The sequence below is a fragment of the Candidatus Pantoea deserta genome, from assembly GCF_003813865.1.
Lineage (GTDB): Bacteria > Pseudomonadota > Gammaproteobacteria > Enterobacterales > Enterobacteriaceae > Pantoea > Pantoea deserta.
In genome coordinates this window covers 56,314-113,439 of sequence record NZ_RMVG01000012.1, presented here as the reverse complement: position 1 = coordinate 113,439, position 57,126 = coordinate 56,314, and the positions used below count along the sequence as shown (strand labels likewise).

At 59.0% G+C, this 57,126-nt stretch carries 53 protein-coding genes (2 of these 53 cut by a window edge); 37 read left to right on the top strand and 16 right to left on the bottom strand.

The window, feature by feature from the left end; genetic code table 11:
- The 3 genes in view from nirB to cobA are tightly spaced (at most 11 nt apart) and all read left to right on the top strand, a layout consistent with a single transcriptional unit that may run on beyond the window.
- Positions 1 to 3,878: the 3' portion of a nitrite reductase large subunit NirB gene (gene nirB / locus BBB56_RS15470; RefSeq protein ID WP_123801827.1), read on the top strand. The gene continues 187 nt to the left of window position 1, outside the view; 3,878 of the gene's 4,065 nt are visible here — the last part of the coding sequence; the start codon falls outside the window, past its left edge; the stop codon is at positions 3,876 to 3,878.
- On the top strand, positions 3,875 to 6,475 hold the full coding sequence (locus BBB56_RS15465) for a nitrate reductase (RefSeq protein ID WP_123801826.1): 2,601 nt from the start codon (positions 3,875 to 3,877) through the stop codon (positions 6,473 to 6,475). The genes nirB and BBB56_RS15465 overlap by 4 nt, the downstream gene beginning before the upstream one ends.
- An 11-nt stretch (positions 6,476 to 6,486) precedes the next feature.
- Complete coding sequence (gene cobA / locus BBB56_RS15460) at positions 6,487 to 7,287, top strand: uroporphyrinogen-III C-methyltransferase (RefSeq protein ID WP_123801825.1); 801 nt, start codon at positions 6,487 to 6,489, stop codon at positions 7,285 to 7,287.
- Here cobA and BBB56_RS15455 read toward each other — a convergent pair.
- Positions 7,284 to 8,102, bottom strand: a complete 819-nt coding sequence (locus BBB56_RS15455; RefSeq protein ID WP_123801824.1) for a DeoR/GlpR family DNA-binding transcription regulator — start codon at positions 8,100 to 8,102, stop codon at positions 7,284 to 7,286. The genes cobA and BBB56_RS15455 overlap by 4 nt on opposite strands.
- Before the next feature lie 379 nt (positions 8,103 to 8,481).
- On the opposite strand from BBB56_RS15455, the gene BBB56_RS15450 reads away from it, so the two are divergent.
- The 9 genes from BBB56_RS15450 (at position 8,482) to BBB56_RS15410 (ending at position 17,470) form a co-directional block, all read left to right on the top strand.
- Positions 8,482 to 9,279 carry a GolD/DthD family dehydrogenase gene (locus BBB56_RS15450; protein ID WP_123801823.1) on the top strand — a complete coding sequence of 266 codons (798 nt, stop codon included), beginning with the start codon at positions 8,482 to 8,484 and terminating at the stop codon, positions 9,277 to 9,279.
- A gap of 57 nt (positions 9,280 to 9,336) precedes the next feature.
- Positions 9,337 to 10,272: a D-ribose ABC transporter substrate-binding protein gene (locus tag BBB56_RS15445; protein ID WP_123801822.1), complete on the top strand. Its 936-nt coding sequence runs from the start codon at positions 9,337 to 9,339 to the stop codon at positions 10,270 to 10,272.
- A gap of 45 nt (positions 10,273 to 10,317) precedes the next feature.
- Positions 10,318 to 10,929: a DUF2291 family protein gene (locus BBB56_RS15440; protein WP_123801821.1), complete on the top strand. Its 612-nt coding sequence runs from the start codon at positions 10,318 to 10,320 to the stop codon at positions 10,927 to 10,929.
- Between the two features lie 9 nt (positions 10,930 to 10,938).
- Positions 10,939 to 12,471: a sugar ABC transporter ATP-binding protein gene (locus tag BBB56_RS15435; RefSeq protein WP_123801820.1), complete on the top strand. Its 1,533-nt coding sequence runs from the start codon at positions 10,939 to 10,941 to the stop codon at positions 12,469 to 12,471.
- A gap of 38 nt (positions 12,472 to 12,509) precedes the next feature.
- Positions 12,510 to 13,577: an ABC transporter permease gene (locus BBB56_RS15430; RefSeq protein WP_123801819.1), complete on the top strand. Its 1,068-nt coding sequence runs from the start codon at positions 12,510 to 12,512 to the stop codon at positions 13,575 to 13,577.
- Between the two features lie 12 nt (positions 13,578 to 13,589).
- A complete protein-coding gene (locus BBB56_RS15425) occupies positions 13,590 to 14,387 on the top strand; it encodes a glucose 1-dehydrogenase (protein WP_123801818.1) in 798 nt (265 codons plus the stop codon).
- Between the two features lie 167 nt (positions 14,388 to 14,554).
- The gene (locus BBB56_RS15420) at positions 14,555 to 16,006 is read left to right on the top strand and encodes a YchO/YchP family invasin (RefSeq protein WP_123801817.1); all 1,452 of its coding nucleotides are present in this window, start codon (positions 14,555 to 14,557) and stop codon (positions 16,004 to 16,006) included.
- Between the two features lie 64 nt (positions 16,007 to 16,070).
- Positions 16,071 to 16,433, top strand: a complete 363-nt coding sequence (locus tag BBB56_RS15415) for a hypothetical protein (protein ID WP_123801816.1) — start codon at positions 16,071 to 16,073, stop codon at positions 16,431 to 16,433.
- Between the two features lie 128 nt (positions 16,434 to 16,561).
- Positions 16,562 to 17,470 (top strand): bestrophin family protein, encoded by a 909-nt coding sequence (locus tag BBB56_RS15410; RefSeq protein ID WP_123801815.1) that lies wholly within the window; start codon positions 16,562 to 16,564, stop codon positions 17,468 to 17,470.
- A 102-nt stretch (positions 17,471 to 17,572) separates the two neighbouring features.
- Here BBB56_RS15410 and BBB56_RS15405 read toward each other — a convergent pair whose 3' ends face one another.
- The gene (locus BBB56_RS15405; RefSeq protein ID WP_305036975.1) at positions 17,573 to 18,646 is read right to left on the bottom strand and encodes a porin; all 1,074 of its coding nucleotides are present in this window, start codon (positions 18,644 to 18,646) and stop codon (positions 17,573 to 17,575) included.
- 459 nt (positions 18,647 to 19,105) lie between these two features.
- On the bottom strand, positions 19,106 to 19,369 hold the full coding sequence (locus BBB56_RS15400) for a hypothetical protein (protein ID WP_123801814.1): 264 nt from the start codon (positions 19,367 to 19,369) through the stop codon (positions 19,106 to 19,108).
- Between the two features lie 197 nt (positions 19,370 to 19,566).
- Here BBB56_RS15400 and BBB56_RS15395 point away from each other — a divergent pair, with 197 nt between their 5' ends.
- The 6 genes from BBB56_RS15395 to spy all read left to right on the top strand — a co-directional run bounded on the left by BBB56_RS15395 (position 19,567) and on the right by spy (position 26,396).
- A complete protein-coding gene (locus tag BBB56_RS15395; protein WP_123801813.1) occupies positions 19,567 to 20,787 on the top strand; it encodes an aspartate aminotransferase family protein in 1,221 nt (406 codons plus the stop codon).
- The gene (astA, locus tag BBB56_RS15390) at positions 20,784 to 21,815 is read left to right on the top strand and encodes an arginine N-succinyltransferase (RefSeq protein ID WP_123801812.1); all 1,032 of its coding nucleotides are present in this window, start codon (positions 20,784 to 20,786) and stop codon (positions 21,813 to 21,815) included. Before BBB56_RS15395 ends, astA begins: the two co-directional genes overlap by 4 nt.
- Positions 21,812 to 23,281 (top strand): succinylglutamate-semialdehyde dehydrogenase, encoded by a 1,470-nt coding sequence (gene astD / locus BBB56_RS15385; RefSeq protein ID WP_123801811.1) that lies wholly within the window; start codon positions 21,812 to 21,814, stop codon positions 23,279 to 23,281. The genes astA and astD overlap by 4 nt, the downstream gene beginning before the upstream one ends.
- A complete protein-coding gene (astB, locus tag BBB56_RS15380) occupies positions 23,278 to 24,603 on the top strand; it encodes an N-succinylarginine dihydrolase (protein WP_123801810.1) in 1,326 nt (441 codons plus the stop codon). Before astD ends, astB begins: the two co-directional genes overlap by 4 nt.
- 33 nt (positions 24,604 to 24,636) lie before the next feature.
- The gene (gene astE, locus BBB56_RS15375) at positions 24,637 to 25,635 is read left to right on the top strand and encodes a succinylglutamate desuccinylase (RefSeq protein ID WP_123801809.1); all 999 of its coding nucleotides are present in this window, start codon (positions 24,637 to 24,639) and stop codon (positions 25,633 to 25,635) included.
- Between the two features lie 272 nt (positions 25,636 to 25,907).
- Positions 25,908 to 26,396 (top strand): ATP-independent periplasmic protein-refolding chaperone Spy, encoded by a 489-nt coding sequence (spy, locus tag BBB56_RS15370; protein WP_123801808.1) that lies wholly within the window; start codon positions 25,908 to 25,910, stop codon positions 26,394 to 26,396.
- A gap of 78 nt (positions 26,397 to 26,474) precedes the next feature.
- On the opposite strand, the gene cho is transcribed toward spy, so the two are convergent.
- From cho to BBB56_RS15355, 3 genes are all read right to left on the bottom strand, one after another.
- Entirely contained in the window at positions 26,475 to 27,335 is an 861-nt protein-coding gene (gene cho / locus BBB56_RS15365; RefSeq protein WP_123801807.1) for an excinuclease Cho, read from the bottom strand.
- A 123-nt stretch (positions 27,336 to 27,458) separates the two neighbouring features.
- Positions 27,459 to 28,283, bottom strand: a complete 825-nt coding sequence (gene nadE, locus BBB56_RS15360; protein ID WP_123801806.1) for an NAD(+) synthase — start codon at positions 28,281 to 28,283, stop codon at positions 27,459 to 27,461.
- Positions 28,284 to 28,408: 125 nt separating this feature from the next.
- Entirely contained in the window at positions 28,409 to 29,602 is a 1,194-nt protein-coding gene (locus tag BBB56_RS15355) for a multidrug effflux MFS transporter (protein WP_123801805.1), read from the bottom strand.
- A gap of 363 nt (positions 29,603 to 29,965) precedes the next feature.
- Between BBB56_RS15355 and osmE the strand changes: the two genes are divergently transcribed.
- Positions 29,966 to 30,301: an osmotically-inducible lipoprotein OsmE gene (gene osmE, locus BBB56_RS15350; RefSeq protein ID WP_123801804.1), complete on the top strand. Its 336-nt coding sequence runs from the start codon at positions 29,966 to 29,968 to the stop codon at positions 30,299 to 30,301.
- Between the two features lie 74 nt (positions 30,302 to 30,375).
- Here osmE and BBB56_RS15345 read toward each other — a convergent pair whose 3' ends face one another.
- The 6 genes from BBB56_RS15345 to hxpB form a co-directional block, all read right to left on the bottom strand.
- Positions 30,376 to 30,759, bottom strand: a complete 384-nt coding sequence (locus BBB56_RS15345) for a DUF6515 family protein (RefSeq protein ID WP_123801803.1) — start codon at positions 30,757 to 30,759, stop codon at positions 30,376 to 30,378.
- A gap of 196 nt (positions 30,760 to 30,955) precedes the next feature.
- Positions 30,956 to 32,347 carry an L-cystine transporter gene (locus BBB56_RS15340; protein ID WP_123801802.1) on the bottom strand — a complete coding sequence of 464 codons (1,392 nt, stop codon included), beginning with the start codon at positions 32,345 to 32,347 and terminating at the stop codon, positions 30,956 to 30,958.
- A gap of 153 nt (positions 32,348 to 32,500) precedes the next feature.
- Positions 32,501 to 33,091, bottom strand: coding sequence for a metal-dependent hydrolase (locus BBB56_RS15335; RefSeq protein WP_123801801.1), 591 nt, complete (start codon positions 33,089 to 33,091; stop codon positions 32,501 to 32,503).
- Between the two features lie 314 nt (positions 33,092 to 33,405).
- The gene (kduD, locus tag BBB56_RS15330; protein WP_123801800.1) at positions 33,406 to 34,167 is read right to left on the bottom strand and encodes a 2-dehydro-3-deoxy-D-gluconate 5-dehydrogenase KduD; all 762 of its coding nucleotides are present in this window, start codon (positions 34,165 to 34,167) and stop codon (positions 33,406 to 33,408) included.
- A gap of 16 nt (positions 34,168 to 34,183) precedes the next feature.
- Positions 34,184 to 35,020: a 5-dehydro-4-deoxy-D-glucuronate isomerase gene (gene kduI / locus BBB56_RS15325; RefSeq protein ID WP_123801799.1), complete on the bottom strand. Its 837-nt coding sequence runs from the start codon at positions 35,018 to 35,020 to the stop codon at positions 34,184 to 34,186.
- Between the two features lie 161 nt (positions 35,021 to 35,181).
- Positions 35,182 to 35,850: a hexitol phosphatase HxpB gene (gene hxpB / locus BBB56_RS15320; RefSeq protein WP_123801798.1), complete on the bottom strand. Its 669-nt coding sequence runs from the start codon at positions 35,848 to 35,850 to the stop codon at positions 35,182 to 35,184.
- Positions 35,851 to 35,984: 134 nt separating this feature from the next.
- Between hxpB and BBB56_RS15315 the strand changes: the two genes are divergently transcribed.
- Positions 35,985 to 36,521, top strand: coding sequence for a YniB family protein (locus tag BBB56_RS15315; protein ID WP_123801797.1), 537 nt, complete (start codon positions 35,985 to 35,987; stop codon positions 36,519 to 36,521).
- Positions 36,522 to 36,525: 4 nt separating this feature from the next.
- Here BBB56_RS15315 and BBB56_RS15310 read toward each other — a convergent pair whose 3' ends face one another.
- Both BBB56_RS15310 and ghoS read right to left on the bottom strand, forming a co-directional pair.
- Positions 36,526 to 37,419, bottom strand: a complete 894-nt coding sequence (locus BBB56_RS15310; protein WP_123801796.1) for a fructosamine kinase family protein — start codon at positions 37,417 to 37,419, stop codon at positions 36,526 to 36,528.
- Positions 37,420 to 37,545: 126 nt separating this feature from the next.
- Positions 37,546 to 37,836, bottom strand: coding sequence for a type V toxin-antitoxin system endoribonuclease antitoxin GhoS (gene ghoS, locus BBB56_RS15305; protein WP_123801795.1), 291 nt, complete (start codon positions 37,834 to 37,836; stop codon positions 37,546 to 37,548).
- Positions 37,837 to 38,190: 354 nt separating this feature from the next.
- On the opposite strand from ghoS, the gene BBB56_RS15300 reads away from it, so the two are divergent.
- From BBB56_RS15300 to BBB56_RS15225, 16 genes are all read left to right on the top strand, one after another.
- Positions 38,191 to 38,952 carry a DUF481 domain-containing protein gene (locus BBB56_RS15300; RefSeq protein WP_123801794.1) on the top strand — a complete coding sequence of 254 codons (762 nt, stop codon included), beginning with the start codon at positions 38,191 to 38,193 and terminating at the stop codon, positions 38,950 to 38,952.
- Between the two features lie 237 nt (positions 38,953 to 39,189).
- A complete protein-coding gene (gene thrS, locus BBB56_RS15295; RefSeq protein ID WP_123801793.1) occupies positions 39,190 to 41,118 on the top strand; it encodes a threonine--tRNA ligase in 1,929 nt (642 codons plus the stop codon).
- Positions 41,119 to 41,122: 4 nt separating this feature from the next.
- Positions 41,123 to 41,665 carry a translation initiation factor IF-3 gene (infC, locus tag BBB56_RS15290; protein WP_123801792.1) on the top strand — a complete coding sequence of 181 codons (543 nt, stop codon included), beginning with the start codon at positions 41,123 to 41,125 and terminating at the stop codon, positions 41,663 to 41,665.
- Between the two features lie 99 nt (positions 41,666 to 41,764).
- The gene (rpmI, locus tag BBB56_RS15285) at positions 41,765 to 41,962 is read left to right on the top strand and encodes a 50S ribosomal protein L35 (protein WP_010275699.1); all 198 of its coding nucleotides are present in this window, start codon (positions 41,765 to 41,767) and stop codon (positions 41,960 to 41,962) included.
- A gap of 86 nt (positions 41,963 to 42,048) precedes the next feature.
- Entirely contained in the window at positions 42,049 to 42,405 is a 357-nt protein-coding gene (gene rplT / locus BBB56_RS15280; protein ID WP_010616241.1) for a 50S ribosomal protein L20, read from the top strand.
- 120 nt (positions 42,406 to 42,525) lie between these two features.
- Positions 42,526 to 42,570 (top strand): pheST operon leader peptide PheM, encoded by a 45-nt coding sequence (gene pheM / locus BBB56_RS23640; protein WP_106120997.1) that lies wholly within the window; start codon positions 42,526 to 42,528, stop codon positions 42,568 to 42,570.
- 141 nt (positions 42,571 to 42,711) lie between these two features.
- Positions 42,712 to 43,695 (top strand): phenylalanine--tRNA ligase subunit alpha, encoded by a 984-nt coding sequence (pheS, locus tag BBB56_RS15270; protein ID WP_123801791.1) that lies wholly within the window; start codon positions 42,712 to 42,714, stop codon positions 43,693 to 43,695.
- A gap of 14 nt (positions 43,696 to 43,709) precedes the next feature.
- The gene (pheT, locus tag BBB56_RS15265) at positions 43,710 to 46,097 is read left to right on the top strand and encodes a phenylalanine--tRNA ligase subunit beta (RefSeq protein WP_123801790.1); all 2,388 of its coding nucleotides are present in this window, start codon (positions 43,710 to 43,712) and stop codon (positions 46,095 to 46,097) included.
- Between the two features lie 4 nt (positions 46,098 to 46,101).
- Positions 46,102 to 46,404, top strand: a complete 303-nt coding sequence (gene ihfA, locus BBB56_RS15260) for an integration host factor subunit alpha (protein ID WP_033747517.1) — start codon at positions 46,102 to 46,104, stop codon at positions 46,402 to 46,404.
- A 481-nt stretch (positions 46,405 to 46,885) separates the two neighbouring features.
- Positions 46,886 to 47,236 (top strand): DUF2502 domain-containing protein, encoded by a 351-nt coding sequence (locus BBB56_RS15255; RefSeq protein WP_123801789.1) that lies wholly within the window; start codon positions 46,886 to 46,888, stop codon positions 47,234 to 47,236.
- A 99-nt stretch (positions 47,237 to 47,335) separates the two neighbouring features.
- Positions 47,336 to 48,319, top strand: a complete 984-nt coding sequence (gene btuC / locus BBB56_RS15250; RefSeq protein WP_123801788.1) for a vitamin B12 ABC transporter permease BtuC — start codon at positions 47,336 to 47,338, stop codon at positions 48,317 to 48,319.
- A gap of 39 nt (positions 48,320 to 48,358) precedes the next feature.
- Entirely contained in the window at positions 48,359 to 48,904 is a 546-nt protein-coding gene (locus BBB56_RS15245) for a glutathione peroxidase (protein WP_123801787.1), read from the top strand.
- Complete coding sequence (gene btuD / locus BBB56_RS15240) at positions 48,905 to 49,645, top strand: vitamin B12 ABC transporter ATP-binding protein BtuD (RefSeq protein WP_123801786.1); 741 nt, start codon at positions 48,905 to 48,907, stop codon at positions 49,643 to 49,645. It begins immediately after the preceding gene.
- A gap of 72 nt (positions 49,646 to 49,717) precedes the next feature.
- A complete protein-coding gene (locus tag BBB56_RS15235) occupies positions 49,718 to 50,179 on the top strand; it encodes a C40 family peptidase (protein ID WP_123801785.1) in 462 nt (153 codons plus the stop codon).
- A gap of 302 nt (positions 50,180 to 50,481) precedes the next feature.
- A complete protein-coding gene (locus BBB56_RS15230) occupies positions 50,482 to 51,213 on the top strand; it encodes an EAL domain-containing protein (protein WP_123801784.1) in 732 nt (243 codons plus the stop codon).
- A 140-nt stretch (positions 51,214 to 51,353) separates the two neighbouring features.
- Positions 51,354 to 52,790 (top strand): protein adenylyltransferase SelO, encoded by a 1,437-nt coding sequence (locus BBB56_RS15225; protein WP_123801783.1) that lies wholly within the window; start codon positions 51,354 to 51,356, stop codon positions 52,788 to 52,790.
- A gap of 4 nt (positions 52,791 to 52,794) precedes the next feature.
- Here BBB56_RS15225 and BBB56_RS15220 read toward each other — a convergent pair whose 3' ends face one another.
- Entirely contained in the window at positions 52,795 to 53,841 is a 1,047-nt protein-coding gene (locus BBB56_RS15220; RefSeq protein WP_123801782.1) for a 3-deoxy-7-phosphoheptulonate synthase, read from the bottom strand.
- 152 nt (positions 53,842 to 53,993) lie between these two features.
- Positions 53,994 to 54,821, bottom strand: coding sequence for a posphoenolpyruvate synthetase regulatory kinase/phosphorylase PpsR (gene ppsR / locus BBB56_RS15215; RefSeq protein WP_370661864.1), 828 nt, complete (start codon positions 54,819 to 54,821; stop codon positions 53,994 to 53,996).
- A gap of 456 nt (positions 54,822 to 55,277) precedes the next feature.
- Between ppsR and ppsA the strand changes: the two genes are divergently transcribed.
- On the top strand, positions 55,278 to 57,126 hold the 5' portion of the coding sequence (gene ppsA, locus BBB56_RS15210) for a phosphoenolpyruvate synthase (RefSeq protein ID WP_123801780.1). The gene runs 536 nt beyond the window's last position; 1,849 of the gene's 2,385 nt are visible here — the first part of the coding sequence; the start codon lies at positions 55,278 to 55,280; the stop codon falls past the right edge of the window.

The following is a 57,126-nucleotide window of genomic DNA, read 5'->3' as shown; positions in this document are numbered from 1 at the left end:
CGACGCACGACGGCTACGCGCGCCACGGCGTCACGCTGTGGGAAGGCGAAAGCGTGCGGCGCGTCGATCTGGCGCCGCGCCTGCTGCACACCGACCGGCGCACGCTGGCGTGGGATCGACTGGTGTTCGCCTGCGGATCGCGGCCGCGTTTACCGGCCATCGCCGGCATCGACCGGCCGCAGGTTGTCAGCTTCCGCACAAAGCAGGACGTTGATGCGCTGCTGGCGGGAAGCGGAGCGGTGGTGGTGCTGGGCGGCGGTTTTCTTGGCATCGAGGCCGCCGCCGCGCTGTGCGCTCGCGGGCGCGACGTCACGCTGCTGCATGCTAAAGCCTGGCTGCTGGATCGCCAGCTGGATGCGCAGGCCGGCGCGCTGCTGCGTGCGCAGCTCGGCGCGCGCGGCCTGCGCATCGAACTCAACAGCGGGCTGGCGGCGATCGCTGACGGCTACGTTCAGCTTGCCGATGGCCGCACGCTGCCCGCCGCGCAGGTCGTTATCGCCACCGGCGTCGAGCCGGAGATCGCCGTCGCGGCCAGCGCAGGGGTGCCCTGTCGGCGCGGTATCCTGGTGGATCGCCAGCTGCGCAGCGCGCTGCCGGACGTCTACGCGCTGGGCGAGTGCTGCGAAATCAGCGGCGAAACCTTTGGTCTGCTTGCCCCCTGTCTGGCGCAGGCAGAGGTGCTGGCGGCGCAGCTGGCTGGTTGCCCGGTAGCGGATTTTCACGCGGAGGACGTTGGCACGCGCCTTAAGGTGAGCGGCATCTCGCTGTTCAGCGCGGGCGACATCGGCGAAGGCGAGAGCTGCGTCAGCTTCGATCCGCTTTCTGGCGACTACCGCCGCCTGTTTCTGCGCGACGGCCGCCTGCGCGGCGTTTTGCTTTATGGCGACTGTCAGCAGGCCGCGCCGCTGCTGGCCCGGCTACAGGCGGGCGAGCGCGCGGATGTACACACCCTTTTTAATGATGAACCCGAATCGCAGCCGCTGGCTGGAGGAAGTCCGATGATGAGTAAACCGGTATTAGCCGTGATCGGTCACGGCATGGTCAGCCACCATTTTCTCGAACAGCTGGTGGCACGCGAGCTGCATCAGCACTATCACATTGTGGTCTATGGCGAAGAGCAGCAGCCCGCCTACGACCGCGTGCACCTCTCTGCCTGGTTTGACGGCAAAAGCGCCGCCGATCTGTCGCTGGTCAGCGAAAACTTTTTTGCCGCGCACGGCATTGAACTGCGCAGCGGCTGTCGGGTGGTGGCTATCGATCGCCAGCAGCGCAGCCTGCGCGACAGCCGCGGCGACGAGCTGGCGTGGGATAAACTGGTGCTCGCCACCGGCTCGCGCGCCTTTGTTCCGCCCATTCCCGGCCACGATGACCCCCACTGTTTTGTCTATCGCACGCTGGACGATCTCGACGCGATCGCCGCGCGCGCGCGCCATAGCCGTCGAGGCGTGGTGATCGGCGGCGGCCTGCTGGGACTTGAGGCCGCCAACGCGCTGCGTCAGCTTGGGCTGGAGACGCATGTCGTGGAGTTTGCGCCGCGTCTGATGGCGGTTCAGCTCGACGACGGCGGGGCGCAGATGCTGCGGCATAAAATCGACGCGCTGGGCGTGCAGGTGCATACCGCAAAACAGACGCAGGCGATTGTCCGCGAGGCGGATGGCAGCCTGACGCTGCACTTTGCCGACGGCGCCACGCTGAATGCCGATCTGCTGCTGTTTTCGGCGGGCATCCGCCCGCGAGATGAGCTGGCGCAGCAGGCGGGACTGACCCTCGGACCGCGCGGCGGCATAGCGATCAACGATTTTTGCCAGACCAGCGACGGAGATATTTACGCCATCGGCGAGTGCGCGCTGTGGAACGGACAGATCTTCGGCCTGGTCGCGCCGGGCTATCACATGGCGCGCGTGCTGGCTGGCCATTTCGCCGCGGAGAGCAGCGCCTTTAGCGGCGCGGATATGAGCACCCGACTCAAGCTGCTGGGCGTCGAGGTGGCCTCCTTTGGCGATGCCCATGGCCGTACGCCAGGCAGTCAGAGCTACTACTGGACCGATGAACCCAAAGGCATTTACAAAAAGATCGTGGTGTGCGGCGAGGGCAAAACCCTGCTTGGCGGCGTACTGGTAGGCGACAGCGGCGACTACAGCACGCTGCTGCAAATGATGCTCAACCAGATGGCGCTGCCTGACGCGCCGGAAAGCCTGATCCTGCCCGCGCTGGCGGGCGCGCCGGCCAGGGCGCTGGGCGTGGCGGCGCTGCCGGAGAGCGCGCAGCTCTGCTCCTGCCACAACGTCAGCAAGGGCGACATCTGCGCGGCGGTGCGCGGCGGCTGCGGCGATATGGCGGCGGTGAAACAGTGCACGCGGGCGGCCACCGGCTGCGGCGGCTGCTCGGCGCTGGTGAAACAGGTCATGGAGCTTCAGCTGGCGGACCTCGGCGTCGAGGTAAAAAAAGACATCTGCGAACACTTCCCCTGGTCGCGCCAGGAGCTTTACCACCTGATCCGCGTCGGCGAGATCACCAGCTGGGACGCGCTGCTGGCGGCGCACGGACGCGGCCACGGCTGCGAGGTGTGCAAGCCGCTGGCGGCCTCGCTGCTCGCCTCCTGCTGGAATGACTATCTGCTGAAACCCGCGCATCTGCCGCTACAGGACACCAACGACCGCTACTTCGCCAATATCCAGAAAGATGGCACCTATTCCGTGGTGCCGCGCGTGCCGGGCGGGGAGATTACGCCGCAGGGGCTGATCGCCATTGGCGAAGTGGCGGCCCGTTACGATCTCTACACCAAAATCACTGGCGGCCAGCGCATCGACCTGTTCGGCGCGCGCCTTGAGCAGCTGCCTGACATCTGGGAGCGGCTGCTGGCGGCAGGGTTTGAGACCGGCCACGCCTATGGGAAATCGCTGCGCACGGTAAAATCCTGCGTCGGTTCCAGCTGGTGTCGCTACGGCGTACAGGACTCCACCGCGTTCGCCATCGCGCTGGAGCATCGCTACAAAGGGCTGCGCGCGCCGCACAAGATTAAAATGGCGGTATCAGGCTGCACGCGCGAGTGCGCCGAAGCGCAGAGCAAAGACATTGGCGTTATCGCCACCGAGAAGGGCTGGAACCTCTACGTCTGCGGCAATGGCGGCATGAAGCCGCGCCACGCCGATCTCTTCGCCAGCGATCTCGACAGCGACACGCTGATCCGCTATGTCGATCGTATTCTGATGTTCTACGTGCGTACCGCTGACCGTTTACAGCGCACCAGCGTCTGGATGGATAACCTGCAAGGCGGTCTCGACTATCTGCGTCAGGTGGTGATCGAGGACAGCCTTGGCCTTGCGGCGGCGCTGGAGGCCGAGATGCAGCTTGTGGTTGACCGCTACCAGTGCGAATGGCAAACCACGCTGGCCGATCCGTCGCGCCGCGCGCTGTTTACCCCCACGCTCAACAGCGAGCAGCCCGACGAGACGCTGCACTACGCGCGGATACGCGACCAGCGCCAGCCCGCGGCGCGGGGGCGCATTCCGCTGTTGCAGCTGCCCGCCGACCCCTGGAACATGCTGTGCGAGCTGGAGGCGATACCGCCGCAGGCGGGCATCGGCGCGCGCCTCGGCAGCGAGCGCATCGCGCTGTTCCGCTTCGGAGATGAACTCTATGCGCTGGAAGATCGCGAGCCGGGCAGCGACGTCAGCGTGCTGTCGCGCGGCATACTCGGCGACGTTGCGGGCGAACCGGTGGTGATTTCACCGCTGTATAAACAGCGTGTGCGCCTGCGCGACGGGCAGAGCCTGGATGATCCGCAGCACCGGCTGCGCTGCTGGCCGGTGAAGCTGGAGGCAGGGCGTATCTGGGTGGCAAACCGGCCGCTGAATCTGATGGCGGAGGCATCATGAAAACCACCTGTCCTTACTGCGGCGTGGGCTGCGGCGTCAGCGTGCAGCCCGACGGCGGCATCACCGGCGACGCGACCCATCCGGCCAGCTTTGGGCGGCTGTGCGTCAAGGGCGCGGCGCTGGGCGACACTCTGCACAGCAGCGGACGGCTGCTGGCGGCGCAGGTTGACGGCAAACGCGCGGCGCTCAGCGACGCGCTGGACAGCGCCGCCGCCCGGCTGCGCGCCATTATCGACCAGCACGGTCCCGGCGCGGTGGCGATCTACGCCTCCGGCCAGCTGCTCACCGAAGATTACTACGTTGCCAACAAACTGATGAAAGGCTATCTCGGCGTCGCCAATATCGATACCAACTCCAGGCTCTGCATGGCCTCGGCGGTGATGGGCTACAAGCGCGCTTTTGGCGCGGACGCGGTGCCCTGCTGCTATGAGGATTTCACCGAGGCGGATCTGGTGGTGCTGGTCGGCTCCAACGCCGCCTGGACGCACCCGGTGGCCTATCAGCGGCTGGTGCAGGCGAAGCAGCAGCGCCCGGCAATGCGCGTGGTGGTGATCGATCCGCGCCGCACCGCCAGCGCCGACCTGGCGGATCTGCACCTGCCGCTGCGGCCGGGCAGCGATGGCGCGCTGTTCAGCGGCCTGCTGAACTGGCTGGCGCAGCACGACGGCATCGACGACACCATGCTGCCGCATCTGAACGGGGTGGAGGAGACGCTAACGGCCGCGCGGCCCTGGACGCTGGCGCGCGCGGCGGACGCCTGCGAGCTGGACAGCGAGCGGCTGGCAGAATTTTATCAGCTGTTCAGCCAGCGCGATCGCGTGCTGACGCTGTGGTGCATGGGCATTAACCAGTCGGCTGCCGGCAGCGACAACAATAACGCCATCATTAACGCCCATCTGCTGAGCGGCAAGACAGGGCGCGCGGGCTGCGGACCCTTTTCGCTGACCGGCCAGCCTAATGCGATGGGAGGCCGGGAAGTGGGCGGACTGGCAACCCAGCTGGCGGCGCATATGGGTTTCAGCGAGGCGGAGTGCGATCGCCTTCAGCGCTTCTGGCAGAGTCCAACGATAGCGCGCCAGCCCGGCCTGACCGCCGTGCCGCTGTTTGAGGCGGTGGCCCGCGGCGAGGTAAAAGCGGTGTGGATACTGGGCACCAGTCCGGCAGTGTCGATGCCGGAGGGCAACCGCGTCATCCAGGCGCTGGCCGCCTGTCCGCTGGTCATCGTCTCTGAGGTGACGGCGAACACCGATACCACGGCGGTCGCCGATATTCTGCTGCCCGCGACCGGCTGGGGCGAAAAAAACGGCACCGTAACCAACTCGGAACGGCGCATTTCGCGCCAGCGCGCCTTTATCCCGCCGCCCGGCGAGGCGAAGCCGGACTGGTGGCTGCTGGCGCAGGTCGCGCAGCGGCTCGGCTTCGGCGACGCGTTTGGCTGGCAGCACCCGGCGGAAATATTTCGCGAGCATGCGGCGCTCTCCGGTTTCGAAAATAACAGGCAGCGCGCTTTTGACATCAGCGGGCTGGCGCAGCTCAGCAACCAGCAGTGGGATCGGCTGACGCCGGTGCAGTGGCCCGTCAACGCGCGCTTTCCCCAGGGCTGCGCCCGGCTGTTCGGCGATCGTCGCTTCTTCCACGCTGACGGCAAAGCGCGCCTGATCCCCGGCGCCGCGCCTGCCGCCGCGCAGGTCAGCGAGGCGTATCCGCTGCTGATGAACAGCGGACGCATTCGCGATCAGTGGCATACCATGACGCGCACCGGCGAGGTGCCGCGGCTGATGCAGCATATCGATGAACCCTTTGTGGCGCTGCATCCCGTTACGGCGCAGAGACTGGGGCTGGCCAGCGGCGATCTGGCGCGGGTGCAGTCAGAGCTGGGCTGGCTGGCGGCGCGCGTGCGTCTCGACAGCGGTATGCGTCTGGATGAGCTGTTTGCGCCGATGCACTGGAGCCGCCAGTTTGCGTCGCAGAGTCATGTTGATGCGCTGGTCAAGGCGCGCGGCTGTCCGGTTTCCGCGCAGCCCGCCTTTAAACAGACCCCGGTGCGCATCCAGCCATTGCGTACCCGCTGGCAGGGCTGGCTGTGGCAGCGCGCCATCCATCCTCCGGCAGACGTTCAATACTGGGCGCGCGCGCCACAGCAGGGCGCGCAGCGGCTGACGCTGGCAGGCGACGGCGCCGCGCGCGACTGGGCGGAGGCGCAGCTGGCGACGCAGGGGATGCAGTGCCAGCAGGCGCAGGGCGCCAGGGGCGAGTACCGGCTGCTGGCATGGCGCGACGGCGAGCTACAGCTGGCCTTTTACGCCGCGGCGCGCTGGCCGATGCTCGACCACGCCTTTATCACCGCCGCGTTCCGCGAACCGCCGACGGATGCCGCCGGACGCTTCGCCCTGCTGGCGGGCCGCGCCGCGCAGGGCAGCGCGCCCGGCCGCATTATCTGTAGCTGCTACGGCGTGGGCGAAATGGCGATTAAACAGGCCATTGCGCAGGGCTGCGCCTCGCCTGCGGCGCTGGGGGCGGCGCTCAGATGCGGCACCAACTGCGGCTCCTGTCTCCCTGAACTTAAACAACTGCTACTCACGCCGGTCACGGCGTAACGGAGATCCTTATGGCCCATGCCATCGATTCACTGGATAAGCTGCTGTCAACGGGCAGCAAAACGGGGCGCGTCTGGCTGGTGGGCGCAGGGCCAGGCGATGTGGAGCTGCTGACGGTCAAAGCGCTGCGGCTGCTGCGCCAGGCGGAGGTGGTGGTCTATGACCGGCTGGTGAGCGAGGCGGTGATGGCGGAGGTGCCGGCGGCGGCGCTGTGCATCGATGTAGGCAAACAGCCTGGCCAGCACGGTCTGAAGCAGCAAGAGATTAATCAGCTACTGGCGGATCTGGCGCGCGGCGGACGCGAAGTGGTGCGCCTGAAAGGCGGCGATCCCTTTATCTTCGGCCGCGGCGGCGAAGAGCTGGCCTTTCTGCGCCAGGCGCAGGTGCGCTGCGAGGTGGTGCCGGGCATTACGGCCGCGGTGGGCTGCGCGGCGGCCAGCGGCATCCCGCTGACGCACCGCGACTGCGCGCAATCGCTACGCCTGATTACCGGGCACGGCAGAGCGGGGGAGCCGCAGCTGACCGACCGGGCTTATGCTGACCCCAGCCAGACGCTGGTGTTTTATATGGGGCTGCGCTGGAGCGCGTCGATCGCCGCTCAGCTTCAGCAGCAGGGCCGCGCGGCGGATACGCCGGTGGCGATTATCGAGAACGGGACGCGGCCGGAGCAGCGCGTATTGATCACCTCGCTGGCCGGACTGGCGCAGACGGTGGCGCAGCAGCAGCCGGTCTCGCCGTCGCTGCTGATCGTGGGCGAGGTGGTGCGTTACGCCCCGGTGGGGCAGCGGGCAGACGCCGTCGCGCAGGCTTAAACCGCCCGACGCTGCGCCTGTGAAAGCGACGCCACCAGCACCCTGACGCCCAGCGCCTCAAAGGCGGCGATCTGCGCCGGGCTGATGCCGTCGTCGGTGATCAGATAGTGAATATGGCTCCAGTCGCAGGGCAGCGCAAACATCGATACCTTGTCGATTTTGCTGGAATCCGCCACCACATACACGGTACTGGCGGAGTTAATCATCGCCATCTTAACTTTGATGTCCGTTTCGCTGGGGAAGCTCAGTCCCAGCCGCGGAGAAATGCAGGCGGTGGCGAGAAACAGTTTCTCTGCCAGCACGTTTTCAAAGAAGTTCGCTGCTTTTTCGCCAGAGGTGGAGAGCGTCGGGAATTTAAAGGTGCCGCCGGTCAGCAAAATATTAATGCCCGGCTCACCGCCGAGCTTCAGCGCGATATTGACCGCCGTGGTCACCACCGACAGGCGGCGAATATGACCGATAGCTTCGGCAATGGCCGTGGTGGTGGTGCCTGAATCGAAAATCACCGTGTCGCCATTTTCGATATGCTGCGCCGCCAGACGACCAATCGCCTCTTTCTCTTCCAGGTGCGTTTGTCGCTCCAGCAGCAGCGCGCCGGTATTTTGCTTACCGGTCATCAGCGTGGCGCCGCCGTGGTAGCGCTGCACAAACCCCTGCTTTTGCAGCATTCTGAGATCGGTTCGGATGGTCGCCTCGGTCAGGCCGAAGGCCTCGGTCAGCGCCTTAACCGTCACCGTTCCGTCTTCGCGGATCATCTCCAGAATTTTATCGCGGCGCTGCTGCATATCGGCAAGCTGCTCAATTTTGCTTTTCAATCGAAATGCTCCCTCTTTTCATCCACGGCCATTTCCGGCGAAGTGATGCCTGTCGCTGAGTTTACCCCGCACTTTTCGTGAATGCGAGATGGTGCGGCGGCCTTTTTATTTTCGAACGAAAACGATAGCGAGCTATGTCATTGTTTGCACAAGGGCAACTTAGCGCCTTTGTCCATAGCTGAGACAGGGGTTAACGACGATTATATGCGAAAACAAGGGGATAAAAATAATTTCAGCGAGGTGTATGAAATTTGATCTCACCCACATACCATTGCGATTCGATAGCTTATATTTTTGTTCGAAAATGAACCTTTGCGCTGAAGCCCGTAAAAATCCCTCCTGACAGAGGCGGGCCGCCAGTCACACACAGGAGAAAAGAATGAGCAGCGAATATGACGTAAATCTGCGCTACGGCGTCAACAGCAATATGGATCTAGGCGGCAAAGTGGCGGTGGTGACCGGCGGGCTGGGCGGTATCGCGATGGCGAGCAATGAGATGCTGCTGGCGAAAGGCGCGCGCCTGGCGCTGCTCTACCCGCCGTTCGAGGCGGACAAGGTGGCCAGCCTGCGCGACGGCTTTGACGAGGGCAGCGCGCTCTTTGTGCAGTGCGACGTCACCGATCCCGCTTCGGTAGAGCAGGCGTTCGAGCAGGTGGTGCGCCACTACGGCCAGATCGACATTCTGGTCAACTGCGCGGGCTATGTCATGCTCCAGCCGGTGCTGGAAACCGACTTTGCCGAATGGCAAAAACAGATTGCCGTCAACCTGACCGGACCTTTCCTCTGCTCTCAGGCGGCGGGCAGGCATATGATCGCGGCGGGCAACGGCGGCAAAATTATCAACATCGCTTCGCAGGCCGCCTCTGTCGCCATCGACAACCATGTGGCCTATACCTCTGCCAAAGCCGGCCTGCTTGGCATGACCAAAGTGATGGCGAAAGAGTTTGCGCCGCACCGCATCAACGTCAATACCCTGTCGCCGACCGTGGTGCTGACGCCGATGGGCGAAAAAGCCTGGCGCGGCGAGAAGGGCGAGCAGATGAAAAAACTGATCCCCTTAGGACGTTTCGCCTACACCGATGAAATTGCCGCCGCCGTGCTGTTTTTCGCCAGTAACGGCAGCGACATGATCACCGGCGCCGACCTGATGATTGATGGGGGCTTCACCATCTGGTAATGCAACACCACACCCGTAAAGCGTCACGACCCTACCCATAAAAGAGAGAACATCACCATGAAAATTCGCTCCCTGCTGTGCTCGGCGATCGCCGCCGGTCTCTTCTCCAGCGCGGCTTTCGCGGCAGAGAAAGGCACCATCATGATCCTCGTTAACTCGCTGGATAACCCCTATTACGCGTCGGAGGCCAAAGGCGCCAACCTTAAGGCGCAGGCGCTTGGTTACAAAACCACAGTGCTGTCGCACGGCGAGGATGTGAAGAAGCAGAGCGAGCTGATCGACGCCGCTATCGGTAAAAAAGTGCAGGGCATCATCCTCGACAACGCCGACTCAACCGCCAGCGTCGCCGCTATTAAAAAAGCCAAAGACGCCGGTATTCCGGTGGTGCTGATTAACCGCGAGATCCCGGTCGACGACGTGGCGCTGGAGCAGATTACCCATAACAACTTCCAGGCCGGGTCGGACGTCGCCACCGTATTCGTGGAGAAGATGGGCGAAAAGGGCAAATACGCCGAGCTGACCTGTAACCTGGCAGACAACAACTGCGTTACGCGTTCTAAATCATTCCACCAGGTGCTGGATCAGTATCCCGATATGCAGAGCGTGGCGCGCCAGGACGCTAAAGGCACGCTGATCGACGGTAAACGCATTATGGACAGCATCTTGCAGGCGCATCCCGACGTGAAAGGGGTGATCTGCGGTAATGGTCCGGTGGCGCTGGGCGCGATTGCCGCGCTGAAGGCGGCGGGGCGCGATGACGTCACTGTGGTCGGTATCGACGGCAGCAACGACGAGCGCGACGCGGTGAAAGCCGGAACGCTGAAGGCCACGGTCATGCTTCAGGCGCAGGCCATCGCGGCGCAGGGCGTAACCGACCTGGATAACTTTATTCAGAAAGGCACAAAACCGGCGAAGCAGCGCGTGATGTTCCGCGGCATTTTGATCACGCCGGATAACGCCAGCGGCGTCCAGGACTTCAACTTTAAGTCGTAATTAATCGCAGCGACGTCCGCGTGCGGCGGACGTCAGGAGAATCGAATGGACAGACGACTCTGGCTTCTGCTTCCCGTGATAGCGCTCAGCGGTTGCCGTATTGTGTCGCAGCAGGAGCTGGCCGACCTGAAGAATCCGCCTAATCCCAAAATGGCCAATATCGCCCAGACCTGGCGCGAGCAGCTGGTGCCGCAGGTGCAGCACGATGCGAAACCCGCTGCCGAACTGCTCAAGGCGCTCCAGGCCGCGAAGGATTTCGACAGCGCCTGTCGCGCGCTGGGCTATCGCAGCCAGGCGGAAAACCCCTGCATCTTTAGCGTCAGCATCAGCGGCGAAGTGACGGCGGTGAACACCACCTCTCGCAACGGTCGCATGACGGTGAAAGACGCTTCTGGCGACAACGTGACGGTGCAAACCGGTCCGATTATTCCCGGCACCGCGCTGCGCGACGCCTTTAAGGGCGCAAGCTATCAGGACTTCAACGATCAGGTGTTGTTTGGCGACTATGGTCGCGCCATCAATCAGCAGGCTTCCGACATGATGACCGCCTTTAAGCCGAAAATCGGCGACAAGGTGCAGCTGTCGGGCGTATTCAGCAGCTGGGATGTGCCGCAGCAGATCCCGAACGTGACGCCTGTCGCTATCGCGCGGCAGTAAGGAGCGGCTATGCACAATCCACAACCTGACGTCGCCAGCAACGTGATTATTGAAACGCGCAACCTGTCGCGCGTCTATCCCGGCGTGACAGCGCTGGATCAGGTCAACTATCGCGTCTATCGCAACAAGGTCAACGTGCTGATTGGCGAAAACGGCGCGGGTAAATCCACCATGATGAAGATGCTGGCCGGCGTAGAGACGCCCTCCAGCGGGGAGATCCTGCTTGACGGGCAGCCGGTGTCGCTTTCATCGACTCATCAGGCGGAAAAGCAGGGCATCAGCATTATTTTCCAGGAGCTGAACCTGTTTCCCAATATGAACGTGATGGACAACATCTTTATCGCTAACGAGTTCTTTCAGCGCGGGGTGATCAACGAGAAATACCAGTACGCGCTGGCGAAATCCCTGCTCGAACGGCTGGAGCTGGATGTCGATCCCTATGCGCCGCTCGGCGAGCTGGGCATCGGACATCAGCAGCTGGTGGAGATTGCGCGGGCGCTCTCTAAAGACACGCGCGTGCTGATCATGGACGAACCGACCAGCGCCCTCAGCCAGTCGGAAGTAAAGGTGTTGTTCAACGTGATCGAGCAGCTGAAGCGGCGCGGCGTCACCATTATCTATATCTCGCACCGGCTGGAAGAGCTGATGGAGATTGGCGACCACATCACTATCTTCCGCGACGGACGCTTTATCAGCGAACGCGAGGTGCGCGACGCCAGCGTGCCCTGGATTATCGAACAGATGGTCGGCGACAAGAAAAAGCACTTTGACTATCAGGCGGCGCCGCAGGGCGACAAGGTGTTGGAGGTCGAAGGCCTGACCGCGCTGCATCAGAACGGCGGCTATCGGCTGAACGACGTCACTTTTTCGCTGCGCAAAGGCGAGGTCATCGGCATTTACGGCCTGCTGGGCGCCGGGCGCACCGAGCTGTTTAAGGGCCTGATCGGTCTGATGCACTGCCAGTCGGGCAAGGTGCGGCTGGCGGGCAGCGCGCTGGAGCGGTGCAGCTTCCAGCAGCGTCTGAAACGCGGCATCACCCTGGTGCCGGAAGATCGGCAGGGCGAAGGCGTGGTGCAGCTGATGTCGATCACCGCCAACATGACGCTGACCGACCTTAGCCTGCGCGGTTTCCGCCGTGCGCTGCGCCTGTTGCATCCGGCGAAAGAGCAGCGGCGCGTCGAGGAGATGATCCAGCACCTGGCGATCAAAGTCAGCGACGCCGAGCTGCCGATTACCTCGCTGAGCGGCGGCAACCAGCAGAAGGTGGTGCTGGGCAAGGCGTTGATGACCGGGCCGCAGGTGGTGCTGCTGGATGAGCCGACGCGCGGCATCGACGTCGGCGCGAAAACCGACGTTTATCACCTGATTGGCAATCTGGCGCAGCAGGGGCTGGCGGTGATGTTCTCCTCATCTGAACTGGATGAGGTGATGGCGCTGGCGGACCGCGTGCTGGTGATGGCCGACGGGCGCATCACCGCCGATCTGACCCGCGCTGAGGCGACGCGCGAAAAACTGATTACGGCCTCAACGCCGCATGACTAGCCGCTACCGGGCGAAAATAGTCGCCTGCTGGAGAGACGATGAACCAAAAATACCTGCTTTATATGTACCTGCTGAAAGCGCGCACCTTTATCGCCCTGCTGATCGTGATCGGCTTTTTCAGCGTGATGGTGCCTAACTTCCTTACGCCGTCGAACCTGCTGATCATGACGCAGCACGTCGCCATTACCGGGCTTCTGGCGATCGGCATGACGCTGGTAATCCTTACCGGAGGCATCGATCTGTCGGTTGGCGCGGTGGCTGGCATCTGCGGCATGGTGGCGGGCGCGCTGCTCACCAGCGGCGTACCGCTGTGGAACGGCAATATCCTGTTTCTTAACGTGCCGGAGGTGATCCTCGCCGTGGCGCTGTTCGGCGTGATCATTGGGCTGATTAACGGCACGGTGATTACCCGGCTCGGCGTGGCTCCCTTTATCTGTACGCTCGGCATGATGTACGTGGCGCGCGGCGCGGCGCTGCTGTTTAACGATGGCAGCACCTACGCCAACCTGGTCGGTATGCCGGCGCTGGGCAACACCGGATTCGCCTTTCTCGGTTCCGGGACGCTGCTGGGCGTCTATCTGCCGATCTGGCTGATGGTGGGCTTTCTGCTGCTGGGTCTCTATCTGACGCGCAAAACGCCGCTGGGACGCTACATCTACGCCACCGGCGGCAATGAGTCCGCCGCCCGGCTGGCCGGCGTTCCTATCGTCAAGGTGAAAATCTTTGTCTACGCCTTCTCCGGCCTGTGCGCCGGGCTGGTCGGGCTGGTGGTCGCGTCACAGTTGCAAACCGCGCACCCCATGACCGGCAATATGTTCGAGATGGACGCCATCGGCGCAACGGTGCTGGGCGGCACGGCGCTGGCAGGGGGACGCGGTCGCGTTTCCGGATCGATTATCGGGGCCTTTGTCATCGTATTTCTGGCCGACGGCATGGTAATGATGGGCGTCAGCGATTTCTGGCAGATGGTGATCAAAGGGCTGGTTATCGTTACCGCAGTCGTCATCGACCAGTTCCAGCAGCGTTTGCAAAGTAAAGTGGTGCTGTTGCGTCGCCATGAAAAAAAGCAGCAGCCGGCATCCGTATCTGAAGTCAGTCATGGATAAGCGGAGGGTAACATGACGCGTTATTTTCAAGGACAAACCGTAGTGATCACCGGCGCCTGTCGCGGCATCGGGGCCGGCATCGCCGAGCGCTTTGCGCGCGACGGCGCGAACCTGGTGATGGTCTCCAACGCCGAGCGGGTGTTTGACACCGCCGAGGCGCTGAAAACGACCTATGGCAGCGATATTCTGGCCTTACAGGCGGACGTCACCGATGAAGCCGCGGTGCAGCAGCTTTATCAGCAGGCGTTTGACCGTTTTGGCCGCATTGATGTGTCGATCCAGAACGCAGGGGTGATCACCATCGATCGCTTCGACGCCATGCCGAAAGCCGACTTTGAAAAGGTGCTGGCGGTCAATACCACCGGCGTCTGGCTCTGCTGTCGCGAGGCGGCGAAATATATGGTGAGGCAGAACCGCGGCAGCCTGATTAACACCTCGTCGGGGCAGGGGCGTCAGGGGTTTATCTATACCCCGCACTATGCGGCGAGCAAGATGGGCGTTATCGGTATTACCCAGAGCCTGGCGCTGGAGCTGGCGCCCTGGCATATCACCGTTAACGCCTTCTGTCCCGGCATTATCGAAAGCGAGATGTGGGATTACAACGATCGGGTGTGGGGAGAGATCCTCAGCACTGATGAGAAAAAATATGGCAAGGGCGAGCTGATGGCGGAGTGGGTGCAGAATATTCCGCTGAAGCGCGCCGGCAAGCCGGAAGACGTTGCCGGGCTGGTGGCGTTTCTCGCCTCTGAGGATGCGCGCTATATTACCGGGCAGACCATTAACGTCGACGGGGGACTGATCTTCTCCTGATCGTCTGCATACGGCTGGATAGCATGCTGTTTATCCAGCTTTTTTCCTCCTGTTATCCCTCAGTTTATTCCGCTTTCTCTGCAAATAAATCCCCATGTGTTAAAGTTACGCTATTACGTTTTGTGAGACAGGTCTCGTTAATCAGCCCAGAAAACCGTTAAGTCGCTATGCTTTTTTCTTGCTCTACCCGTCAGGTTTCTCTTATCCGTCTGGTCGCGATGGCGATCTTTTCGGCTGTACCTGCGGCACAGGCGTTTACCGCTGCCGTGGCCGATGCTCCGTTTGACGATCCCGGGCGCTTTCAGCAGCAGCTGGAGGCGCTGCCGTCGCTGGGCAATGCCAGTGACGACGATGAATGGAATAAACGCCTGGCGAGCATTGCGAAAAGCATCGGCGAGGCCAGCCAGAATGCGGACAACGCGACCTCTTTTGGTCAGCAGGCGGGCGTGTGGGCGTTTAATCATTTTCGCGATGAGGTCGCCAGCCGCGTAGAGAGCGAAGGGCAGTCGCTGCTGTCCCCTTACGGCAACGCGCAGCTGGATTTAATGGTCGATATGCAGGGCAATTTTACCGGCACCGGCGGCGATCTGTTTAGTACCCTGGCCGATGAGCAAAGCTATCTCACCTTTAGCCAGGCGGGAATACATGATACCAGCGACGGGCTGGTGGGGAATATCGGGCTGGGGCAGCGCTGGGTGACGCCAGACTGGCTGCTGGGCTACAACGCTTTTATCGATCGCAGCTTTGCCATAGGCCAGCAGCGCGCCTCGCTGGGTACCGAAGCCTGGAATGAGAATCTGCGCTTTTCCGCCAACTATTATCATCCGCTTGGCGGCTGGAAGAACAGCAGCGATACGCAGCAGCAGCGTATGGCGCGCGGCTATGACATCACGACGCAGAGCTATTTGCCCTTTTATCGCCAGCTGGGCGTTTCGATGAGCTGGGAGCAGTATCTTGGCAACAATGTCGATCTGTTCCACAGCGGCAACCGCTATCATAATCCCTCCGCGCTGTCGCTGGGCGTCTCCTATACTCCGGTGCCGCTGGTGACGCTCTCCGCCACCCACAAAACCAGCAGTGCGGGCGAGACTCAGGATCAGCTGGGACTCAAACTGAACTACCGTTTTGGCGTGGCGCTGAGCAAACAGCTGGAGGCCGATAATGTTGCCGAAGCGCGCTCGCTGCGCGGCAGCCGCTACGACCGCGTCACGCGCTCGGATACGCCGGTGCTGGCGTTTCGCCAGCGCAAAACCCTGTCGGTGTTTCTTGCGACGCCCCCCTGGCAGCTGACGCCAGGGGAGAGCCTGCCGCTGAAGCTGCAAATTCGCCACAGTAACCCGATTAAGGCGGTAAGCTGGCAGGGCGATACCCAGGCGCTCAGCCTGACGCCGCCCGCCGACAATAATCAGCCGCAGGGCTGGAGCCTGATTGTCCCTGCCTGGGATGATTCGCCGGGCGCCAGCAACGAATACCGGCTGTCGGTCACGCTGGAGGATGAAAAGCAGCAGCGCGTCACTTCTAACTGGATCACTCTCAAGGTGCAGCCGCCAATGGGTCTTGACGCGCCGCAGGAAAGCGAGCGTTTTGATTTGATGGCGCCCTTAACGGCCGTTGATTAAGGCGTTAGCAGAGGGCGGCTATGCTGTCGGCTGGTTACCACGGTAAATGGAGCGTCGCTGATTAATGAAAAGCTTTTCCCTGTTACTCGCCGCCTGCGTGTTGAGCGGCTGCGTCGATGTCGGGCAGGTTACACTGCATCCCGAAACCACCACGGGCTATTTTTCCGGCCATCGCTATCGCGTCGAGCAGTGTCTTGAAGGCGTGGCAGCCAGTCAGCGCCACCTGTTGCAGCCTGACGATCCTCTGCCGGACGGCTCGCACCGCTTTAATCTGCTCAATGCGCAATCAGAGGTGGTCGCCTGGGTTGAAGTGGGCCACTTTAGCGCCGGGCAGACCAGCGCTCAGTTCTATTACGGCCCGAACCATCCTGAGACGAAAGCCACCATTTCGACGATGATTGCCCGCTGCGGCAGCATGAGAGATTAGCCGTCCGTCATTCGCCGTCCGCCGCTGCGCCCTCCGCGATTAATTGTGACAATTGTCACAATTTTTCGCTGGCAAGCGGCAGGAGAAAGACGCAGAATCGCCGCAAAATCCCTTGTCACCTGCACATCATGATCGTTCGTCCCCATCGCCATTGGTTCGTTCGTTTGTTTGCCTGGCACGGCTCAGTGCTGCCTGTTATTTCGTTTCGCTTGTTTCTCAATCTGCTGATGTCGCTGCTTGCGCTCTGGCTGCTCAACTGGTACGAGACGCTCGGCATTAAGCTGACGCTGGCGCCTTTTAGCCTGCTGGGCGTATCGATAGCGGTATTCCTCGGCTTTCGCAACAGCGTCTGCTTTGCGCGCTTCAGCGAGGCGCGCCACTTTTTCGGCGCGCTGCTGATCGCCTGCCGCACGCTACAGCGTCAGGTGCTGGCGCTGTTTCCGGAGGATGCGCCGCGCATTCAGGCGCTGCTGCTGGCGTTCTGCTACAGCCTGAAGCATCAGCTGCGCCGCAGCGATGCGCGCGCCGACCTCCAGCGTCTGCTGGGCGACGATGCCGAGTGGGTGCTGTCGCGCCGTTCCCCCACCAATATGCTGCACTTGCAGCTGTCACACTGGCTGGCGGATCAGCGGCGGCAGGGCAAAATCAGCGATCTGGTATGGAGTAATATCGACGAAAGCCTGAATCAGCTGGCGGCCGTACTGGGCGGCTGCGAACGTCTGGCCAGTATGCCGGTGCCTTTCGCCTACGGTCTGTTGCTGCACCGCACTGTCTACCTGTTCTGTACGCTGCTGCCGTTTGCTCTGGCGCCCGACCTGCACTACATGACGCCGCTGGTATCCATGTTTATCTCCTACACCTTTCTGTCGCTGGATACGCTGGCAGAAGAGCTGGAGATGCCTTTTGGCTATCAGAACAACCATCTGCCGATGGACGCTATCTGCACCAATATTGAGATCAGCCTGCGGGAAATGGCGGGAGAAGAGGAGACGTTGCCCACGCCGCTGCGCCCGGATTTGCGCTATCGTCTGACCTGACCGACGCGGGACCTGGCTGCCAGTCGCCAGTAAAAAAGGCCGCTCGCGCGGCCTTGCGCGCCCGGCTGACACCGACCGGGCGCGGAGTGAGGGTAAATCGAATCAGAACTGGTAGATCAGGCCGACGGCAGCAATGTCGTCGGTCTTCAGACCCAGCGGGTTATTGTCATCGAGCAGGTTGATCTTGTATTCGGCATAGGTCGACATATTCTTGTTAAAGTAATAGGTCACGCCGGCGGAAACATATTTCACGATGTCCGCGTCGCCGATATTTTCAATCTCTTTACCCTTCGAAGAGACGTAGCCCACTGACGGGCGAATACCGTTCAGGAACTGATACTGCGCCACGGCTTCAAAGTTCTGCGCTTTGTTGGCAAAGCCGCCGCTGATCGGCGTAGCGTTCAGGGTTTCACCATACATCGCCGCCAGATAGATCTGGTTAGCATCATATTTCACCGCCGTCGCCCAGTGCTGCGCTTTCTCGCCGTCGCCGCGCGCGGCTGCGTTCTGCGTCTCGGTACGATCCAGGCTGGCAAAAGCGCCGCTGAAGCTCAGACCAAAATCAAAGTCATAGCTGGCGGAGAGCGCATAGCCGTCGCCGTTTGAGCGGCGCACGGCGTCGGTGTTGCCGGCACGCTCGTTTTTACCTTCGTACTGCGCCGCCAGGTTGAGACCTTTCACCAGACCAAAGAAGTCTTTATTACGCCAGGTCAGCACGCCGGTGGAGCGGCCCGCCAGAAACGCGTCGGTATAGCCTGAGTCGCCGCCGAAGTAGGGCAGCATATCGGTGTAGGCCAGCGCATCGTAAACCAGACCGTAGTTGCGGCCATAGTCCAGCGAGCCAGCGTCGCCAAATTTCAGGCCAGCGTAGCCGAGGCGGGTGCGGTTGCCGGTCTGGGCGTCGCTGCCTTCGGAGTTACGCAGGCTGTACTGATACTGCCAGAAACCATAGCCGGTTAGCCGATCGGTAATCTTCGTTTCGCCTTTAAAGCCCAGGCGGGTATAGGAGGAGACATCGCCATCATTACTGCTGTCATCTGAAAACAGATGCGAAACGTTAATTTTCCCGACGAGGTCAAGTTTATTGCCATCTTTATTATAAATTTCTGCTGCCTGAGCGACAGACATTCCGAGCAGGGACGACATTACTGCCGCCAGTAAAGAGCGCTTCATCATTTATATTTAACCTGTTTGTGTTTGTTATTATTCCCCGTTGGTCGGGGTGAAAGAAAAATGACACAAAAGGATAATCTGACCTAGTGCAATAAGTGTAACAATTTGTTTCTTATTGGTTGTATTACGTTAATCTGTACGTTTTTTCATCTTTATGCCGCTGCCTGATTTTATTTGCTATTTTTCGCTTAAAGATAATATTCTTTGCAAATGTATGAATTCTAATGATTTTTATGGATGTCGGCAGGCGCGTTTTATGAAGGTTATTATGGATTTTGTTTGCTAGCTAATCCCGAATGAAAATCAAGCTTAACCGGAAATGTTCAAAGAAGGGGAACAGGTTAAGGCTTTAACCATTAGCCTGCTTACAAATTTTTCATGCTTTGAAATAATGCTATTTCCTTCCTGATAATAACGTCAGCAATAATAGTGGAATGGCTGATATTTATTTCTTCTTCCTGGCTAAATAATCATCAATAACGGTGCCGCGCGTCTTTGCTTCGCCGCTGTGATTAGCTGGCTGACAGCGCAAATTACCTCTTTATTGTTTTTCCTTTGCAGATCTGATGCCCGATTAGCGTGCGCGATGCACGCTTGTGGTGCGCCTTTTGCCCGAATCTGGCCATAAAAATTAAGAGAGATCACAAAAGCAATATTTACTCTGGCAACTGCATAACTTTTCTGTCGATCCTGCGGCGCAGGCGCGGCGCAATCAAAATTATTCACTATATATGCACTTTAACTGAATAGTAGTCATATTTAAGTTATTGATTTTGCGTTATCGAATCTCATTTATGCATTTAATCACTTGGCTGGCACATAAGCTGCAATCTACAGTAGGGCTGCGTTTACCCTGATTTCACAAATTTAAAACATTCGCTTTACTCACCGGCGCGCCGGGCGGGAAGGCAGGAGAAAGAGTTATGTCACTGCATGTTTCGCGTCACGATTTCGATCAATGGATGGTGCCGGTCTATGCGCCAGCGAGCTTTGTGCCAGTACGCGCGTCCGGATCGACGCTGTGGGATCAAAACGGAAAAGAGTATATCGATTTTGCTGGCGGCATCGCGGTTAATGCGCTGGGACATGCTCATCCAGACCTGCAACAGGCGCTGACGGAGCAGGCGGCCCGATTGTGGCATACCGGCAATGGCTATACCAATGAGCCGATTTTACGCCTGGCGAAACAGTTGATTGATGCAACCTTCGCTGACCGCGTCTTCTTCTGCAATTCCGGCGCTGAAGCCAACGAGGCGGCGCTAAAACTGGCGCGTAAAACTGCGCATGACCGTTTTGGCGAGCATAAAAGCGGTATCGTGGCGTTTAATAACGCCTTTCACGGACGCACGCTGTTTACCGTCTCAGCAGGCGGCCAGCCCGCCTATTCAAAAGATTTTGCGCCGCTGCCGCCCAATATTCGCCATACCCCATATAACGATCTGGAAGCCGCTGCCCAGCTGATTGATGACAGCACCTGTGCGGTGATCGTTGAGCCGATTCAGGGGGAAGGCGGCGTGCTGCCAGCCGATCCCGCCTTCTTACGCGGCCTGCGCGAGCTGTGCGACAGACATCAGGCGCTGCTGATATTTGATGAGGTACAGAGCGGCGTAGGGCGGACGGGATCGCTCTATGCCTATATGCACTATGGCGTGACGCCGGACGTGCTGACCACGGCGAAGGCGCTGGGCGGCGGTTTCCCCATCGGCGCGATGCTGACGCGTGAAGACCTGGCGCAGGTAATGAATGTCGGCACCCACGGCACAACCTACGGCGGCAACCCGCTGGCGGGCGCGGTGGGGGGCAAAGTGCTGGAGCTGATCAATCAGCCCGCGATGCTGGCGGGAGTGGCCGAGCGTCATCAGTGGATTGTCGACGCGCTGGAGGAGATTAACCAGCGGCTGCATCTGTTTAAAGAGGTGCGCGGCCTGGGATTACTGATCGGCGCGGTGCTCAACGAGGATTATGCCGGTAAGGCGAAACAGTTCAATCTGGCCGCCGCCGAACAGGGCGTTATGGTCCTGATTGCCGGAGCGAACGTGGTGCGTTTCGCGCCCGCGCTGAATATCAGCGAGCAAGAGGTCAAAACCGGCATGGCGCGCTTCGCCGTTGCCTGTGAACATCTGGCGCGAGGATCGACATCATGATGATCATTCGCCCTGTTGAACATGACGACCTGGCGCAGCTAATGGTGCTGGCAGGCAAAACCGGCGGCGGCTTAACCTCGCTGCCGGTTGACAGCCCGACGCTACAGGCGCGCATTGAGCGATCGCTGCAAACCTGGCAGGGGGTGCTGCCGCGCGCCGAACAGGGCTATGTCTTTGTGCTGGCAGACAGCGAAGACAACCGTGCCGTGGGCATCTGCGCCATTGAGGTGGCGGTTGGACTCCAGGAACCCTGGTACAATTTCCGCGTGGGCACCCAGGTGCACGCCTCGAAAGAGCTTAATGTCTATGCGGCGCTGCCTACGCTGTCGCTGAGCAACGATCACACCGGCAGCAGCGAGCTATGCACGCTGTTTCTCGACCCCGACTATCGCGACGGCAAAAACGGTTATCTGCTGTCAAAATCGCGCTTTCTGTTTATGGCTAACTTTCGCCATCTGTTTATGGATCGCGTCGTGGCGGAGATGCGCGGCGTAAGCGACGACGAGGGCCGTTCGCCATTCTGGGACAGCGTCGGCAGCCGCTTCTTCTCTATGGAGTTCCGCAAAGCCGATTTTCTCAGCGGCACCGGTCAGAAAGCCTTTATCGCCGAACTGATGCCGAAGCATCCGCTCTATATCGACTATCTGTCGCCAGAGGCGAAGGCGGTCATCGGCCAGGTGCATGAGAAAACCGCGCCCGCGCGCGCGGTGCTGGAGGCGGAAGGCTTCCGTTATCGCAACTATATCGACATCTTCGACGGCGGGCCGACGCTGGAGTGCGAGATCGACGACATCCGCGCCATCCGCAAAAGCCATGTGCGCAGCGCCGTACTCGGCGAGCCTGACCCGCACGCGCCGCTCTGTCTGGTGGCTAATCTGAACTATCACCATTTTCGCGTCGCGCTGCTGCCCGCACGTATCGAACAGCACGACGTGGTCCTTAATGAGGCGCAGCTCAGCGCGCTACAGATTCAGCCGGGCGACAGCCTGCGCATCGTGACGCTGGGCGGTGAGGAGAAAAAAGCATGACGCAGATGATCAACGGCGCGTGGCTGGCAGGCCGCGGCGAGGCGCTGAGTAAAACCGATCCGGTTACGGGCGAGACATTGTGGCAAGGCGCGGCCGCCACCGCCGAACAGATCGCAGAGGCGGCGACGGCGGCCCGTAAGGCGTTTCCCGACTGGGCGCGTCGCTCCTTTGTCGAGCGCCAGGCGCTGGTGGAGCGCTTTGCCGCGCTGCTGGAAGAGCACAAAACAGAGCTGGCGGAAACCATCGCCGCCGAAACCGGCAAGCCGCGCTGGGAGGCGCTGACCGAGGTGCAGGCGATGATCAACAAGGTAGGTATCTCGATCAAAGCCCACCACACGCGCACCGGTGAGCAGCACGAAGGGGAAAGCTCGCTGCGCCATCGCCCGCACGGCGTGCTGGCGGTGTTCGGACCCTATAATTTCCCCGGTCATTTGCCCAACGGGCATATTGTGCCTGCGCTGCTGGCAGGCAACTGCGTGCTGTTTAAACCCAGCGAGCTGACGCCGCTGACGGCAGAGAAAACCGCGCGGCTGTGGCTGGAGTCCGGCCTGCCGCGCGGCGTGCTGGCTCTGTTGCAGGGCGCGCGCGAAACCGGGCAGGCGCTGGCAGCCGAGGCGCAGATTGACGGCGTGCTGTTTACCGGCAGCGCAGGCACGGGCTATCAGCTCCATCGTCAGTTTGCCGGTCAGCCAGAGAAAATGCTGGCGCTGGAGATGGGCGGCAATAACGCGCTGATTGTAGAGGACCCGGCTGATATTGACGCCGCAGTGCATATTGCGGTTCAGTCCGCCTTTATCACCGCCGGCCAGCGCTGCACCTGCGCCCGCCGTTTGCTGGTCAGGCGCGGCGCCGCAGGCGACGCCTTTTTACAGCGTCTGGTAGACGTCAGCGCGCGTCTTCAGCCCGCCGCGTGGAATGCGCAGCCGCAGCCCTTTATGGGCAGCGTGATCTCTCCTGGCGCGGCGGAGAAAATTTATCAGGCCTGGCAGCAGCGCATTGCGCTTGGCGGCAAGGTGCTGCTTGAGATGCGCTGGCCGCAGCGCAGCAGCGCGCTGCTGACGCCGGGCATTATTGAGGTGACGCAGGTCAGCGAGCTGCCGGATGAAGAGGTGTTTGGCCCGCTGCTGAATGTGGTGCGCTACGACAGCTTTGATGAGGCGATAACCATCGCCAACAATACGCGCTACGGCCTGTCGTGCGGCCTAATCTCGCCGTCGCGCGCGCAGTTTGACCAGCTGCTGCTGGAGGCGCGCGCCGGTATCGTTAACTGGAATAAACCGCTGACCGGCGCGGCGAGCAGCGCGCCCTTCGGCGGCATCGGCGCCTCCGGCAATCACCGCGCCAGCGCCTGGTACGCGGCGGATTACTGCGCCTGGCCGATGGCGTCGCTGGAGACACCCGACCTGACGCTGCCCGCTACGCTGTCGCCTGGGCTTGATTTCTCACCGCGCGAGGAGCAGCGATGAAAGCGATTGAAGCAAACTTCGACGGCCTGGTTGGCCTGACGCACCACTATGCCGGATTGTCGTTCGGCAACGAGGCCTCAACGCGCAACCAGCATCAGCCCTCAAACCCGCGTCTGGCGGCAAAACAGGGGCTGCTCAAAATGAAGGCGCTGGCGGACAGAGGATTTGTCCAGGGCGTTATTCCGCCGCATGAGCGGCCTAATCTGCCGCTGCTGCGTCAGCTGGGCTTTAGCGGCAGCGATGAACAGGTGCTGGCGCAGGCGGCGACATCCTCGCCTGCGCTGCTGTCGGCGGTCAGCTCGGCGTCAGCCATGTGGGTGGCAAACGCCGCGACGGTCTCACCCTCGGCCGATAGCGCCGATGGCCGGGTGCACTTCACCGTGGCAAACCTGAATAATAAGTTCCATCGCGCCATGGAAGCGCCGCAAACGGCCCGGCTGCTGCGCGCCATCTTCCGCGATCCGCAGCATTTCACGGTGCATGATGCGCTGCCGCAGGTCGCGCTGTTTGGCGACGAAGGAGCGGCGAATCATAACCGGCTGGGCGCGGAGTATGGCGATCGCAGCCTGCAACTCTTTGTTTACGGGCGCGACGACAACGGCGGCATCGCGCCGGGACGCTATCCTGCCAGACAGACGCTTCAGGCCAGTCAGGCAGTAGCGCGGCTGCATCAGCTCGACAGCGGTCAGACGCTGTTCGCCCAGCAGAATCCGCAGGTTATCGATCAGGGCGTATTTCATAACGACGTGATCGCGGTCAGCAACCGCGAGGTGCTGTTCTGCCATCAGCAGGCGTTTGTCGATCAGCCTGCGCTGCTGGCGACGCTGAAACAGCGGGTGCCGGGTTTTACGGCGATTGAAGTGCCTGAAGCCCGCGTGTCGGTGGCAGACGCGGTCAACACCTATCTGTTTAACAGCCAGCTGCTGAGTCGCGATGACGGCACTATGCTGCTGGTGCTGCCGGAAGAGTCGCGTCAGCACCCCGGCGTCTGGCGCTACCTCAGCGAGCTGGTGGAGCAGGGCGGTCCGATAGGCGAGCTGGTAAGCTTTGACCTGCGCGAAAGCATGCACAACGGCGGCGGCCCGGCCTGTCTGCGCCTGCGCGTTGTGCTGACGCCGCAGGAGCGGCAGGCGCTGAATCCGGCGGTGATAATGAACGATCGTCTGTTCGCCACGCTGAACGCCTGGGTCGATCGCCACTATCGCGATCGGCTGACCCAGGCGGATCTGGCCGATCCGCAGCTGTTAACAGAAGGACGCGAGGCGCTGGATGAACTGACTCGCCTGCTGGATTTAGGCAGCGTCTACGCGTTCCAGCAATAGCCAGCGCCACTTTTATCGCAGACGGGAGTAACGATGCAGGATTTTCTTCAGCAAACGTTGTCAGGCGAAGCGCCGCGCATCCAGCGCGGCGATACCCCTTTTCTACGCTGGCAGTGGCTCGACCACGGCATTTTGCAGCTTGAGCCTAAAAGCGAGCCGCAGCAGGCGCTGGTGCTGTCGGCGGGTATTCATGGCAATGAAACCGCGCCGGTGGAGATGATGAATGCCCAGGTCGGCGCGCTACTGCGCGGGGAGAAACCGCTGCGCCAGCGCGTTCTGGCCATTCTGGGCAATCCGGCGGCGCTGCGCGCCGGAAAGCGCTACTTGCGCCATGACGTTAACCGGCTGTTTGGCGGCCGCTGGCAGCAGATCGACGACTGCGACGAGGCGCGGCGCGCGCTGCGACTGGAACAGGCAGTTGAAACCTTCTGGCTTCAGTCGTGCCGGAAAGATCAGCCGCGCTGGCACCTTGATTTGCACACCGCTATCCGCGGTTCCTGGCATACGCGCTTTGGCGTGCTGCCGCTTAACGCGCAGCCCTGGCCAGAGGATTTCATTGACTGGCTGACGGCGGCGGGACTGGAGGCGCTGGTGTTTCATACCGCGCCCGGCGGCACCTTTACTCACTTCAGCTGCGCGCACTTTAGCGCGGCCAGCTGCACGCTGGAGCTGGGAAAAGCGCTGCCGTTCGGCGCTAACGATCTGACGCAGTTTGCCGCCGCGCAGCAGGCGCTGGCGGCGCTGCTGAGCGGTGAGCCTTTGCCCCAGGCGCAGAGCGCGCCGCGCCGCTATCGGGTGGCGCAGCAGATCACCCGCCTGAGCGAGCAGTTCAGGCTGCATATGGACGCGGAGACGCGCAACTTTACCGCCTTTCCGCAGGGGGCGCTGCTGGCTGAGGATGGCGAGACGCGTTACGTTGTGCAGCAGGCGCGGGAGTATGTGTTGTTCCCCAATCCCGCCGTCGCGCCTGGATTGCGCGCCGGTCTGATGCTGGTCAGAGAGGATGCGCAGACTGACGTGCCGCCGCAGTAAAAAAACGGCAGTGAAGGGCAGGATTTTTCTTCCGCTTTGCTGTCGTAACCCTTACACTCCTCCTTAATTTCTGCCAAATCCGCTTTAGATTCATACTCTTTTGCAATTCCTCACGCAATTCTTCTTATTCTCTTCATGATTGCCGGATTTTTGTCTTTTATGCTTTCACGGCTTTACTCAGTCTCTGAGTGATTGACATTCAGCAGCGTAATCTTGCTCTCGAAGACACGACAGGCTGCTGTCGTCATTAACTGAATGATAAGGACACTATTATGCGTAAACTGACTTCCCTTCTTCTGGCTTCAACCCTGGCGTTCGGTGCGGCAAGCGCGGTCCATGCAGCGGCCGATAACCTGACGCCACCGCCAGCCGGCAGCGAAAAGCCAATGCATAAACCGCCAATGCACCACGGTATGAACATGATGTTCCAGGGGCTGAACCTGACTGATGCGCAGAAAACCCAGATCCGCGACATCATGAAAGAGAGCCATAAAGATTTTAAACGTCCGTCGCTGGAAGAGCGCCGCGCTGACCATGCGATCGTGGCCGCCGACAGCTTTGACCGTGCCAAAGCCGAGGCGCAGGCAGAGAAGATGACCGCCAACGCGAAAGAGCGCGCGGTCGCGATGATGGAAACCCAAAACAAGATCTACAACGTGCTGACGCCAGAGCAGAAAAAGCAGTACAACGCTAATTTTGAAAAGCATCTGACTGAGAAAGGTCCGCGCGACGGGAAAATGGCGCCGCCGCCGGCTGAATAATCTCTCTGACTACAGGTCATAAGACCGCCGACGTTGTCCAGCATGCGTAAAACCGCTGGGCAGCGTCGGCGGTTTTTTTTATAGCGGTTCGACAGGATAGTGGCCAGACAGCAGCGGCCGGCAGAGGATTTTATAGCCGTCATGGTCGAAGCCGCTCGGCGCGCGCTTGAGTCTGCGCGCCTCATCCATATCGTTCACCGAGCCAAGATAGAACCAGTGGTCGATCACGTGGATCTGCGTCATCAGTTTCCCTTCTTCAATCAGCGCCACCGGTCCCTGCCACGGCCAGCACACCACGCGAACGCTCTCCAGCGCCTCCAGCAGGCGTGCCTGATGGTCATCTACCGACTCGCGACCACAGCAGGCGCCCGCGCAGCGCCGCAGCGCCGCGCGAAAACAGGGGCGGTTGGCGCTCAGCTTTTCCAGCCCCAGCAGGCCGTGGCAGAGCTGATGCTCATCGGCGAGATATTTCAGCGTTTCCAGCGCCTTATGGCGGCTGCGATACAGGCCGAACAGATTGGGGGAGTGAGAAAAATCCACGTCGCGCGCGTAAACCACGTCGGGCTTGCCGTCGGCGAACTGGATGGAGCAGAGCTGGCGATTTTTACGCAGGCGCTTGTTAAACAGCGGCTGCTGCGTTTTGATCATCTGCGCTTCCAGCAGCAGCGCGCCCAGATCGCCAGCGGTGGGGATCCAGCTGACGCGCCGCGCCTGACGCAGCATGCGCGCCTCTTCCGGCGTGCGGAAGTGGGACATCACCCGCGAGCGCAGGTTAATGCTTTTCCCGATATAGAGCGGCAGCGTCTCGCTGTCACCGTGAAAGGTGTAGACGCCCGGCTGGTTTGGCAAACCTTCCAGCCATTCGCGCAGATGTTCGGGATATTCGTAGATGGCAGCCGCGTCAAATTCAAGGCGGTGCGTAGCAGCACGTCGAACCAAAACAGACTCCTGTAACTGTGTATTCATACAGCATATCAGTCTGTTCAGGCTTTCGCCAGCGGGTTAATCAGTGAACAGCGGAGCAGAAAAGTTTCCCCTGCCGGACGGCAGGGGAAAAAGGCGTTATTTCCAGAAGTCGTCAAACACGGTAATTGGCGGGCGACGCTTGTGTTCGGTCTTCAGATACCAGTTCTCAATGATCTTCGCTGTTTCCGGCGCGACGCTTTTGCCTTCCAGATAGTCGTCGATCATTTCATAGGTCACGCCGAGCGCCACCTCATCCTCCAGCCCAGGACGATCATCTTCCAGATCCGCCGTCGGACGTTTCAGGTAGAGGTGCTCCGGGCAGCCCAGGGTTTTCAGCAGCAGTTTGCCCTGACGTTTGTTCAGGCGGAACAGGGGGTTAATATCGGTGCCGCCGTCGCCATACTTGGTGAAGAAGCCGGTCACCGCCTCTGCCGCGTGATCGGTGCCGACCACCACGCCCTGCGTCATACCGGCGATGCTGTACTGCGCCTTCATACGCTCGCGCGCTTTTTCGTTGCCGCGCACAAAGTCAGACAGTTCGATACCGGCGTCTCGCAGCGCGCGCTCACTGGCCAGCACGGACTCTTTGATATTCACCGCCAGCGAGCGATCCGGCTGGATAAACGCCAGCGCGTCCTGACAGTCCTGTTCGTCCGACTGCACGCCGTAGGGCAAACGAACGGCGATAAAGGTATAAGCTTTATCGCCGGTCTCCTCGCGCAGTTCGCTGATGGCCAGCTGCGACAGTTTGCCTGCCAGCGTGGAGTCCTGACCGCCGCTGATGCCGAGCACCAGCGTCTTCAGGAACGGATGGCGCTTCAGGTAGCTCTTAAGGAAATCCACGCTGCGGCGAATTTCCTGCTGCGCGTCGATAACCGGGTTAACGCCGAGTGCTGTAATGATTTCCTGTTGCAGTGACATGAATTTCTCCCAAGTCAGTGGCCTGTCGGCCTGTGCGAACCATCCATTAAAGCTAACGCGCCTCGGCGAAAACAACAAGCCAAAGCGCCAGTTGTTTCCGGTTAACTGTTGCGATATCAGGCAGTTTATGCGCGAGGCGCGGGCTTCTGCGCCAGGAAGATAAACATCAGGATTGCCAGCATAAAGCAGCCGAAGATGGTGCCGGTCATGCTGAGCAGCGAGGTGCCGCCCAGCCCCGTGATCGGCACCGAGAGCGCGCCAAACGAAAACATACAGACTCCGATCACCGCGGATGCGCTGCCGGCGCGATGGCCCTGGCTCTGCATCGCCAGCGACGAGGCGGTTGTGGCAATTACGCCGTTGCTGGCAATGGTAAAGAACAGGGCGACCAGCACCATCGGCAGCGGCGCGGCGACGATCCCTGCCAGCAGTAGCAGGCTGGAGGCGACAAAGGCCAGCGTCAGACCGCCTTTCAGCACGCGATATTCGCCCCACAGCGGGCAGAGACGCGCGCTGGTCTGCGAGGCGATTACCAGGCCGATGCCGTTAGCGGCAAAGCAGAAACTAAACGCCTGCGGCGACAGCCCATAGATCTGCTGTAGCACGAAAGGGGATGCGCCAATGTAGGCGAACATGCCCGACATCATAAACGCCTGGGTGAGACAGAAGCCCATAAAAGGACGGTGAACGATCACCTGACCCAGGGCTGCCCAGGCGGAAAATACCGACCCCTGGCTGCGGCGTTCAGGCGGTAGCGTTTCATGCAGCTTCCAGCGCGCCAGCAGGGTCAGCAGCAGCGCGGTCGCCCCCAGCACCACAAAGATGCCGCGCCAGTTCAGCAGCGTCATCAGCACGCCGCCGAGTACCGGCGCGCCGATGGGGGCCAGCCCGTTAACCAGCATCAGCAGGGCGAAGAAACGCGTCAGCTCATGACCGCTATACATATCGCGCGCCACCGCGCGCGACAGTACCGCGCCGCCAGCGCCAGCCAGCCCCTCGAACAGCCGCGCCAGAAGCAGCTGGTCAATGTTTTGCGCCAGCGCGCAGCCGATTGAGGCGATAAACAGCAGGATTAACGAAAGCGTCAGCGGGCGCAGACGGCCAAATTTATCGCTCATCGGGCCAAACAGCAGCTGTCCGGCGCCCAGTCCGAGCAGGCCGGCGGTAAGGCTAAGCTGGGCCGTGGCGGTAGAGGTGTTGAGATCCTGCGCCAGTTCAGGCAGCGCGGGAAGATAGAGATCGATACAAAGCGGGCCAAGCGCCGCCAGCAGGCCCAGCGTAATGGCATAGACCAGTCGATTATTGCTTGCAGGTGTCATTCGTCCTCTGAAGGGGTTACTGAGTGGGGGATCATCGGTTTCTAAAAGGCGTATGGATGCGTTCGACGGTCAGGCTGGTCGCGCGCCAGGCTGACTGAGAAAAGCCGCGCCGCGCGATCGCGGGACGGTTATCCTGGCGGCAAGGTTAGCGGGCCTCGCGCTGTCTATACATTTCATCTCCGGAAACGCCGTTCAGGCGAGCAGATTCTCGCGCAGGATTATACGGGCCGATCGGGATATGCACAGCCCTTTTACGAAAATCTGACACTTCAGACTCGGCCTAAAGTGCGCCATAAAGTTGATTAATCTGCATTTCTATTCCAGGCTTATGCTTACATGGATAATAAAATGAGGAACAACAAGATGAAAAAAGCAATGGGTTGTATCGCTGCGGCGCTGACGCTGGCCGCACTGTCTGGTTGTACGGCTTACGATCGTGCGGAAAGCTACGTGAGCAAGCCGGTAGTTAAGGATGTGAAAAAAGGCATGACGCGTGAACAGGTGCGCCAGATTGCTGGCCCGGCGTCAACCGAGATTACGATGGTCCACGCACGCGGCACCTGCCAGACCTACGTGCTGGGCGAGCGTGACGGCAAGCCGCAGACCTACTTCGTCAGCTACAACGATACAGGCCGTGTTATGAACTACGGCTTCCAGAGCTGTAAAGAGTACGACACCGATCCGCAGGCTGCTCAGTAAGCCTCAGCCAAACCGAATAAAAAAACGGCCCGTCACAGACGGGCCGTTTTCTTTCTGACGCCGGCGTCCGCGTTTTACAATCCGGCCGGACGCGGCACCTCAATGTACTCGCCGTTAATGTCACGCTGATAGTAGTGACCTTCCTGCACGTAGAAACGGCGACCGTTAAAGTCCAGTGCGCGCATCGCGCCGTCGGGTTCAGCTGGCGGCTGCACCACGACGTAATTTTCCCCCTGACGCTGATAGTAGGCGCCGTTGAGCAGATAGTAGGTAAGGCCGCCGATTAAAACCGCGGTTGCGGCTTCGGGCAGAAAACGCAGCGGCCCAGGGCCACCCCAGCCGCGACCATGGCCGTCCCAGTGCGGTGCTGGCCCTGGACCCCAGCCGCCGGGATGGGCAGAAACAATAGCTGGCGATAACAGCGTTAGCGCCAGCAGTGAGGCGATAACTTTTTTCATGAAGGTTCTCCTGCGATAACTGCCCGCAGCATTCTCCTTTTCAGGGGGGAAAACAAGCACAGACGGGCCACTTTTTCCTCTCTTTACCACGCTTAACGCTTCCTTAACGCCGTCGCCATAATCGTGAGCCTACAGAAAAGGCTGGCATAAAAAAACCGGACGCAAGGGTCCGGTTTTCGTCGCTAAAAAAAGGGGCTTAGCGGTGTGCCAGCTCGGCGTGTTCGTCGCTGTCCAGCACGCTTTTGTCGGTCATACCCAGCCAGCGGCTGGTCAGGGAACCGGCGGTCATCGAACCGTTAACGTTCAGCGCGGTGCGTCCCATATCGATCAGCGGTTCAATGGAGATCAGCAGCGCCACCAGCGTGACCGGCAGGCCCATCGCGGGCAGCACAATCAGCGCGGCAAAGGTCGCGCCGCCGCCGACGCCTGCAACACCGGCCGAGCTCAGCGTGACGATACCCACCAGCGTCGCAATCCACACCGGATCGAACGGGTTAATGCCCACGGTTGGCGCAACCATGACCGCCAGCATAGTGGGATAGAGACCTGCGCAGCCGTTCTGACCTATGGTCGCGCCGAAAGAGGCTGAGAAGCTGGCAATGGACTCTGGAACACCGAGGCGACGCGTCTGGGTCTCTACGTTCAGCGGAATACTCGCGGCGCTGGAGCGGCTGGTAAAGGCAAAGGTAATCACCGGCCAGACTTTGCGGAAGAAACGCAGCGGGTTGATGCCGTTTACCGACAGCAGCAGCGCGTGCACGGCGAACATAATCGCCAGGCCCAGGTAAGACGCCACGACAAAACCGCCCAGCTTGATGATGTCTTGCAGGTTAGAACCGGCCACCACTTTGGTCATCAGCGCCAGCACGCCGTACGGCGTCAGCTTCATGATCAGACGCACCAGCTTCATGACCCAGGATTGCAGCGTATCAATCGCCACCAGCACGCGCTGTCCCTTGACTTCATCATCTTTCAGCAGCTGTAGCGCCGCCACGCCGAGGAACGCGGCAAAGATAACCACGCTGATAATGGAGGTTGGATTAGCGCCGGTCAGATCGGCAAAGGGGTTTTTCGGCACAAAAGAGAGCAGCAGCTGCGGCACGGTCAGATCGGCGACTTTGCCCGCATAGTTACTCTGAATGGCCGCCAGACGCGCGCTCTCCTGCGCGCCCTGCACCAGACCTTCGGCGCTGAGATGAAACAGACCGGTAACGAAAACGCCAACCAGTGCCGAGACAGCGGTGGTCACCAGCAGCACGCCAATGGTCAGCAGGCTGATTTTCCCCAGCGATGACGCATTGTGCAGGCGCGCCACGGCGCTGAGAATCGAGGCGAAGACCAGCGGCATAACGATCATTTGCAGCAGCTGTACGTAGCCGTTGCCGACAATATTAAACCAGCTAACAGAGGTTTTTAGCACCTCGCTCTGCGCGCCGTAGATGGCTTGCAGCGCCAGCCCGAACAGCACGCCGATCACCAGACCGACCAGTACCTTTTTTGACAGGCTCCAGCTTTGGCGGCCGAGGCGCGACAGCAACAGCAGCAGCGCGACGAAGGCCACGAGGTTAAGAATCAGAGGTAGATCCATGTTGACTCCAGTGAAAGCGTCCGGCAGAGCGCAGGCTGCCGTCACGCCAGATAATGTGACAGACGAATTAAGTTCCGCATGTTAGCAGTTAGCTGGAACGCCTACTTATATTCAAATGGAATGGCTTATAACCAGACAGCGATTTCTGCTGTTTTAATGTGCTTTTTGCGCAGAAATCAGGCGGGATACGCCATTTTGCAGCGTATCAAACAGCTGAGAGGGCCATCCCTGCGCACCAAAAGAGGGCGCGCCGGGGGGGAACCAGAGCGCATATCCCACCAGGGCGAGGCAGAGGGTGCGTTCAAGCTGGTTGCCTTTCTGGCTTCTCAGGATCGGCAGGCGAAAGCGCCAGCGGCACGGCCATAGCAGGGGAACGCCAGCAGGCGTCAGCATATCCGCCACGATATGACTCAGATACCCCAATGTCATACCCTGCAAAACGTCGGCGGGCAGCAGCCAGTCTTCTGGCACGTTGATCTGAAACAGCCACAGGCCGGCGGCGACGGCCAGCAGACTATGGGTAAAGCCCCGATGGCCAAAGGCCCGCGCAATGGGGACGGACACCCACTTCAGGCGCTGACCCAGGGTAGATTTAGGATGGTCAATGTCGGGCAGCAGGCAGGTAAGCAGCGCGGAGGAAATAAGGTGCCACCAGTCGGCCTGCGCCAGCACCGGGGTCAGCTCCGCACGCTTAGCAAAAATCGCGCTGGCAATAGCAAAAATTACGTGGCCTTCGCCCGTCATGATAAAACCTGGGTGCAAACTGTCGATGCATCCAGTATAGGGATTTATCCAGTAAATGAGAAGTTGTGACGCTGTAACGAAGCGTGAATTTTTATAAGCGAAACCTGAGCAAAAGGCCGTAGCGTTGCAGCGCGTGGCTGATCCGAAAAGAGAGGCACGGAGCCTGGCGGAGGCGTAACGGCGAGCGAGGAGGAGAAGGAAAGGCGAATCAGGGAAGGCATAACGGCGGGTCAGGCAGACAAGTAACAGTGAGGCGAAGACGAACCTCTACTGGCGGGACAGGCTCACGGCGGCGTCGCGCCGCCGTGAAGCGGTTAGCGGGCCAGCCAGCCGCCGTCAACGGCCAGCGTATAGCCGTTCACATAGTCAGAGGCGGAAGAGGCCAGGAACACGACAGGTCCCATCATATCTTCCGGTACGCCCCAGCGCGCGGCGGGAATACGTCCCAGAATTTCCGCGCTGCGACCCTCATCGCTGCGCAGCTGCTCGGTATTATTGGTCGCCATATAGCCTGGCGCGATGGCGTTGACATTGATGCCGTGTTTCGCCCATTCATTCGCCATCAGGCGCGTCAGACCCATTACGGCGCTTTTCGATGCGGTATAGGAGGGCACGCGAATACCGCCCTGGAACGACAGCATCGAGGCAATATTGATGATTTTGCCGCCGTTGCCCTGAGAGATAAACTGGCGCGCAACGTGCTGCGACAGGAAAAACACGCTTTTGCTGTTGATGTTCATCACATCGTCCCAGTCCTGCTCGCTAAAGTTGAGCGCATCCTCGCGGCGAATAATTCCGGCGTTGTTGACCAGAATATCGATTTTTCCGGCGGCCGCGACGGCCTGTTCCACTACGCCAGGCACTTCTTCCGTACGGATTAAATCCGCCTGTAAAGACCAGAAGCGGCGGCCAAGCGCTTCGATGCGCTGCTGCGTTTCCGTGGGATCGTCGCGGTTAACGCCGACGATGTCGCAACCGGCCTGGGCCAGTCCCAGCGCCATACCCTGACCCAGCCCGGTATTACAGCCGGTGACCAGCGCGATTTTGCCTTCCAGATTAAATGCGTTGAGTATCATGAGAGCGCCTCCTTTGTTAGCGCAGATCGCGAATGTTGACATGATCCATGTCGTCGAATACCTGATTCTCGCCGACCATGCCCCAGATAAAGGTGTAGCGTTGAGTGCCGACACCGGCATGAATCGACCAGCTGGGCGAGATGACCGCCTGTTCGTTATGCACCAGCAAATGTCGCGTCTCCTGCGGCTGGCCCATCATGTGAAATACCGCGCTGTCCGGACTCATATCGAAGTAGAAGTAGACTTCCATCCGGCGTTCATGAGTGTGGCAAGGCATGGTGTTCCACAGGTTGCCCTCATCCAGACGGGTCAGGCCCATGGTTAGCTGGCAGGTTGGCAGGACGTCCGGCACCAGATATTTGTTAATGGTGCGGCGGTTGGAGGTTGCCGCATCGCCCAGCGTGGTGCGCACCGCGTCCTCTTTGCCGATCTTTTTATCGGGGAAGCGGCTATGGGCGGGCGCGCTGTTGAAGTAGAACTTCGCCGGACGGGAAGCATCATTGCTGCGGAAGACGAGCTGTTGCGCGCCTTTACCGACATAAAGCGCCTCTTCGTTGCCGATTTCCCATACCTTGCCGTCAACCTCAACCGTACCCGGACCGCCGATATTAATGACGCCCAGCTCGCGGCGTTCAAGGAAGTAACTCACGCCAAGCTGTTTGCCCATCTCGTTGCCGAAGGCCACGCTGGTCGCCACCGGCATGACGCCGCCGATGATAATGCGGTCGATATGGCTGTAGGTCAGGGTATAGCGGTCGGCGGCAAAAATTTCCTCGATAAGAAATTCACGGCGCAGCGCGTCGGTATCGAGCTGTTTAGCATGTTCACTGTGAATGCTTTGACGAACGTCCATCTTGATCCTCTCTGGCGAAGTCAGCTACGCGTGCCCCGCAGGGCGTCTGAGGGGCATCTTAGGAGGAGTGGACGATCAATTCAATAAAAATGAAACGTTGTTTTATTTTTTTGAGAAGGCGATCAACAGATAAAAACAACCCGCCAGCGGCGGGTCAGCGGTTAGCCCAGCAAATGTGCGGCGGTCAGCTGCGTCAGATCGTCCAGTTTGACATTCGCCAGCGACCAGCGCGCGTCGCTGCGCAAGCCGGCAGGGGGAACCACAATAGAGCGCATCCGCGCCGCTTTCGTGGCGATCATGCCGTTGAAGGAGTCTTCCAGCGTGACGCAGTTGAGCGGATCGATGCCCAGCCGCTCGGCGGCATTCAGGTAAACCTGCGGATGCGGTTTGCTGTAGGGCAGCGCCTCGGCGGAAATCAGCACGTCGAAATCGCCGCGCAGGTCGAACAGCGCCAGCACGCGCTCCAGCATCATCAGCGGCGAAGCCGAGACCAGGCCGGTTTTCAGCCCCAGCTGGCGACACAGCTGCAACGCCTGCTTAACGCCGGGCAACAGCGGACGCTGCGCCTCGATCAGCGTCAGCGCGCGGGCGATAATGCGCTCGGTTACCTCTTGCTGGGTGGGACCTGACCAGGGCAGCGTTTCGTACCACATGCGCACCACCTGATCGATACGCAGGCCCAGCGTGTCCGGCAACTCATGACGGCGCGACAGGTCGACGTTCAGCGTGGCGAAAATATCCATTTCAGCCTGATCCCACAGCGGCTCGGAGTCTATGATCAGACCATCCATATCAAACAGGGCGGCGTAAACAGGGCGGGTATAACTCATCGGCTGGCTCCTTGTTGAATTTGCGCTACCTTATCATGGGCTGGCGCGCGCGGCGAAAGCTGCGCTTTTTTCAGGAAATAAATGCCGCGGGCAGGTAGACTGACTGCAAACTGGATTCAGGTACAGGAGATACCATGACTTATCAACAGGCTGGCCGCATCGCCATCCTTAAGCGAGTGGCTGGCTGGGCGATTTTTTTGCTCGCTCTGCTGTCGACGGTAATTTCAGTGCTGAGCTTTATGTTCAGACACAGCGAAAAGCAGCCAGGCATTGATGCCGTGATGCTCGACTTCGTCCACGTCATCGTCGATATGATCCGCTTCAATACGCCGTTTCTTGGCTTTTTCTGGCAGCATTCGCCGGTTCCGGAGTTTAATGGTCAGATGAATATCGGTTTCTGGATCGTCTACATTCTGATCTTTGTCGGTCTGGCGCTGGAGTCATCTGGCTCGCGGATGGCGCGTCAGGCGCGCCACATCAAAGAGGGCATTGAGGATCAGCTGATTCTTGAGCAGGCCAAAGGCGGTGAAGGGCGCACGCGGCAGCAGCTGGAAGAGAAGATCCGCGTGCCGAACCACACGCTGTTTTTGCAAATCTTTCCGCTTTACGTGCTGCCGGTGGTGATTGCCGTCGCCGGCTATTTCGTGCTGTCGCTGCTGGGCTTTCTGTAAAACGTCAGGCCGGTCTGGCCTGACGCTGCGCCAGCGCGTCTTCATGCAGCAGCCGCTCGACGGCGAATTTTGCCTCGCTTAACCAGCTGCCGCCGAAGACGTTAGCGCGGTTAAGCAGGTAATAGAGCTGATACACCGGCTGGCGCTGCGAAAAGCCGTCCGGCAGCGGCCAGACCGCCTGATAGCCCTCGTAAATCTGACGCGGCAAATCAGGAAACCAGCTCAGCATGGCCAGATCGCATTCGCGATCGCCCCAGTAGCAGGCGGGATCGAAAATCCACGGCCCCTCGGCGCTTCCGGCGCAGTTAGCAGGCCAGAGATCGCCGTGCAGCAGCGAAGGCTGCGGGTGATGCGAGGCCAGCGCGCGCTGCACGCAGCTGACAATCGTCTCGGTGTCGCCATAGGTAATGCCTTTCTCTTCGGCAAGCTGAAGCTGCCAGCCGATACGCTGCTCTGCAAAGAAAACGGACCAGCGCCGTAGCCAGCTATTGGGTTGCGGCGTGGTGGTGATGTTATTGTCGAAGTCGAGGCCGAACTGCGCCTGCTCGCTCCACTGATGCAGGCGGGCCAGCTGTTGACCCAGTTGAAAGGCGTTGTCGGCGTCCAGCGGCTGCGGCGCGATGTATTCCAGTAATAAAAAGCTCTGATCGCGGTGGTGGCCGACGCCGTAGACCTCAGGCACGCGCACGCTTTGCGTTCGCGCCAGCAGCGCCAGCTGATCGGCTTCCCAGGTAAACAGGGTGAGCATCTCGCGGCTGTTGCACTTGACGAAGACGTCGTGTTCGCCATAGCGAATATGCCAGGCGGGATGCACATCACCGCCGGGCAGTTCCTGGCGATGGGTTATCTCAGCGTTACCTAACTGCTCGCTTAACAGACGACTTATGGCGGTCCACATGGGCTATCCTCTCTATTACCTGCCAGGCTGCGGTCTCAGTGCGCATTTAACGCGGCACAACAGCGATTATATCGCGTCGCCACCCCGTAAAACCCGCGCTCGCGCACAGCTTACCGGAACGGATGATCACTGAGAGGCATCGCGCAGGAACGCCTCCAGCGTCGTCACGCTGACCTCAGGTTTCTGGTGCAGCACGCTTTCGCCTGCCGCTATGGCCTGCTGTTGCAACTCCTCCTGCGACAGGGCGCTGATCAGACCAAAACTGTTGGTACCCAGATCGTGCGCCTTGCCCTCATCGTCGCTTAGCGTGGTGGTGAAACCGGCTGCCACCATGGCGCTGTTCAGCCGCTGAATATCGCTAAGACCGGATTCCTGATAGCGGAAAGTGACAATGTAACGTTTCAGATCGTCGCTCATTTTTTCTTCTCTGCACGCCATAACTGAGCACAGCGTAGACCATGGTAAAAAAATGCGCGAATAATGAACAGGATAATGATGCTATTTGCCTATGCATAAATGTAAACGCGGGTAAAGCCTCTTAAGGACTGGCTGGAAAAATTTTGTAGTAACTGCGCCGCTTTTTGGATGCCACCCTCAGACGAGGCTCGTCGTTAATGAGATTACTCCCAATAATCAAGCGGGATAGCGCCAGAACAGCCTGATAACAGCGGGTTAATACTTTTTTACAATACTTACCGTAAATTGCATTGCCTGGCTCGCAAAAGTCTTCAAACTCTCCCTTTTTTTAAACTGTCGTACGGGTCACAATAAATGAAAGTGCTTAACAAGCTCTCTGCTGTTCTTTTGCTTTCCGCCGGCGCGTTTTGCCACCAGGCATTGGCGGACAACACCGTTTTTACCGCAATGGACGATCCTTCAACGGCCAAAAAACCGTTTGATGGAAGCGCATCGGCTGGTTACCTGGCGCAAACGGGTAACACCAAAAGCTCGTCGCTGACGGCGCAAACCAATATGACGTGGTATCAGACCTCTATGGCGTACAGCCTGTGGGGTAACGCAGCCAACACCTCTTCCAACGATGAACGTTCGGCGGAGACCTACAATATCGGCGGCCGTACGCGCTATAACCTCAACAGCTTTGACTACCTGTTCGGTCAGGCGAGCTGGTTAAGCGACCGTTTCAACGGCTACGATTCACGCGATGTGCTGACGGCGGGTTATGGTCGTCAGATTCTGAATGGTCCCATCCATTCGCTGCGTGCTGAATTTGGTCCGGGCGTTCGCTATGACGATTTCCACGACGGCGGCAGCGAAACGCGCGCGCTGGGCTACGGCGCGCTGAGCTACCAGTGGCAGCTGACGGATAATACCAAGTTTATCCAGGGCGTCTCGGTGCTGAGCAGCTTTGGTGAAGATACCACCATCAACTCCGAAACCGGTTTGCAGGTGGGCATCAATGACCACTTCGCGCTGAAGCTGGCCTATAACGTGACCTGGAATAACAATCCGCCAGAGTCTGCGCCAGACCGTACCGATACGCGCACCAGCATTATGCTGACCTACGCAATGTAAGCCGTTCGGCTCGAGCTATTCCGACCGCAGCGCTGCTGCGGTTTTTTTTGTCCGATCCTCGACTTAGCAAAATTGCAGCGGGTTTTGCTCACGCCTTAAAGCTGTTATTATCTGCGGCGCACTCTGTTCCTGGCGTCATTCCGACAATGTGGGTCTGACATTACGCCAGGCAATCACCTTTACTCAATGTTGTATGTAAGCTTTCGTGTGGCTTACCACTGCAATTAAGGATATGAAATGCCTGTAATTACTCTTCCTGATGGCAGCCAGCGCGCTTATGACCGCGCCGTTAGCGTGATGGACATCGCGCTGGACATCGGTCCGGGACTGGCGAAAGCCTGCATCGCCGGACGCGTCAACGGACAGCTCGTCGATGCGGTCGATCCCATCACCGAAGATGCTTCTGTCGCCATCATCACCGCCAAAGATGACGCGGGCCTGGAAATTATTCGCCACTCCTGCGCGCATCTGCTGGGACATGCGATTAAACAGCTGTGGCCTAATACCAAAATGGCGATCGGTCCGGTTATCGATAACGGCTTCTATTATGACGTCGATCTTGACCATACCCTGACGCAGGAAGATATTGACGCGCTGGAAAAACGTATGCACCAGCTGGCCGAAACCAACTACGACGTTGTGAAGAAAGTCGTAAGCTGGCAGCAGGCGCGAGATGTGTTTGCCGAGCGCGGCGAGAGCTACAAAATTACGATTCTGGATGAGAACATCAGCCACGACGATCGTCCTGGCTTGTATCATCATGAAGAATACATCGATATGTGCCGTGGTCCGCACGTACCGAATATGCGTTTCTGCCACCACTTTAAGCTGCAAAAAATCGCCGGCGCTTACTGGCGCGGCGACAGCAACAACAAGATGTTGCAGCGTATCTACGGCACCGCGTGGGCGGATAAAAAGCAGCTCAACGCCTATTTACAGCGCCTGGAAGAGGCGGCGAAGCGCGATCACCGTAAAATCGGCAAGCAGCTCGACCTGTATCATATGCAGGAAGAAGCGCCGGGCATGGTTTTCTGGCATAATGACGGCTGGACCATCTTCCGTGAACTGGAAGTGTTCGTGCGCAGCAAGCTAAAAGAGTACCAGTACCAGGAAGTGAAAGGTCCCTTTATGATGGACCGCGTCCTGTGGGAAAAAACCGGGCACTGGGAAAACTATAAAGAAGCGATGTTCACCACCTCATCCGAGAACCGTGAATACTGCATCAAGCCGATGAACTGTCCGGGCCACGTTCAGATCTTCAATCAGGGTCTGAAGTCCTACCGCGACCTGCCGCTGCGCATGGCCGAGTTCGGCAGCTGTCACCGCAACGAGCCTTCAGGCGCGCTGCACGGCCTGATGCGCGTGCGCGGCTTTACTCAGGATGACGCCCACGTCTTCTGTACCGAAGACCAGGTGCGCGACGAGGTAAACAGCTGTATCCGCATGGTTTATGACATGTACAGCACCTTTGGCTTTGAAAAGATCGTGGTGAAGCTCTCCACGCGTCCGGAGAAGCGTATCGGCACCGATGAGATGTGGGATCGCGCCGAAGAAGATTTGGCTGCCGCGCTGAATGAAAACGATATTCCGTTTGAATTTCAGCCGGGAGAAGGGGCATTCTATGGCCCGAAAATTGAATTTACCCTGTATGACTGTCTTGACCGTGCCTGGCAGTGCGGCACAGTTCAGCTAGACTTTTCCCTGCCAAAACGTCTGGACGCCACCTACGTGGGTGAAAACAACGACCGTCAGACCCCGGTGATGATTCACCGCGCGATTCTTGGTTCCATGGAGCGCTTTATCGGCATCCTGACCGAAGAGTTCGCCGGTTTCTTCCCGACGTGGCTGGCGCCGATGCAGGCGGTGGTGATGAATATCACTGACGGACAGGCAGAATATGTCGACATGTTGACACGCAAATTGCAGAATGCTGGCATTCGTGTGAAAGCAGACTTGAGAAACGAGAAGATAGGCTTTAAAATCCGCGAGCACACATTACGTCGCGTCCCTTATATGCTGGTCTGCGGTGACAAAGAGGTGGAAGCTGGCAAAGTGGCCGTTCGCACCCGCCGTGGTAAAGACCTCGGGACGATGGATGTCGATGTGTTTGTTGAGAAGCTGCAACAAGAGATTCGCAGCCGCAATCTTCACCAATTAGAGGAATAAGGTTATTAAAGGCGGAAAACGAGTACAACCGACGCGTCCGAATCGTATCAACGGTGAAATCCGTGCCACTGAAGTACGCTTAACTGGCGTGGATGGCGAACAGATTGGTATTGTCAGTCTTCGCGAAGCTATTGAAAAAGCTGAAGAAGCAGGTGTTGATTTAGTAGAAATCAGCCCAAACGCCGAACCGCCGGTGTGCCGTATTATGGATTACGGCAAGTTCCTTTATGAAAAAAGCAAATCTTCTAAGGAACAGAAGAAGAAGCAGAAAGTTATCCAGGTTAAGGAAATTAAATTCCGTCCTGGTACCGATGAAGGCGACTATCAGGTAAAACTCCGCAGCCTGATTCGTTTTCTGGAAGAGGGCGATAAAGCCAAAATCACGCTGCGTTTCCGCGGTCGTGAGATGGCGCACCAACAGATCGGTATTGAAGTGCTTAACCGCGTGAAAGAAGATCTGAATGAACTGGCAGTAGTCGAATCCTTCCCATCGAAGATCGAAGGCCGCCAGATGATTATGGTGCTCGCTCCTAAGAAGAAACAGTAGGCTTTCAAGTAACAATGACCGCGCAGCGTTCGCGCTGTGCGGCCCTTTGTTCGCCTGTCTGATTCGTTTTATTAACAATGCGAAGTGGATATTTTTAAAATGCCAAAGATTAAAACTGTACGTGGCGCGGCTAAGCGCTTCAAGAAGACCGCTTCTGGCGGCTTCAAGCGTAAGCACGCGAACCTGCGTCATATTCTGACTAAAAAATCAACTAAGCGTAAACGTCACCTGCGTCCGAAAGGTCTGGTGTCTAAAGGCGATCTGGGTCTGGTTATTGCCTGCCTGCCGTACGCATAAGTTAACTTTTTTATAAATCTGCCCCGAAGGCTCTGTAATAAGCAGGGAATAAGGGCATCACAGAATATTGATACAGGAGAGCTAACATGGCTCGCGTAAAACGTGGTGTAATTGCTCGCGCACGTCACAAAAAAATCTTAAAACAAGCTAAAGGCTACTACGGTGCACGTTCACGTGTATACCGCGTTGCCTTCCAGGCTGTTATCAAAGCTGGTCAGTATGCTTACCGCGACCGTCGTCAGCGTAAGCGTCAGTTCCGTCAGCTGTGGATTGCGCGTATTAACGCAGCAGCGCGTCAGAACGGCATCTCTTACAGCCGTTTCATCAATGGCCTGAAAAAAGCGTCCATTGAAATTGACCGTAAGATCCTGGCCGACATCGCTGTATTCGACAAAGTGGCGTTCACCGCACTGGTTGAAAAAGCGAAATCAGCTCTGGCGTAAGCCAGATAGAAAAGGGAGCTTGCTCCCTTTTTTATTGCCTGTAACTCAAGCAAAAGATTGACATTTTCACCGCCGGGCTTTTCAATAGTGCCCTCTGTATCAAATCAAGGTAACGCAAGCATGAATGCTGCTATTTTCCGTTTCTTTTTTTACTTTAGCGCCTGACACTCAGGGGCTTTAGCGCATAGAAAAGAAACGAAAAATCGCGCCGAAAGCCTCCCTCGTGGAGGCTTTTGTGTTTCTGGCGAAGCATGACAGCAATGTCCCAACGAGAACTGACCAGCCTGACTGGAAGAAGAGGAAACCATGTCCCAACTCGCAGAACTGGTGGCCCGCGCCACGGCCGCTATCGACGAGGCGACGGATATCGCCACCCTTGACGCGGTGCGCGTCGAATACACGGGTAAAAAAGGACACCTGACGCAGTTGATGACCACGCTGCGCGAGCTGCCGCCGGAAGAGCGTCCGGCTGCCGGCGCGGTAATTAACGAGGCGAAGCAGCAGGTGCAGGAGCGTCTTAACGCCCGCAAAGAGACGCTGGAATCCGCCGCGCTGAACGCCCGTCTGGCCGCAGAGACCATTGATGTCTCCCTGCCGGGACGCCGCATTGAAAACGGCGGCCTGCATCCGGTGACGCGCACCATCGACCGAATTGAGAATTTCTTCGGCGAACTGGGTTTTGCCGTGGTGACCGGTCCGGAAATCGAAGATGATTACCATAACTTCGACGCGCTGAATATTCCGGGCCATCACCCGGCGCGCGCCGATCACGATACCTTCTGGTTCGACGCAACGCGTCTGCTGCGCACCCAGACCTCTGGCGTGCAGATCCGCACCATGAAAAATCAGCAGCCGCCGATTCGCATCATCGCGCCAGGCCGCGTCTATCGTAACGATTACGATCAGACCCACACCCCGATGTTCCATCAGATGGAAGGGCTGATCGTCGATAAAAACATCAGCTTTACCAACCTCAAAGGCACGCTGCACGATTTCCTGCGCAATTTCTTCGAAGAAGATTTGCAGGTCCGCTTCCGTCCCTCCTATTTCCCTTTCACGGAGCCTTCCGCAGAAGTTGACGTGATGGGCAAAAACGGCAAGTGGCTGGAGGTACTGGGCTGCGGCATGGTGCATCCGAATGTGCTGCGCAATGTCGGTATCGATCCAGAAATCTACTCCGGTTTTGCGTTTGGTATGGGGATGGAGCGTCTCACCATGCTGCGCTACGGCGTGACCGATCTGCGCGCCTTCTTCGAAAATGATTTACGTTTCCTCAAACAATTTAAATAAGGGCAGGTTATCCAATGAAATTCAGTGAACTCTGGTTACGCGAATGGGTAAACCCAGCTCTCGACAGCGCGGCGCTGTCTGAACAGATCACCATGGCCGGTCTGGAAGTGGACGGCGTCGATCCGGTTGCCGGCGCGTTTCACGGCGTGGTGGTCGGCGAAGTCGTTGAGTGCGGCCAGCACCCGAACGCCGATAAACTGCGCGTCACCAAAATTAACACCGGCGGCGATCGCCTGCTGGACATCGTCTGCGGCGCGCCAAACTGCCGTCAGGGCCTGAAAGTCGCCGTGGCGACCGTGGGCGCGGTGCTGCCGGGCGATTTCAAAATCAAAGCGGCAAAGCTGCGCGGCGAGCCGTCTGAAGGCATGCTCTGCTCTTTCTCCGAGCTGGGGATTTCCGACGATCACAGCGGCATTATCGAGCTGCCGGCCGATGCGCCTGTTGGCGCCGACATCCGCGATTATCTGAAGCTGGACGACAACACCATTGAGATCAGCGTCACGCCGAACCGCGCCGACTGCCTCGGCATTATCGGTATCGCCCGCGACGTGGCCGTACTTAATGGTCTGCCGCTCGCTGAGCCGACCATCGAGCCGGTTGCCGCGACCATCAGCGACACCTTCCCGATTCGCGTGGATGCCACCGACGCCTGCCCGCGCTATCTGGGCCGCGTGGTCAAAGGCATCAACGTCAGCGCGGCGACCCCGCTGTGGATGCGTGAAAAACTGCGCCGCTGCGGTATCCGTTCTATCGATCCGGTGGTGGACATCACCAACTACGTGCTGCTTGAGCTGGGTCAGCCCATGCACGCCTTTGACCTCGACCGCATCAATGGCGGTATCGTGGTGCGCATGGCTAAAGAGGGCGAAACCCTGACGCTGCTCGACGGCAGCGAAGCGAAGCTGAACAGCGATACGCTGGTGATCGCCGATCACCACAACGCGCTGGCCATGGGCGGCATCTTCGGCGGCGAACACTCCGGCGTCAATGAGACCACGCAAAACATTCTGTTCGAGTGCGCCTGGTTCGATCCGCTGGCCATTACCGGCCGCGCGCGCCGTCACGGCCTGCATACGGATGCGTCGCACCGCTACGAGCGCGGCGTCGATCCGGCGTTACAGCATAAAGCGATCGAGCGCGCCACCCAGCTGCTGCTGGAAATCTGCGGCGGCGAGGCGGGTCCGGTTATCGATCAGACTCATGAAGCGTCGCTGCCGCAGCGCGCGACCATTACGCTGCGCCGTGAAAAGCTGGATCGCCTGATTGGCCATGTAGTGCCCGACGAGCAGGTTACCGCGATTCTGACGCGTCTGGGCTGCGAGGTGACGACAGCACAGGGCGAGTGGAAAGCCGTGGCGCCGAGCTGGCGCTTCGATATGGCGATCGAAGAGGACCTGATCGAAGAGGTGGCTCGCGTCTACGGCTACAACAATATTCCAGACGTGCCGGTACAGGCGGGACTGGAAATGACTCAGCATCGCGAAGCGGACCTGAGCCTGAAGCGCGTCAAAAATCTGCTGGTGGATAAAGGCTATCAGGAAGCCATCACCTATAGCTTTGTCGACCCGAAAATCCAGCAGCTGCTGCATCCGGGCGAAGAGGCGCTGATCCTGCCAAGCCCAATCTCCAGCGATATGTCGGCGATGCGCCTGTCGCTGTGGACTGGCCTGCTGAGCGCCGTGGTCTATAACCAGAACCGTCAGCAGAGCCGCGTTCGCCTGTTTGAGAGCGGTCTGCGCTTTGTCCCTGATACCCAGGCGGATTTAGGCATTCGCCAGGATCTTATGCTGGCAGGCGTCCTTAGCGGCAACCGCTATGAAGAGCACTGGGATCTGGCGCGCCAGACGGTTGACTTCTATGATTTAAAAGGTGATTTAGAATCTCTGCTCGATTTGACCGGCAAACTGGACGATATCCGTTTCCGCGCTGAAGCAAATCCGGCGCTGCACCCCGGACAAAGCGCGGCAATTTATTTGCATGACGAACGAATCGGATTTATCGGGGTGGTTCATCCTGAGCTGGAACGTAAGCTGGATCTCAACGGTCGCACCTTAGTCTTTGAACTGCTTTGGAATAAGGTCGCAGACCGCGTCCTGCCTGATGCGCGCGAGATTTCACGCTTCCCGGCGAACCGTCGCGATATCGCCGTTGTGGTGGCTGAAAACGTCCCCGCAGCAGATATCATCGCCGAGTGTAAGAAAGTTGGCGTAAATCAGGTAGTTGGCGTAAACTTGTTTGACGTGTACCGCGGTAAGGGTGTTGAAGAGGGTTTCAAGAGCCTCGCCATCAGCCTGATTTTGCAGGATACCAGCCGGACACTCGAAGAAGAGGAGATTGCCGCGACCGTTGGCAAATGTGTTGCGGCATTAAAAGAGCGATTCCAGGCAACCTTGAGGGATTGAACCTATGGCGCTTACAAAAGCTGAAATGTCAGAGTACCTGTTTGAAAAGCTGGGGCTGAGCAAACGCGACGCGAAAGAGCTGGTGGAGCTGTTTTTTGAAGAGGTTCGCCGCGCTCTGGAAAATGGTGAACAGGTAAAACTGTCTGGGTTTGGTAATTTCGACCTGCGCGACAAGAATCAGCGCCCAGGCAGGAATCCAAAAACGGGGGAAGATATTCCAATCACCGCGCGCCGCGTGGTGACGTTCCGCCCGGGTCAGAAGCTGAAAAGCCGTGTCGAAAATGCTTCTCCGAAAGATAACGACTGACCGATTTCAGTGTTCTAAAAAGGCCGCTTACGCGGCCTTTTTCATTTCCCCCTACCGTCGGCGCCGCATTTCGCGGTCAGGCTTATCCATAAATCAGTCCACTTCAACAGAGACCGGCGCGTGGCCAGACCCGATGCGCTGTCTCATCTGTCTGGCTTCTGCGAGGCCCCTGTGAATCGGGCCGTGACGAGGAGTCGCCCTGGCAGCGCTGCTTCTCATCAGGTCCGCCGTCGATGCGGCGATACGTCAGGCGCCGCCCGCCGGGATACGCAGGTATCCGACTCTTTGTTTGCGAAGCTGTCAGGGCTATCTGGCTGCGCGCCTGATGTTGTTTGCCAGTTATTTCTTTCTCCTTGTTCGCTTCACAGTGTCAGCTTTCTGTAAGCATCTGGCAAAAAGGGCGCAAATCGGCCCGCGCTGATAGTGACGTCTGAGTCGCTTTTGTTATAACTGCGCCGACAGATAACCAGAGGTCTCCTGAGTGAAAAAAATCGTATTACTGTTGAGCATTTTGTCCGCCGCGCCGCTGCTGGCGAACGCAGCCGCCCCGCAGCATAGCCAGGCGCCGGGCGCAGAGCATCATATCGGCGATCGCGACCGCCACGGCAGCTACTGGGACGGTTTCGAGTGGCGTTCGGCAACGTGGTGGAATGCGCACCATGGGCGTAGCGCCGGACTGAAAGGGCCGCACGGCTACTGGAACGGTAACGGCTGGCAGGCGCAGCGTCCTGAAAATCATCGGACGGTGGCGAAGCGTGCTCAGGCATCGCATGCCGGGCCGCAGGGACAGCCCGAACGCGATACGGTTGCGCCGCGCGACAGACACGAGTAACGCAATCTGCGGCGCTCACTGGCGCCGCGTACGCCAGCCTTTCTTTTTCCGCTAATCTCTCTACAATCAAATCTCTGTTTTCTCAGCGAATCCTCATTTATGTCCCTGCTGGAGCAGCTTACTCATCAGGCGGATCGCCGCAGCCGACGCTGGCTGCTGACGTTGAGCCTTATCCTGCTGGCGTTAACTCTCCTTAGTCTGTGCGCAGGCGACAGCTGGATCGCCCCGTCGCAGTGGCTGAGCGACAGCGGTCGGCTGTTTGTCTGGCAGCTGCGCCTGCCGCGCACGCTGGCCGTATTGCTGGTGGGCGCGGCGCTGGCGGTGTGCGGCGTGGTGATGCAGGCGCTGTTTACGAATCCGCTGGCGGAGCCAGGGCTGCTCGGCGTCTCTAACGGCGCGGGCATCGGCCTGGTGCTGGGCGTGCTGACCGGCAGCGGCTCGCTGTGGAGTCTTAGCCTGGCGGCGATGGCGGGCGCGCTGCTGATTACCCTTATCCTGCTGCATTTTGCCCATCGCCAGCTCTCTGTGACGCGGCTTCTGCTTACCGGCGTGGCGCTGGGCATTATTTGCAGCGCCATCATGACGTGGGCGGTCTATTTCAGCTCCAGCCTCGATCTGCGTCAGCTGATGTACTGGATGATGGGCGGCTTCAGCGGCATCGACTGGCGTTATGGCTGGATGATGCTGGCGCTGCTGCCGGTAACGGCGGGGCTGATCGCTACGGCTCGCGTTCTTAACCTGCTGGCGCTGGGCGAAACCTCTGCGCAGCAGCTCGGCCTGTCACTCTTTTTCTGGCGTAATATTCTGGTGCTGGCGATGGGCTGGCTGGTGGGCGTTAGCGTGGCGATGGCCGGGGCGATTGGCTTTGTCGGACTGGTGATCCCTCATCTGCTACGGCTGAGCGGCATCAGCGATCACCGCTATCTGCTGCCCGCGTCGGCGCTGGCGGGCGCGGGCGTCCTGCTGGCCGCCGACATTATCGCGCGTCTGGCGCTGACGTCGGCGGAGCTGCCGATAGGCGTCGTGACGGCGACGCTGGGCGCGCCGCTGTTTATTGCACTATTGATCAAATCTTCGCGCTAGCTGCGGCTGGCTTGTCTGCATCCACTACAGGAAACTTTTATGAGCCTTTATCAAACTGAACTGGTGACGATCGACGGCGACAACACGACGCTGCAAAACTGGCAGGGCAAGGTGCTGCTGGTGGTCAACGTGGCGTCCAGATGTGGCCTTACGCCGCAATATGAACAGCTGGAATCGCTTCAGCAGCGGTATCAGGCGCAGGGCTTCAGCGTAATCGGTTTTCCCTGCAACCAGTTCCTTGAGCAGGAGCCGGGCAGCAACGAAGAGATCAAAACCTTTTGCAGCACCACCTATGGCGTGAGCTTTCCGCTGCTGGCGAAGGGCGACGTCAACGGCCCGGCGCGCCATCCGCTCTATGCCCAGCTGGTTGCCGCGCAGCCAGAAGCGATACGACCAGAAGGCAGCGGCTTCTATGAGCGTCAGGTGAGCAAGGGCCGCGCGCCGAAAGCGCCGGGCGATATTTTATGGAACTTTGAAAAATTCCTCATCGACCGTCACGGCAATGTGGTAAAACGCTTCGCGCCGGATATGACGCCGGACGATGCGGTAATCCAGCAGAGCATTCAGCAGGCGCTGACGCAGTAAATGGTCATCAGCCTTAAAGACGCCGCCGTCGCAGGACGGCTGGCCTCTTTCTCGGCCAGCGTGGCGGCGGGTACGCTGTTGCACCTGGTCGGGCCAAACGGGGCTGGCAAAAGCAGCCTGCTGGCGCTGATGGCGGGCATGCTGGCAGGAGAAGGGGAGATCAGGCTACTGGATCGTCCGCTGCACAAGTGGCGCGGTCAGGCGCTGGCGCGGGTGCGCGCCTGGCTGCCGCAGCAGATGCCGCCAGGCCTGATGCCGGTCTATCACTATTTGCGCTTACATCTGAACGACTCCGCGTCGGACGGGCGGCTGACCGCGCTGCTGGAGAGGCTGCAGTTGCTGCACAAACTGACGCAGCCGCTGTCGCAGCTCTCGGGCGGAGAGTGGCAGCGCGTCAGGCTGGCAGCGGTGATTGCCCAGATCGATCCTGCTCTTAATCCGCAGGGCAAAATGCTCATACTGGACGAACCCATGACCGGGCTGGATATCGCCCAGCAGCATGCTGTGCAGAGCCTGATCGTTGATCTGTGCCAGGCAGGCGTGTGCGTTATCGCCAGCAGTCACGATCTTAACCATACGCTCTGTCATGCCGACAGCGTCTGGCTGATGGCGCAGGGTCGCGTGCTTGCGCAGGGCGACGCGGCGGCGGTGCTGACGCCGTCGCGCCTGAGCGAGGTATATGCGATTCCCTTCCGCCAGCTGGAGCTGGACGGTCGTCCGCTGCTGATGGCCCAGCCCTGAAGGTCCTGTCTTGCCAGGCTGCGCGGCTGAGGATAGAGTGATGCCGTTGCGATTAACGGAGAAGGTGCGCGAATGCGGACTGGCGTGATTTTACTGGTGCTAATACTGGCGGGATGCAGCAGCCATCGCGCGCCGCCGGTGAACGGTCGGCTGGCGGATTCCATTATGGTCGTCGCCCAGCTCAACGATCAGCTGGGCCAGTGGCGCGGCACTCCTTACCGCTACGGCGGCATGAGCCGCGGCGGCGTTGACTGCTCCGGTTTTGTTTACCTCACCATGCGCGACAAATTTGATTTGCAGCTGCCGCGTAGCACGCGGGCGCAGAGCGATATTGGCACCCGTATCAGCAAGGATGACCTGCAACCCGGCGATCTGGTGTTTTTCAAAACGGGCGCGGGCGAAAATGGCCTGCATGTAGGTATCTACGACAGCGACAACGCCTTTATTCATGCCTCCACCAGCCAGGGCGTGATTCGCTCCTCGCTGGATAATGTGTACTGGCGCAAGGCATTCTGGCAGGCGCGACGTATTTAAGGCAAATTAACGCGCCTTTTTCGCGCAGGCGATGTAAATAGCATCAGCGCATTTCTCGCGCGTTAAACTGTTATTTAAAATGGTACTTTACGTCGCGTAAAAATATCGATATCAATAACGAGCGGGTTTAATTTCCTGGTGGAAATTACAGGCGCCACCGTTATTTGGCTTAGGGATCTGACGCAGCGGGCAAAGCAAAATTTAACGGCAAAGATGTCCATGTCTTCTCGCGTTTGCTACTATTGCCTGCCCGATTTTGATGATATACGATGCGCCAGTTGCCACTTTATCTGGCTGTAAAAATGAAAGTTCATTTATCTGCCGACTATCGGTCGGAAATTTGGTTTCATCCTGTCTGCACATTAAGCGGACAGGTGATAGCGGTTGAGCTGGTCAGTCAGTTCATACACGATACTGCGCCTGTGACTTTGCCGCAGGATTTGCTGTTGCCGCAGCTCGACGAAATGCAGCAGCTCCGACTGCTGCAAATTCAGATTACCCTGCTGGAACAGCACCGCGACTTTTTTGAGAAAAATCATGTTCTGGCTTTAATGCGCATTGATGAAAATCTGGCGCATACCCTGCTGGCCAGTGAATTACTGATGCGGAAAATAAAGCAGCTGCCTTTTTTATTACTGGACCTCAGCGAAACGTTTCCGCAGCTTTTTAACGGAATTAATGACGCGCTTATTTCTACGCTAAAACAACAGTTCCGTTTATCATTATCCCATTTCGGCGCGGGTAAATCCTCGACCCGCGCCGTGTACGATAATCTGTTCGACTGCATTAAACTGGACAAGCAGTTTATTCAGTCGCTGGCGAAACGCGCCTCTTTTCAGCCCTTTATTCAGAGCATTATCGATAACATCGGCGGCCATACGCAGCAGCTGGTAATTAGCGGTATCGACGATAACGCGCTGCTGGAAAAAGTCGCTTTTCTGCCTGAGGTGCTGATTCAGGGAGCGCTCTTTCCGCCGGTCAGAGCCGAGGCGCTGAGCAGGCTGATCGTCAGTCCGTGCTGCGCGCCTGATTAAGTCCGCCTGTTGCAATTGATTTCCCGCCACTATACTTGGCGGTGTCCCGCAGTAGCGCCTTTGCGGCGGGATGCCCCGACATCCGGTTTTTCACAACGACGACGGCCACGATCTTACCTGGCTGCCGCTCGGGAGAGTTTATGTTGTTTGATAATAGCTGGCAGCGCGAACTGCCGGGTTTCTATACCCCACAGGCGCCTGCCGCGCTCAAGGGTGGCCGTCTGTTTTACCACAATGCGCCGCTGGCGCAGACGCTGGGCGTCGATTCGGCGCTTTTTAGCGGTGAAGGTCACGGCGTCTGGCACGGCGCCGCGTTGCTGCCGGGCATGGAGCCGCTGGCGCAGGTGTACAGCGGACATCAGTTTGGCGTCTGGGCCGGACAGCTTGGCGACGGCCGCGGCATTTTGCTGGGCGAACAGCGCCTCTCCGAGCAGAGCAAGGTAGACTGGCATCTGAAAGGCGCGGGACTGACGCCTTATTCGCGCATGGGCGATGGCCGAGCGGTAATCCGTTCTACGGTGCGAGAGTTTCTGGCGTCTGAGGCGCTGTTTCATCTGGGCATCCCCAGTACGCGCGCGTTAACTATTGCCATCAGCGACGAGCCGGTCTATCGCGAAACCCCTGAACGCGGGGCGACCCTGATGCGCATCGCCGAAAGCCATCTGCGCTTCGGCCATTTCGAACACTTCTTCTATAGCCAGCAGCAGGACAAAGTGCAGCAGCTGGCGGACTACGCTCTGCGTCACCACTGGCCGCACCTGGTCAACGAGGCGGATAAGTATCTTTTATGGTTTACGGACATCGTGGAGCGCACCGCGCGGCTGATCGCTCAGTGGCAAAGCGTCGGCTTCACCCACGGGGTCATGAATACCGATAACATGTCGCTGCTGGGGCTGACCATCGATTACGGCCCTTATGGCTTCCTGGACGATTATCAGCCCGGCTTTATCTGCAACCACAGCGACTATCAGGGACGCTACAGCTTTGAGAATCAGCCGATGATCGGCCTGTGGAACCTGAACCGGCTGGCGCACGCCCTGTCCGGCCTGCTCAGCGTTGAGCAACTCAAACAGGCGTTAAGCCGCTACGAGCCGGAGCTGATGCGGGAGTGGGGAGAGCGGATGCGCGCGAAGCTGGGCTTTACGCAGGCTGACAGCGGGGATAACGCGCTGCTGGTCGATCTGCTGTCGCTGATGACCCAGGAGCGCAGCGACTATACCCTGACATTCCGCCTGCTTAGCGACACCCAGCAGCAGGAGGCGCGCTCACCGCTGCGCGATGAGTTTATGGATCGCGAGGCGTTTGACGGCTGGTATCAGCGCTACCGGACGCGTCTGCTGCAGGAAGGCATTAGCGATGCGGAGCGCCAGCAGCGTATGAAAACCGCTAACCCGGCCGTGGTGCTGCGCAACTATCTGGCGCAGCAGGCCATTGAGGAGGCGGAAAAGGGCGAAAGCGGGGCGCTGGCGCGGCTGCATCAGGCGCTGCAACAGCCCTTTAGCGACGAGACGGCCGCAGAATACCGTCAGCGGCCGCCGGACTGGGGGAAAACGCTGGAGGTAAGCTGCTCCAGCTAACGGGTTAAAAGCGACTCTCTACCGCCTCGGCCAGCAGTGACAGCACGGTTTCGCTTTGCTGCCAGCCGAGGCAGGGATCGGTAATCGACTGGCCGTACACCAGCGGCTCACCCGCCACTACCTTCTGATTTCCCTCTTCGATAAAGCTTTCAATCATGACGCCCGCTACCGCGCGCGATCCGGCGCGGATTTGCTGCGCCACATCAGCAGCCACGTCCATCTGCCGGCGATGCTGCTTCAGGCAGTTGCCGTGGCTGAAGTCAATCACCAGCTGTTCCGGCAGATTAAATTCGCGCAGGCTGGCCGCCGCCGCCGCTACGTCCTCTGCATGGTAGTTGGGCGCTTTGCCGCCGCGCAGGATCACATGGCCGTGAGGATTGCCGCTGGTCTGATAAATCGTCATCTGACCGTTCTTATCGGGCGACAAAAACATATGGCTGGCGCGTGACGCGCGAATCGCATCGACTGCGATGCGAACGTTGCCGTCGGTGCCGTTTTTAAAGCCTACCGGACAGGAGAGCGCGGAGGCCATTTCGCGATGGATCTGACTTTCGGTGGTGCGCGCGCCAATGGCGCCCCAGCTGATCAGATCGGCGATAAACTGACCGGTAACCATATCGAGAAATTCGGTCGCGGTGGGTAGGCCGAGGCGGTTGATGTCCAGCAGTATCCGGCGCGCCAGACCGATACCGCGATTGACGTCGAAACTGCCGTCCAGATCGGGATCGGAGATCAGACCTTTCCAGCCCACCACGGTACGCGGCTTCTCGAAATAGGTGCGCATCACAATCTCAAGGCGATCGGCGTAGCGCGTGCGCAGCGCATTCAGGCGCTGCGCATAGTCGAGCGCCGCGCGCGGATCGTGCAACGAGCAAGGACCTGTTATCACCAGCAGACGCGCGTCTTCGCCGGTCAGGATGCGGGAGATGCGCTGGCGCGCCTGGGTGACAACGTTCGCAACGTCATCGGAGAGCGGGTGGTCTGCCGCCAGCGCGGCAGGGGTGATCAGGCTGCCGATGCGTGCCGTACGCAGTTCATCTGTTTTATTCATGAGGATCTCGAAAGCTTTTTCTTCGCAACGGTGACATACCGGGAAGTGATGATGCTCACAATAAATTATTAGCCTTCGAATGCAACCCTATAAACTGAAATGAAATTTTTTCTGACGGCAGCGGCGCTTTACATCAGGCTGCCGTCAGCGGCTCAGTACATACGGCGCGTCAGGCCCATAATGTCGAGAATTTTGGTGGCGATCTCCTCAACAGAGTAGTTAGTGCTGTTGAGATAGCGGATCTGGTGGGTACGAAACAGCGCTTCGACTTCGCCTACTTCCAGCCGACACTGGCGCATTGAGGCGTAACGGGTATTTTCCGCGCGCTCCTGGCGGATGGCGGCGAGACGTTCGGGATCGATGGTTAAACCAAACAGCTTATGCTGAAACGGGCGCAGCGCGGCGGGCAGCTTCAGGTTGTCCATATCGTCGGCGATAAAAGGGTAGTTGGCCGCGCGGATGCCAAACTGCATCGCCAGGTAGAGGCTGGTGGGGGTTTTACCGCAGCGCGACACGCCCAGCAGGATCACCTGCGCATCTTCCAGACCTCGCAGCGAGATGCCGTCATCGTGAGCAAGGGTGTAATCAATGGCGGCGATGCGCGCGTCATATTTACCCAGATTGCTGGCGTCCAGCCCGTGCGTCCGATGCGCCACCGGCGCGGGCGCCAGCCCCAGCTCTTCCTGCAAAGGGGCCACCAGCGCCTGCACAATATCCTGACAAAATCCCTCGCTCTGCATAATGATGTCACGGACTTCCGGCGTGACGATGGAAAAGAAGACCAGCGGGCGTACGCCGCTTTTCTGGTAGAGGGCGTTAATTTGCGCCTTAACTGCCTGAGCGCGCTGCACATTTTCGACAAAAGGCAGCGTAAGACTGTTGATGGCGACAGGGAACTGCGACAGCACTGCATGGCCCAGCACTTCCGCCGTAATCGCGGTGCCGTCTGAGATATAAAATACGCTTCTTTCGCTACTCATGAATATTTACCTTTCGCAGACAGGGACAGCAATTACGTTAGCAGCTTTAGGCCGCCAGTATGAACAAAATAAAAAATCCATATTTAAATAATGTGAACTTTCTATTTTTACGGACGGCGGCAGCGGAAACGCAGCCGTGAAATAATGAAATGTGGTTTTACTTTATCGGTTGCCTCCTCTGCCGTGTCGCCAGGAGAAATAGGCCTGCGGTTTGTTGCGCAACAGGAAATGCTTGCTAAGCTGCTGAAATCTAATCAAACGCAGCGGCATCAGAGAGTTAGCGAAAAATAGCCGCTTTGCGCAACAGCGGGTAATTATCAGAACAATTCCTAATTTGCTCGCCAGTTGGCGCTTTAACGATTCAACACTTAGTTATTATTTCGCCATTGTGCCAGGCTAATTTTGCGAATAGCAAAATGTTCCATGTGCCCATTCATTCTTAAAAGGATAATCCCGATGTCCATTACAGGCGAACAGCCGTTAGTGCTCTGGTATAACCAGCTTGGCATGCATGATGTCGATCGCGTGGGAGGAAAGAATGCCTCTCTGGGTGAAATGATTACTAATTTGTCGTCGCTGGGCGTTTCCGTGCCCAACGGCTATGCGACGACCTCTTATGCCTTTAATCAGTTCCTCGATCAGAGCGGCCTTAACCAGCGCATTTACGATTTACTGGACAAGACCAATGTTGATGACGTTGATGAACTGGCGAAAGCCGGTAAGCAGATCCGTCAGTGGGTCGTGGATACCCCGTTCCAGCCAGAGCTGGAAACGGCTATTCGCGAGGCTTACGAGCAGCTCTCTTCCGACGATGCGGAAGCGTCGTTCGCCGTGCGCTCCTCCGCCACGGCGGAAGATATGCCGGATGCCTCCTTCGCCGGTCAACAGGAGACCTTCCTTAACGTGCAGGGCTATGACGCGGTGATTATCGCCGTGAAGCACGTTTACGCCTCGCTGTTCAACGATCGCGCTATCTCCTACCGCGTGCATCAGGGCTATGACCATCGCGGCGTCGCGCTGTCGGCGGGCGTGCAGCGCATGGTGCGCTCCGATCTGGCGTCGTCAGGCGTGATGTTCACCATCGATACCGAGTCCGGCTTTGATCAGGTGGTGTTTATCACCTCGGCGTTTGGCCTGGGAGAGATGGTCGTGCAGGGCGCGGTCAACCCCGATGAGTTCTATGTCCATAAGCCGACGCTGGCGGCTAACCGCCCGGCTATCGTGCGCCGTAATATGGGATCGAAAAAAGTGCGGATGGTCTACGCCGACTCGCAGTCTCACGGCGAACAGGTGCGGATTGAGGATGTGCCGGAAAGCGAGCGCGACCGTTTCTCGCTGACTGATGAAGAGGTGCAGGCGCTGGCGCGGCAGGCGGTGCTGATCGAACAGCATTACCAACGCCCGATGGATATCGAATGGGCCAAAGACGGCCATACCGGAAAACTGTTTATCGTTCAGGCGCGTCCGGAAACCGTGCGTTCCAACGGTCAGGTGATGGAGCGCTATAACCTGCAAGGCAAAGGCAACGTGGTGGTGGAAGGGCGCGCTATCGGCCATCGCATTGGCGCAGGCGAAGTGAAGGTGATTCACGACATCAGCGAGATGAACCGTATTGAGAAAGGCGACGTGCTGGTTACCGATATGACCGACCCGGACTGGGAACCGATCATGAAAAAAGCCTCGGCAATCGTCACCAACCGCGGCGGCCGCACCTGCCACGCGGCGATTATCGCGCGCGAGCTGGGGATCCCGGCGGTAGTAGGCTGCGGCGACGCGACGGAACGTCTGAAAGATGGCAATAACGTGACCGTCTCCTGCGCGGAAGGCGATACCGGCTACGTCTATAGCGATCTGCTGGATTTCGAAGTCACCAGTTCGCAGGTGGATGAGATGCCCGCGCTCCCGCTGAAAATCATGATGAACGTGGGCAATCCCGATCGCGCGTTCGACTTCGCCTGCCTGCCAAACGAAGGCGTAGGCCTGGCGCGGCTGGAGTTTATTATCAACCGCATGATTGGCGTGCATCCCAAAGCGCTGCTGGAGTTCGAGCAGCAAACGCCGGAGCTGCAACAGCAGATTCGCGCCATGATGAAGGGCTTTGACGATCCGGTTGAATTCTATATCGCCCGCCTGACGGAGGGGATCGCTACGCTGGGAGCCGCCTTTGCGCCAAAACGTGTGATTGTGCGCCTTTCGGACTTTAAATCGAATGAGTACGCCAATTTAGTCGGCGGCGAGCGTTACGAGCCGGAAGAAGAGAACCCAATGCTGGGCTTCCGCGGCGCCGGCCGCTATGTCGCGGACA

Bases quoted from the DNA above. Each gene is read 5' to 3' on its own strand.
- BBB56_RS15465 (WP_123801826.1), top strand. From the start codon at position 3,875: ATGAAAACCACCTGTCCTTACTGCGGCGTGGGCTGCGGCGTCAGCGTG.
- cobA (WP_123801825.1), top strand. From the start codon at position 6,487: ATGGCCCATGCCATCGATTCACTGGATAAGCTGCTGTCAACGGGCAGC.
- BBB56_RS15450 (WP_123801823.1), top strand. From the start codon at position 8,482: ATGAGCAGCGAATATGACGTAAATCTGCGCTACGGCGTCAACAGCAAT.
- BBB56_RS15445 (WP_123801822.1), top strand. From the start codon at position 9,337: ATGAAAATTCGCTCCCTGCTGTGCTCGGCGATCGCCGCCGGTCTCTTC.
- BBB56_RS15440 (WP_123801821.1), top strand. From the start codon at position 10,318: ATGGACAGACGACTCTGGCTTCTGCTTCCCGTGATAGCGCTCAGCGGT.
- BBB56_RS15435 (WP_123801820.1), top strand. From the start codon at position 10,939: ATGCACAATCCACAACCTGACGTCGCCAGCAACGTGATTATTGAAACG.
- BBB56_RS15430 (WP_123801819.1), top strand. From the start codon at position 12,510: ATGAACCAAAAATACCTGCTTTATATGTACCTGCTGAAAGCGCGCACC.
- BBB56_RS15425 (WP_123801818.1), top strand. From the start codon at position 13,590: ATGACGCGTTATTTTCAAGGACAAACCGTAGTGATCACCGGCGCCTGT.
- BBB56_RS15420 (WP_123801817.1), top strand. From the start codon at position 14,555: ATGCTTTTTTCTTGCTCTACCCGTCAGGTTTCTCTTATCCGTCTGGTC.
- BBB56_RS15415 (WP_123801816.1), top strand. From the start codon at position 16,071: ATGAAAAGCTTTTCCCTGTTACTCGCCGCCTGCGTGTTGAGCGGCTGC.
- BBB56_RS15410 (WP_123801815.1), top strand. From the start codon at position 16,562: ATGATCGTTCGTCCCCATCGCCATTGGTTCGTTCGTTTGTTTGCCTGG.
- BBB56_RS15405 (WP_305036975.1), bottom strand. From the start codon at position 18,646: ATGATGAAGCGCTCTTTACTGGCGGCAGTAATGTCGTCCCTGCTCGGA.
- BBB56_RS15395 (WP_123801813.1), top strand. From the start codon at position 19,567: ATGTCACTGCATGTTTCGCGTCACGATTTCGATCAATGGATGGTGCCG.
- astA (WP_123801812.1), top strand. From the start codon at position 20,784: ATGATGATCATTCGCCCTGTTGAACATGACGACCTGGCGCAGCTAATG.
- astD (WP_123801811.1), top strand. From the start codon at position 21,812: ATGACGCAGATGATCAACGGCGCGTGGCTGGCAGGCCGCGGCGAGGCG.
- astB (WP_123801810.1), top strand. From the start codon at position 23,278: ATGAAAGCGATTGAAGCAAACTTCGACGGCCTGGTTGGCCTGACGCAC.
- astE (WP_123801809.1), top strand. From the start codon at position 24,637: ATGCAGGATTTTCTTCAGCAAACGTTGTCAGGCGAAGCGCCGCGCATC.
- spy (WP_123801808.1), top strand. From the start codon at position 25,908: ATGCGTAAACTGACTTCCCTTCTTCTGGCTTCAACCCTGGCGTTCGGT.
- nadE (WP_123801806.1), bottom strand. From the start codon at position 28,283: ATGTCACTGCAACAGGAAATCATTACAGCACTCGGCGTTAACCCGGTT.
- BBB56_RS15355 (WP_123801805.1), bottom strand. From the start codon at position 29,602: ATGACACCTGCAAGCAATAATCGACTGGTCTATGCCATTACGCTGGGC.
- osmE (WP_123801804.1), top strand. From the start codon at position 29,966: ATGAAAAAAGCAATGGGTTGTATCGCTGCGGCGCTGACGCTGGCCGCA.
- BBB56_RS15345 (WP_123801803.1), bottom strand. From the start codon at position 30,759: ATGAAAAAAGTTATCGCCTCACTGCTGGCGCTAACGCTGTTATCGCCA.
- BBB56_RS15340 (WP_123801802.1), bottom strand. From the start codon at position 32,347: ATGGATCTACCTCTGATTCTTAACCTCGTGGCCTTCGTCGCGCTGCTG.
- BBB56_RS15335 (WP_123801801.1), bottom strand. From the start codon at position 33,091: ATGACGGGCGAAGGCCACGTAATTTTTGCTATTGCCAGCGCGATTTTT.
- kduD (WP_123801800.1), bottom strand. From the start codon at position 34,167: ATGATACTCAACGCATTTAATCTGGAAGGCAAAATCGCGCTGGTCACC.
- kduI (WP_123801799.1), bottom strand. From the start codon at position 35,020: ATGGACGTTCGTCAAAGCATTCACAGTGAACATGCTAAACAGCTCGAT.
- hxpB (WP_123801798.1), bottom strand. From the start codon at position 35,850: ATGAGTTATACCCGCCCTGTTTACGCCGCCCTGTTTGATATGGATGGT.
- BBB56_RS15315 (WP_123801797.1), top strand. From the start codon at position 35,985: ATGACTTATCAACAGGCTGGCCGCATCGCCATCCTTAAGCGAGTGGCT.
- BBB56_RS15310 (WP_123801796.1), bottom strand. From the start codon at position 37,419: ATGTGGACCGCCATAAGTCGTCTGTTAAGCGAGCAGTTAGGTAACGCT.
- ghoS (WP_123801795.1), bottom strand. From the start codon at position 37,836: ATGAGCGACGATCTGAAACGTTACATTGTCACTTTCCGCTATCAGGAA.
- BBB56_RS15300 (WP_123801794.1), top strand. From the start codon at position 38,191: ATGAAAGTGCTTAACAAGCTCTCTGCTGTTCTTTTGCTTTCCGCCGGC.
- thrS (WP_123801793.1), top strand. From the start codon at position 39,190: ATGCCTGTAATTACTCTTCCTGATGGCAGCCAGCGCGCTTATGACCGC.
- rpmI (WP_010275699.1), top strand. From the start codon at position 41,765: ATGCCAAAGATTAAAACTGTACGTGGCGCGGCTAAGCGCTTCAAGAAG.
- rplT (WP_010616241.1), top strand. From the start codon at position 42,049: ATGGCTCGCGTAAAACGTGGTGTAATTGCTCGCGCACGTCACAAAAAA.
- pheS (WP_123801791.1), top strand. From the start codon at position 42,712: ATGTCCCAACTCGCAGAACTGGTGGCCCGCGCCACGGCCGCTATCGAC.
- pheT (WP_123801790.1), top strand. From the start codon at position 43,710: ATGAAATTCAGTGAACTCTGGTTACGCGAATGGGTAAACCCAGCTCTC.
- ihfA (WP_033747517.1), top strand. From the start codon at position 46,102: ATGGCGCTTACAAAAGCTGAAATGTCAGAGTACCTGTTTGAAAAGCTG.
- btuC (WP_123801788.1), top strand. From the start codon at position 47,336: ATGTCCCTGCTGGAGCAGCTTACTCATCAGGCGGATCGCCGCAGCCGA.
- BBB56_RS15245 (WP_123801787.1), top strand. From the start codon at position 48,359: ATGAGCCTTTATCAAACTGAACTGGTGACGATCGACGGCGACAACACG.
- btuD (WP_123801786.1), top strand. From the start codon at position 48,905: ATGGTCATCAGCCTTAAAGACGCCGCCGTCGCAGGACGGCTGGCCTCT.
- BBB56_RS15235 (WP_123801785.1), top strand. From the start codon at position 49,718: ATGCGGACTGGCGTGATTTTACTGGTGCTAATACTGGCGGGATGCAGC.
- BBB56_RS15230 (WP_123801784.1), top strand. From the start codon at position 50,482: ATGAAAGTTCATTTATCTGCCGACTATCGGTCGGAAATTTGGTTTCAT.
- BBB56_RS15225 (WP_123801783.1), top strand. From the start codon at position 51,354: ATGTTGTTTGATAATAGCTGGCAGCGCGAACTGCCGGGTTTCTATACC.
- BBB56_RS15220 (WP_123801782.1), bottom strand. From the start codon at position 53,841: ATGAATAAAACAGATGAACTGCGTACGGCACGCATCGGCAGCCTGATC.
- ppsR (WP_370661864.1), bottom strand. From the start codon at position 54,821: ATGAGTAGCGAAAGAAGCGTATTTTATATCTCAGACGGCACCGCGATT.